The sequence below is a fragment of the Colwellia sp. NW0002-52-1 genome (assembly GCF_057550865.1).
Window position 1 is genome coordinate 519,044 of sequence record NZ_BAAJLU010000001.1, and the last position, 57,671, is coordinate 576,714.

Annotated in this window: 51 protein-coding genes and 1 riboswitch (1 of these 52 cut by a window edge); of the genes, 21 read left to right on the top strand and 30 right to left on the bottom strand. The window is 37.2% G+C overall.

The window, feature by feature from the left end; genetic code table 11:
• Positions 1 to 549, top strand: partial view of a DMT family transporter gene (locus tag AC27H3_RS02160; RefSeq protein WP_085301328.1) — the 3' portion only. Its footprint begins 429 nt before the window's first position; only the last 549 of its 978 coding nucleotides appear in the window; its start codon lies off the left edge, out of view; its stop codon occupies positions 547 to 549.
• Positions 550 to 748: 199 nt separating this feature from the next.
• Here AC27H3_RS02160 and ffh read toward each other — a convergent pair whose 3' ends face one another.
• Positions 749 to 2,134: a signal recognition particle protein gene (ffh, locus tag AC27H3_RS02165; protein WP_085301327.1), complete on the bottom strand. Its 1,386-nt coding sequence runs from the start codon at positions 2,132 to 2,134 to the stop codon at positions 749 to 751.
• 344 nt (positions 2,135 to 2,478) lie between these two features.
• On the opposite strand from ffh, the gene AC27H3_RS02170 reads away from it, so the two are divergent.
• Positions 2,479 to 3,279 (top strand): cytochrome C assembly family protein, encoded by an 801-nt coding sequence (locus tag AC27H3_RS02170; protein ID WP_487103355.1) that lies wholly within the window; start codon positions 2,479 to 2,481, stop codon positions 3,277 to 3,279.
• Between the two features lie 80 nt (positions 3,280 to 3,359).
• The gene (locus AC27H3_RS02175; protein ID WP_487103357.1) at positions 3,360 to 4,637 is read left to right on the top strand and encodes an HlyC/CorC family transporter; all 1,278 of its coding nucleotides are present in this window, start codon (positions 3,360 to 3,362) and stop codon (positions 4,635 to 4,637) included.
• Between the two features lie 1,182 nt (positions 4,638 to 5,819).
• On the opposite strand, the gene AC27H3_RS02180 is transcribed toward AC27H3_RS02175, so the two are convergent.
• The gene (locus AC27H3_RS02180; protein WP_487103358.1) at positions 5,820 to 6,443 is read right to left on the bottom strand and encodes a transglycosylase SLT domain-containing protein; all 624 of its coding nucleotides are present in this window, start codon (positions 6,441 to 6,443) and stop codon (positions 5,820 to 5,822) included.
• A 566-nt stretch (positions 6,444 to 7,009) separates the two neighbouring features.
• Positions 7,010 to 8,578 carry a glutamate--cysteine ligase gene (gene gshA, locus AC27H3_RS02185; protein WP_487103360.1) on the bottom strand — a complete coding sequence of 523 codons (1,569 nt, stop codon included), beginning with the start codon at positions 8,576 to 8,578 and terminating at the stop codon, positions 7,010 to 7,012.
• 361 nt (positions 8,579 to 8,939) lie between these two features.
• Here gshA and AC27H3_RS02190 point away from each other — a divergent pair, with 361 nt between their 5' ends.
• Both AC27H3_RS02190 and AC27H3_RS02195 read left to right on the top strand, forming a co-directional pair.
• A complete protein-coding gene (locus tag AC27H3_RS02190) occupies positions 8,940 to 10,307 on the top strand; it encodes a Na+/H+ antiporter NhaC family protein (protein WP_487103362.1) in 1,368 nt (455 codons plus the stop codon).
• Positions 10,307 to 11,011: a TIGR01621 family pseudouridine synthase gene (locus AC27H3_RS02195; protein WP_487103364.1), complete on the top strand. Its 705-nt coding sequence runs from the start codon at positions 10,307 to 10,309 to the stop codon at positions 11,009 to 11,011. Before AC27H3_RS02190 ends, AC27H3_RS02195 begins: the two co-directional genes overlap by 1 nt.
• 124 nt (positions 11,012 to 11,135) lie before the next feature.
• Here AC27H3_RS02195 and AC27H3_RS02200 read toward each other — a convergent pair whose 3' ends face one another.
• Positions 11,136 to 12,482, bottom strand: coding sequence for a sodium-dependent transporter (locus AC27H3_RS02200; protein ID WP_487103366.1), 1,347 nt, complete (start codon positions 12,480 to 12,482; stop codon positions 11,136 to 11,138).
• A 269-nt stretch (positions 12,483 to 12,751) separates the two neighbouring features.
• Positions 12,752 to 13,234 carry a YajQ family cyclic di-GMP-binding protein gene (locus AC27H3_RS02205; protein WP_273311709.1) on the bottom strand — a complete coding sequence of 161 codons (483 nt, stop codon included), beginning with the start codon at positions 13,232 to 13,234 and terminating at the stop codon, positions 12,752 to 12,754.
• A 193-nt stretch (positions 13,235 to 13,427) separates the two neighbouring features.
• Between AC27H3_RS02205 and AC27H3_RS02210 the strand changes: the two genes are divergently transcribed.
• Positions 13,428 to 13,793, top strand: a complete 366-nt coding sequence (locus AC27H3_RS02210) for a VanZ family protein (protein WP_487103368.1) — start codon at positions 13,428 to 13,430, stop codon at positions 13,791 to 13,793.
• Complete coding sequence (locus tag AC27H3_RS02215; protein WP_487103370.1) at positions 13,793 to 14,695, top strand: ketopantoate reductase family protein; 903 nt, start codon at positions 13,793 to 13,795, stop codon at positions 14,693 to 14,695. Before AC27H3_RS02210 ends, AC27H3_RS02215 begins: the two co-directional genes overlap by 1 nt.
• A gap of 84 nt (positions 14,696 to 14,779) precedes the next feature.
• On the opposite strand, the gene thiI is transcribed toward AC27H3_RS02215, so the two are convergent.
• The 3 genes from thiI to pomA form a co-directional block, all read right to left on the bottom strand.
• The gene (gene thiI, locus AC27H3_RS02220) at positions 14,780 to 16,234 is read right to left on the bottom strand and encodes a tRNA uracil 4-sulfurtransferase ThiI (RefSeq protein WP_487103372.1); all 1,455 of its coding nucleotides are present in this window, start codon (positions 16,232 to 16,234) and stop codon (positions 14,780 to 14,782) included.
• Positions 16,235 to 16,461: 227 nt separating this feature from the next.
• Positions 16,462 to 17,397: a flagellar motor protein MotB gene (locus AC27H3_RS02225; RefSeq protein ID WP_085301316.1), complete on the bottom strand. Its 936-nt coding sequence runs from the start codon at positions 17,395 to 17,397 to the stop codon at positions 16,462 to 16,464.
• Positions 17,398 to 17,409: 12 nt separating this feature from the next.
• Positions 17,410 to 18,174: a flagellar motor protein PomA gene (pomA, locus tag AC27H3_RS02230; protein ID WP_085301315.1), complete on the bottom strand. Its 765-nt coding sequence runs from the start codon at positions 18,172 to 18,174 to the stop codon at positions 17,410 to 17,412.
• A gap of 249 nt (positions 18,175 to 18,423) precedes the next feature.
• On the opposite strand from pomA, the gene xseB reads away from it, so the two are divergent.
• Genes xseB through dxs form a run of 3 tightly spaced genes read left to right on the top strand, consistent with a single transcriptional unit; the run spans position 18,424 to position 21,467 of the window.
• Positions 18,424 to 18,678, top strand: coding sequence for an exodeoxyribonuclease VII small subunit (gene xseB / locus AC27H3_RS02235; protein WP_085301543.1), 255 nt, complete (start codon positions 18,424 to 18,426; stop codon positions 18,676 to 18,678).
• Positions 18,671 to 19,561: a (2E,6E)-farnesyl diphosphate synthase gene (gene ispA / locus AC27H3_RS02240; RefSeq protein ID WP_487103374.1), complete on the top strand. Its 891-nt coding sequence runs from the start codon at positions 18,671 to 18,673 to the stop codon at positions 19,559 to 19,561. The genes xseB and ispA overlap by 8 nt, the downstream gene beginning before the upstream one ends.
• Before the next feature lie 22 nt (positions 19,562 to 19,583).
• Entirely contained in the window at positions 19,584 to 21,467 is a 1,884-nt protein-coding gene (gene dxs, locus AC27H3_RS02245; RefSeq protein ID WP_487103376.1) for a 1-deoxy-D-xylulose-5-phosphate synthase, read from the top strand.
• 273 nt (positions 21,468 to 21,740) lie between these two features.
• Here dxs and ribBA read toward each other — a convergent pair whose 3' ends face one another.
• The 10 genes from ribBA to AC27H3_RS02295 form a co-directional block, all read right to left on the bottom strand.
• Positions 21,741 to 22,850 (bottom strand): bifunctional 3,4-dihydroxy-2-butanone-4-phosphate synthase/GTP cyclohydrolase II, encoded by a 1,110-nt coding sequence (ribBA, locus tag AC27H3_RS02250; protein WP_085301541.1) that lies wholly within the window; start codon positions 22,848 to 22,850, stop codon positions 21,741 to 21,743.
• Between the two features lie 10 nt (positions 22,851 to 22,860).
• Positions 22,861 to 23,520 carry a riboflavin synthase gene (locus tag AC27H3_RS02255; protein WP_085301313.1) on the bottom strand — a complete coding sequence of 220 codons (660 nt, stop codon included), beginning with the start codon at positions 23,518 to 23,520 and terminating at the stop codon, positions 22,861 to 22,863.
• A 66-nt stretch (positions 23,521 to 23,586) separates the two neighbouring features.
• Positions 23,587 to 24,714, bottom strand: a complete 1,128-nt coding sequence (gene ribD / locus AC27H3_RS02260) for a bifunctional diaminohydroxyphosphoribosylaminopyrimidine deaminase/5-amino-6-(5-phosphoribosylamino)uracil reductase RibD (protein ID WP_487103378.1) — start codon at positions 24,712 to 24,714, stop codon at positions 23,587 to 23,589.
• Positions 24,715 to 24,762: 48 nt separating this feature from the next.
• The gene (gene nrdR / locus AC27H3_RS02265) at positions 24,763 to 25,218 is read right to left on the bottom strand and encodes a transcriptional regulator NrdR (RefSeq protein WP_085301311.1); all 456 of its coding nucleotides are present in this window, start codon (positions 25,216 to 25,218) and stop codon (positions 24,763 to 24,765) included.
• A gap of 303 nt (positions 25,219 to 25,521) precedes the next feature.
• Positions 25,522 to 26,778 (bottom strand): serine hydroxymethyltransferase, encoded by a 1,257-nt coding sequence (gene glyA, locus AC27H3_RS02270; RefSeq protein ID WP_487103381.1) that lies wholly within the window; start codon positions 26,776 to 26,778, stop codon positions 25,522 to 25,524.
• 298 nt (positions 26,779 to 27,076) lie between these two features.
• Positions 27,077 to 27,718 (bottom strand): hypothetical protein, encoded by a 642-nt coding sequence (locus AC27H3_RS02275; protein WP_487103383.1) that lies wholly within the window; start codon positions 27,716 to 27,718, stop codon positions 27,077 to 27,079.
• A complete protein-coding gene (locus AC27H3_RS02280) occupies positions 27,715 to 28,332 on the bottom strand; it encodes an RNA polymerase sigma factor (RefSeq protein ID WP_487103385.1) in 618 nt (205 codons plus the stop codon). Before AC27H3_RS02280 ends, AC27H3_RS02275 begins: the two co-directional genes overlap by 4 nt.
• A 25-nt stretch (positions 28,333 to 28,357) precedes the next feature.
• The gene (locus AC27H3_RS02285) at positions 28,358 to 29,521 is read right to left on the bottom strand and encodes an ABC transporter permease (RefSeq protein WP_487103386.1); all 1,164 of its coding nucleotides are present in this window, start codon (positions 29,519 to 29,521) and stop codon (positions 28,358 to 28,360) included.
• On the bottom strand, positions 29,518 to 30,264 hold the full coding sequence (locus AC27H3_RS02290) for an ABC transporter ATP-binding protein (RefSeq protein WP_487103388.1): 747 nt from the start codon (positions 30,262 to 30,264) through the stop codon (positions 29,518 to 29,520). The genes AC27H3_RS02285 and AC27H3_RS02290 overlap by 4 nt, the downstream gene beginning before the upstream one ends.
• Positions 30,265 to 30,267: 3 nt before the next feature.
• On the bottom strand, positions 30,268 to 31,800 hold the full coding sequence (locus tag AC27H3_RS02295) for an alpha/beta fold hydrolase (protein ID WP_487103390.1): 1,533 nt from the start codon (positions 31,798 to 31,800) through the stop codon (positions 30,268 to 30,270).
• Between the two features lie 566 nt (positions 31,801 to 32,366).
• Here AC27H3_RS02295 and AC27H3_RS02300 point away from each other — a divergent pair.
• Together AC27H3_RS02300 and trhA are read left to right on the top strand one after the other, a co-directional pair.
• Positions 32,367 to 32,585, top strand: a complete 219-nt coding sequence (locus tag AC27H3_RS02300; protein WP_085301304.1) for an EF-hand domain-containing protein — start codon at positions 32,367 to 32,369, stop codon at positions 32,583 to 32,585.
• Between the two features lie 408 nt (positions 32,586 to 32,993).
• Positions 32,994 to 33,629, top strand: coding sequence for a PAQR family membrane homeostasis protein TrhA (gene trhA / locus AC27H3_RS02305; RefSeq protein WP_085301303.1), 636 nt, complete (start codon positions 32,994 to 32,996; stop codon positions 33,627 to 33,629).
• A gap of 83 nt (positions 33,630 to 33,712) precedes the next feature.
• On the opposite strand, the gene AC27H3_RS02310 is transcribed toward trhA, so the two are convergent.
• The 8 genes from AC27H3_RS02310 to AC27H3_RS02345 all read right to left on the bottom strand — a co-directional run bounded on the left by AC27H3_RS02310 (position 33,713) and on the right by AC27H3_RS02345 (position 42,302).
• Positions 33,713 to 34,963 carry a pyridoxal phosphate-dependent aminotransferase gene (locus AC27H3_RS02310; protein WP_487103392.1) on the bottom strand — a complete coding sequence of 417 codons (1,251 nt, stop codon included), beginning with the start codon at positions 34,961 to 34,963 and terminating at the stop codon, positions 33,713 to 33,715.
• A complete protein-coding gene (gene ovoA / locus AC27H3_RS02315; protein ID WP_487103394.1) occupies positions 34,923 to 37,031 on the bottom strand; it encodes a 5-histidylcysteine sulfoxide synthase in 2,109 nt (702 codons plus the stop codon). The genes AC27H3_RS02310 and ovoA overlap by 41 nt, the downstream gene beginning before the upstream one ends.
• A 54-nt stretch (positions 37,032 to 37,085) precedes the next feature.
• Complete coding sequence (locus tag AC27H3_RS02320) at positions 37,086 to 38,216, bottom strand: hypothetical protein (protein WP_487103396.1); 1,131 nt, start codon at positions 38,214 to 38,216, stop codon at positions 37,086 to 37,088.
• Positions 38,217 to 38,344: 128 nt separating this feature from the next.
• Positions 38,345 to 40,204: a tetratricopeptide repeat-containing diguanylate cyclase gene (locus AC27H3_RS02325; RefSeq protein WP_487103398.1), complete on the bottom strand. Its 1,860-nt coding sequence runs from the start codon at positions 40,202 to 40,204 to the stop codon at positions 38,345 to 38,347.
• 358 nt (positions 40,205 to 40,562) lie between these two features.
• Positions 40,563 to 40,793: a glutaredoxin family protein gene (locus AC27H3_RS02330; protein ID WP_487103400.1), complete on the bottom strand. Its 231-nt coding sequence runs from the start codon at positions 40,791 to 40,793 to the stop codon at positions 40,563 to 40,565.
• An 89-nt stretch (positions 40,794 to 40,882) separates the two neighbouring features.
• Positions 40,883 to 41,494 (bottom strand): fumarylacetoacetate hydrolase family protein, encoded by a 612-nt coding sequence (locus tag AC27H3_RS02335; RefSeq protein WP_487103402.1) that lies wholly within the window; start codon positions 41,492 to 41,494, stop codon positions 40,883 to 40,885.
• Positions 41,495 to 41,552: 58 nt separating this feature from the next.
• On the bottom strand, positions 41,553 to 41,903 hold the full coding sequence (locus AC27H3_RS02340) for a hypothetical protein (RefSeq protein ID WP_085301296.1): 351 nt from the start codon (positions 41,901 to 41,903) through the stop codon (positions 41,553 to 41,555).
• Between the two features lie 93 nt (positions 41,904 to 41,996).
• Complete coding sequence (locus AC27H3_RS02345; protein WP_487103404.1) at positions 41,997 to 42,302, bottom strand: hypothetical protein; 306 nt, start codon at positions 42,300 to 42,302, stop codon at positions 41,997 to 41,999.
• Between the two features lie 384 nt (positions 42,303 to 42,686).
• On the opposite strand from AC27H3_RS02345, the gene AC27H3_RS02350 reads away from it, so the two are divergent.
• The 3 genes from AC27H3_RS02350 to AC27H3_RS02360 all read left to right on the top strand — a co-directional run bounded on the left by AC27H3_RS02350 (position 42,687) and on the right by AC27H3_RS02360 (position 46,222).
• Complete coding sequence (locus AC27H3_RS02350) at positions 42,687 to 44,177, top strand: HAMP domain-containing sensor histidine kinase (RefSeq protein WP_487103406.1); 1,491 nt, start codon at positions 42,687 to 42,689, stop codon at positions 44,175 to 44,177.
• Complete coding sequence (locus tag AC27H3_RS02355; RefSeq protein ID WP_487103408.1) at positions 44,177 to 44,764, top strand: hypothetical protein; 588 nt, start codon at positions 44,177 to 44,179, stop codon at positions 44,762 to 44,764. The genes AC27H3_RS02350 and AC27H3_RS02355 overlap by 1 nt, the downstream gene beginning before the upstream one ends.
• Before the next feature lie 84 nt (positions 44,765 to 44,848).
• Entirely contained in the window at positions 44,849 to 46,222 is a 1,374-nt protein-coding gene (locus AC27H3_RS02360) for a sigma 54-interacting transcriptional regulator (RefSeq protein WP_085301292.1), read from the top strand.
• Between the two features lie 126 nt (positions 46,223 to 46,348).
• On the opposite strand, the gene bamJ is transcribed toward AC27H3_RS02360, so the two are convergent.
• From bamJ to AC27H3_RS02375, 3 genes are all read right to left on the bottom strand, one after another.
• On the bottom strand, positions 46,349 to 46,822 hold the full coding sequence (gene bamJ, locus AC27H3_RS02365; protein WP_487103411.1) for a BamJ family beta-barrel-assembly machinery protein: 474 nt from the start codon (positions 46,820 to 46,822) through the stop codon (positions 46,349 to 46,351).
• 70 nt (positions 46,823 to 46,892) lie between these two features.
• On the bottom strand, positions 46,893 to 47,624 hold the full coding sequence (locus AC27H3_RS02370) for a pseudouridine synthase (protein ID WP_487103413.1): 732 nt from the start codon (positions 47,622 to 47,624) through the stop codon (positions 46,893 to 46,895).
• Positions 47,625 to 47,651: 27 nt separating this feature from the next.
• Positions 47,652 to 48,545: a mechanosensitive ion channel family protein gene (locus tag AC27H3_RS02375; protein WP_085301289.1), complete on the bottom strand. Its 894-nt coding sequence runs from the start codon at positions 48,543 to 48,545 to the stop codon at positions 47,652 to 47,654.
• Positions 48,546 to 48,907: 362 nt separating this feature from the next.
• A riboswitch (TPP riboswitch) is annotated at positions 48,908 to 49,006 on the top strand.
• Between the two features lie 93 nt (positions 49,007 to 49,099).
• Between AC27H3_RS02375 and thiC the strand changes: the two genes are divergently transcribed.
• The 5 genes from thiC to thiE are packed head-to-tail and all read left to right on the top strand — an operon-like array spanning position 49,100 to position 54,914.
• The gene (gene thiC / locus AC27H3_RS02380; RefSeq protein WP_487103415.1) at positions 49,100 to 51,058 is read left to right on the top strand and encodes a phosphomethylpyrimidine synthase ThiC; all 1,959 of its coding nucleotides are present in this window, start codon (positions 49,100 to 49,102) and stop codon (positions 51,056 to 51,058) included.
• 5 nt (positions 51,059 to 51,063) lie between these two features.
• Entirely contained in the window at positions 51,064 to 52,260 is a 1,197-nt protein-coding gene (locus tag AC27H3_RS02385; RefSeq protein ID WP_487103417.1) for an FAD-dependent oxidoreductase, read from the top strand.
• A gap of 57 nt (positions 52,261 to 52,317) precedes the next feature.
• Positions 52,318 to 52,536, top strand: a complete 219-nt coding sequence (gene thiS, locus AC27H3_RS02390) for a sulfur carrier protein ThiS (RefSeq protein WP_487103419.1) — start codon at positions 52,318 to 52,320, stop codon at positions 52,534 to 52,536.
• Between the two features lie 3 nt (positions 52,537 to 52,539).
• Entirely contained in the window at positions 52,540 to 53,343 is an 804-nt protein-coding gene (locus AC27H3_RS02395) for a thiazole synthase (protein ID WP_487103421.1), read from the top strand.
• Entirely contained in the window at positions 53,343 to 54,914 is a 1,572-nt protein-coding gene (gene thiE / locus AC27H3_RS02400) for a thiamine phosphate synthase (RefSeq protein ID WP_487103423.1), read from the top strand. The genes AC27H3_RS02395 and thiE overlap by 1 nt, the downstream gene beginning before the upstream one ends.
• Before the next feature lie 72 nt (positions 54,915 to 54,986).
• Here the strand turns inward: thiE and AC27H3_RS02405 are convergent, their stop codons facing one another.
• The gene (locus AC27H3_RS02405; RefSeq protein ID WP_487103425.1) at positions 54,987 to 55,622 is read right to left on the bottom strand and encodes an N-acetylmuramoyl-L-alanine amidase; all 636 of its coding nucleotides are present in this window, start codon (positions 55,620 to 55,622) and stop codon (positions 54,987 to 54,989) included.
• Positions 55,623 to 56,089: 467 nt separating this feature from the next.
• Here AC27H3_RS02405 and AC27H3_RS02410 point away from each other — a divergent pair, with 467 nt between their 5' ends.
• A complete protein-coding gene (locus tag AC27H3_RS02410) occupies positions 56,090 to 57,451 on the top strand; it encodes a sensor histidine kinase (RefSeq protein WP_487103427.1) in 1,362 nt (453 codons plus the stop codon).
• The last annotated feature ends 220 nt before the right edge of the window (positions 57,452 to 57,671 follow it).

The following is a 57,671-nucleotide window of genomic DNA, read 5'->3' on the forward strand; positions in this document are numbered from 1 at the left end:
TTTTTTAATCAACAATTTATTAATAATGTAGGCCTTGATAACAGTGACTTTTTACTGGGGTTTGTGATTATATTTGGCGCGGCAGTAACGTGGGCAGCTTATGCTATTATTCAAAAACAACTGTTGGGTTACTACAGCTCAAATCAAATTATGTGGTGTATCTATTTATTAAGCGCCGTATTCTTTTTACCGTTAGCAAGTCCGCTACAAATAGCCACATTAGATAACACCGCTTTGCTGCTGTTATTATTTTGCTGTGCAAACACGCTTATTGCTTATGGCACTTTTGCTAAATCATTAGAATACTTACCCACGGCAAAAGTAAGCGCGACATTGGCCGTTACCCCGCTACTGACGGTAATTTTTGCAACTATCGCAGAGTTAATTTGGCCTACAAACTTCCAAGCCCAGCATTTAAATATTCTTGCTTATATTGGAGCAGGTTTAGTGGTGTGCGGTTCAATGCTAACTGCTCTAGGTGACAGAATAGTGAATAGAAAAAACATTAACGCATTGAAATATTATTTGGGGTTTAAGAAAGTCAGCTAATACCAAATGGAATAAGTTATTGACGATTTAAACCACCTTAAAATGATCGATTATTTATTTCAATTGGTATAAAAGTAACTTTCGTTTAATTATTTAAAACCAAGATATACTGGTATTTCTCAAAAAATCAAACAACAGAAAGCAAAAAGGTAGCTATTCGCTACCTTCTATCTATCAATATTAAGTTCAATACTGGTTGTTAACGGCCAAACATACCGCCGCCACCCATGCCACCACCTGGCGGCATCATGCCCTTCATTGAGCGCATCATTTTTTGCATGCCACCTTTGCCAGACATTTTCTTCATCATTTTTTGCATTTGCGTAAATTGTTTTAATAACTTATTTACGTCTTGTATTTGCGTACCTGAACCAGCAGCAATACGACGCTTGCGCGAGCCTTTAATGATTTCTGGTCGTTGACGTTCAGCCGGAGTCATAGAGTTGATCATAGCTTCCATACGTATGGTTACTTTGTCATCCATTTGACCTTTAACTTGTTCAGACATATTTCCCATTCCTGGTAACTTGTCCATTAAGCCCATCATGCCGCCCATGCTTTTCATTTGCACAAGTTGGTCACGAAAATCTTCTAAATCAAAGCCTTTACCGCTTTTAACTTTTTTAGCTAGTTTTTCAGCTTGTTTACGATCAACTTTTTGCTCTACTTCTTCAATTAAAGAAAGTACATCGCCCATACCCAATATACGCGAAGCAATACGGTCTGGATGGAAAGGCTCTAACGCTTCAATTTTTTCGCCAACACCCATAAACTTAATAGGCTTGCCGGTGATATGGCGAATAGATAGCGCAGCACCACCGCGTGCATCACCATCAGTTTTCGTTAAAATAACGCCGGTTAATGGTAACGCATCGTTAAATGCTTTCGCCGTATTTGCCGCATCTTGACCTGTCATTGCGTCAACGGTAAATAATGTTTCAATCGGTTTGATTGCTGAATGTAGTTCTTGGATTTCAGCCATCATATCGCCGTCGATATGCAAACGACCGGCAGTATCAACAATTAACACATCAAAGAAATTTTTCTTGGCGTGGTCAATAGCCGCATTAGCAATATCAATTGGCTTTTGTTTAATGTCACTTGGGAAAAAGCCAACGTTAATCTCGTTTGCTAATGTTTCAAGCTGTTTAATTGCGGCAGGACGATATACATCAGCACTCACCACAAGTACTTTTTTCTTTTCGCGTTCAGTTAAAAACTTCGCTAATTTTGCAACCGAGGTAGTTTTACCAGCACCCTGTAAGCCAGCCATTAGCACTACAGCTGGTGGAGTAGCTTTTAAGTCAAGTGCTTCATTAACTTCACCCATTGCTGCTTCAAGTTCTTTTTGGACAATTTTTACAAAAACTTGTCCTGGCGTTAGGCTTTTTGAAACATCTTGCCCAACCGCACTTTCTTTTACTTTAGCAATAAACTCGCGAATAACCGGTAATGCAACATCGGCTTCTAATAATGCCATGCGCACTTCGCGTAAAGTTTCTTTTATATTGTCTTCAGTTAAGCGACCACGGCCACTGATATTTTTTAGTGTTTTCGTTAAACGATCGGAAAGATTTTCAAACATAAATGACTCAAATATTAACTTTGCGCAAAAAATTAGCTCTATTATACCCGTACAATTAATTAGCGAAAGTAGAAGTTATGCTTTTAAGGTAAAGACTTAGCTTTAAAGAATGTAGAAAACTAGTATATCGTACGATATCCCCCCAATTTGTTTTTATAAACCACTGATAACTCGACAATGTATTACGAGTTCTTACGGCAAATTGCATAGGTTCTTCTTAACGATTGCAAAACGATGTAAATGCTTGATATAAAATAAGCATTAGTTATGGTGTCTTATAGCTATTCTGCTAGAATCGCAGTGTAATCTAATTGATAACAGTTTTTCTTTTTTCGGAGCATTTTGTGGAATTTTCAAGTATCACTGCTTTTACTGCCTTTGTTTGTTATAGCGTAGCGACGATATCAATTTTATCTCGCTTGTTTCACCCTAAAGGCCCGAATATTATCATTACGTTAATTTTTGCTTCTTTAGCGATTATTTTCCATGTCTTAAGCAGTACTCAGTTTTTAAACTCTCATAATCACCTTAATTTTTCATTACCTAATGTTGTTTCGCTTGTTAGTTTAATTATTACACTTGTTATCTCTACTGTTGCACTGCGTTTTAAGGTGAATTTATTGCTGCCGGGTATTTATGGCTTTGCGGGTCTTTGGCAACTTAGTATGATTTTTATTTCTCCGGTTGGTAACCTAGAAATTGTGTCAGATAAAGTCGCAATGCTAAGTCATATTACACTTGCACTTATCGCCTATTGTATTCTGGTGATTGCTACGCTTTATGCTTTCCAAGTTGCCTATATCAATCAAAAACTAAAGAGTAAGAACTTCCAAGCTGTTCATCATTTACCGCCATTAATGCAGGTAGAGCAACAGCTATTTGTTATCTTATTAATGGGCAGTATCTGTTTGCTACTTAGCCAAGTCATTGGTTTTATATTTCTTGATGGCATGATCTCGAAAGAAAACGCTCATAAAACAGTACTATCGTTGATCGCATGCGTAATTTATTTTGCTACGTTATGGGGGCATTTCAAACTAGGTTGGCGAGGACAGCGCGTGCTTACATTAACACTAATTGCGACTTTTCTTCTTACTTTGGCTTATTTTGGTAGTCGATTTGTGAAAGAGTTTCTCTTATTATAAATTTTAGCGTATAAGTTACCTTTGTATTACGTTTCAACTTTTACTGTAATGCTGATTTCAATTAATATATAGGATCCATTTTGGATAACATCTCTACCGATATGCTGTTTGTCGTGCTTGGCATTCTCATATTTATATCTGCCTATTTCTCTGGTTCAGAAACAGGCATGATGTCGATAAATCGATATCGTTTAAAACATCTTGAAAAACAACATCACCGAGGCGCTAAGCGAGTCAGTAAATTACTGGCAAAACCTGATAAATTAATCGGTTTAATTTTAATTGGCAATAACCTTGTTAATATTTTCGCAACCCTTATTACGGGTATTATTGCTCAGCGTTTATATGGTGATGCCGGCGTTTTCTATTCGGGCTTAATACTTACGCTAGTTATCTTAATTTTTGCTGAAATCACACCAAAAACATTAGCCGCGTTATACCCTGAAAAAGTCGCATTTCCTAGCTCATTGCTGCTAACTTTACTGCTAAAGTTATTATATCCGTTCGTTATTGCTGTTAATTGGATCACCAATGGCATTCTAGCCTTGTTAGGCATTAGTTCAGAACAACGAGAGCAACACAGTCTTAGCTCTGAAGAACTGAGAACTGTGGTCAATGAATCTGGTGCGTTATTAAAATCTAAAGATCAAGATATGCTGGTAGGTATTCTTGATTTAGAAAACGTTACCGTTGAAGACATAATGATCCCGCGTAACGAACTCGTAGGTATTGATATAAATAACGAGTGGAAACGTATTCAAAAACAATTAACCCAATCAAACCATACTCGCGTGTTGTTATATCGTGACAATATCGATGATGTTGTAGGTTATGTACATGTTCGTGATGCTTTAAGGCTTGTTTCAAAAGAGCAATTCACTAAAGCCACTTTGTTGCGTGCAGTGCGAGAAATCTACTTTATTCCTGAAGGCACGCCACTTAATGTTCAACTACTGAAATTTCAGCATGCAAAAGAACGTCTTGGTTTAGTTGTTGATGAATATGGCGATATTCAAGGCTTAGTAACATTAGAAGATATTCTAGAAGAAATTGTTGGTGATTTTACCACGACCATGACACCGACCACCAGTGACGAAGTTAACATACAACCTGATGGCAGTTATTTAGTTGATGGTAGTGCAACCGTGCGTGACATTAATAAAGAAATGACCTGGAACTTCCCTACTGACGGTCCTAAAACAATAAATGGTTTAATTTTAGAGTATTTAGAAGATATTCCTGAAGCTAATTTAAGTGTAAGAATTTCAGGCTACCCACTTGAGATAATTGAAGTTAAAGACAATATGATAAAAACAGTGAGAATTTTGCCAGACTTCTATGATGGGATAAAACCTTAATAGCTATTAAAAAAACTTACCTCTAGTATCATGCAGCATTAATTACTTAGTGCTGCCTTTACTCTTCTCTTTAAAAACTAACACCTTTTAGAACTCGCACCTTCTAGAACTAGCAAATCTGCCTGCTAGTGAAGTTTTATGATAGCGACCGAATTAATCGTGGTATTTTCAATCATGTAAAAGCGAGTTATTAAGGGTAGGCGTAAAGCTGAACATTTTTAATAAACACTTGCTTAATTATGTACACAACATTTTCATTTAAACGATTAAAAGTGAAGAGTAAATTAATCAGCTGGCTATAACAATAGTGACTAATTATTTGCCTCAATAAGACAGTTTTAATCGCGTTTGCTTTCGTAGTTTTCACGATGATATTTGTGTATTTCGCTTTAAATTAAACTAAGCGCGATCGCCATATAAGAATGAATTAAATATATTTTTGTGGATAGAAATAACGTGAGCAGAAGTTAATAACAAAGTTATACACAGCTTTAGATCGGAGGATTAAGTTTCCACAATTTCTGTGGATAACAAATGCAAGCCCTACCAGAAAGCGGCTTTGTATTTTGCAATCAATATTTGGAAAAAAAATGAAGTTTTTTTTTAATTTTTTATTGCTTATTTGCCAAGCCTTATTCTCGCTGATTTTGGCATAAAAAATAGAATAAAAAGCCAACTCTGGCAAGAACTATGCAATAACTTGTTGGTCAACTTTAGCGTAATAACTGGGTTACTATTTAACCTGAACTCTGGATAAGCAGCACTTGCTCAATGCTCCCTTTTAAGCCATTTTCTGCGTTAAAACGTCGATAAATAGCCCGCTATTCATAAACGTTTTGCCTTGGAAATGGCATAAAATGAAGCATTGATGATATCTATTCGTGATGTTCACCTGGCTATAGCATTTACTTTATTACCTAAGCTTTTGGTTCAATTGAGTTTCAAGCACTCATTATCCAGAGTTCAGGTTATTTAATAAAATATGACGTGAACTTAACAGAGATATAAAGCGATTTAATAACGTGAAGTGTAATTGTAATGCTATCTACTAATATCTATTTCAAACTTGAGGTTAGCTTACAAGACCTTCAATTTAATGTCTCGCATGAGCCATTAAAGAGTGCAACATTGCTTAACTCTAAAACGAGGCTGCAAGTAGCAACCTCGAGATAAGTTAATCCGTTAGTCCTCAAAGAATAAGCGCCATAACCAACCATGGTCCAGTTCTTTTTCGCAGCTTTTAAGTTGGCTAGAATAACGCTTCGAACGGTTATCTACTTTTCGAGCAACCTTAGTCAGCCACCCTTTCTTTTTGTAAGTTTTACGCTTAAATCCACCCCAGCCCTCATGGTAATTTAAATACTGATTATAGGCGTCCCATTTAGATACTTTATTAATTTTTTGCGTTTTATAAATAAACCAACCCATGAAATCCATCGCATCATCAAAGTCATCACGATCAGCACCAGAATTATCTGTTTCTCTGATGTAATCTTCCCAAGTCATGGTTTTGGCCTGTGAATAACCATAAGCCGTACTTACTCGCCCCCAAGGAATAAAACCTAGCAAGTAATCTCTAGGAGGCAAAGCTCCGGCTTTAAATGAGCTTTCTTGATACATCATACTCATAGGTACATGGATAGGAACTCCCCAACGCTCACGCATGTCTTTTGCAGCGAAGTACCAACCTCTATGTTCACGAAATATTTCACAAAGGTTTTCAGGGTTTTTAGGTGGACTGGTCGCACAACTCGATAAAGTTATACAAGCTAAAGCAGAAATAAATAATGTTTTGAAAAAAGTCATGAATGCTGACACTTAGAGTTGAGTTAATAATATCATGCCAGAATATTTATAGGTTTTCAGGTTAAAGTCATCATATATTTCACTTTTATTATTTAAACTTTAAAGATTAATTTAAATATATTCCTAAAATGACGCTTATTTTTATAATTTATTATTTTTATTTAAGTAATGCATTTGAGTCAATGAAAAAATTTTCAATGCTATTTTTTATACCCTCAATTAAGCGTGACTTGTAAGCAAAACTTATCGCTTAAGTGTCTTGATATTTGGTAAAGCTGGGATTGATATTAGATAACCGAGAGGTAGGGATAACTGCGCTTTGATTAACTTGTTTCTGTACAAGTATTTATTAGAAAATAAAAAGCGATAATTAAAAATAAAATTGAACGATAAATGAACTATTGAGAATTCCACTGGTCCTAACTTATGAAAGCTAAACCTCCCTGGACTGCTTTCTTATTATTTACAGCGCGTTACCTTAACGCGCTATTTTTTTGCCTACTATTTCATAAAATATATTCTTGATATTTTAAGCGAATGTATTGCTTAAATTAGCGAGATATTATTTAAGCAAAGTAATCTTGAAGAAAAGTATCAAAATCAACCTTGTCACTTTGCTCTATTTCCAACTGATTTTGTAAAGAAGTAGCAACTGTTTCACTAAAGTATTGCGCATTAAACGCTTGATAGTCATTTGCTAATAGTTGTTGACGATAGTTTGTTGCTTTGGTTAAGGCCATTTTCGTTAATGATTGATTTTCATCCACAACGGCAGTTAATATTTTTGCCGATGGGGTTAATTTCGAGTGAGTTATTTTTTCAGCTTCGTGATTAAGTGCTTCACGGTACCGTTCACTTTGGTTCGCTTTATCTAATAAGTTTGCAACTTCAGTCATTTTAGCAAACAGTTCATTACCCCATTGCTGTACTGATTTATCTTGCTCGCCATCACGTAACAATAATTGTGGATCGCGGCCTCGAACAACAACTTCATCCATATTTTCTTCACAGATCCCTTGTTCGGTACAGCTCAATGTTGGGCTATCTTCTAACATACAGAAAGTCAGGAAAGTATCTAAGAATCGAATTTGCTCAACGCTAATACCGGTTGCCGAATCTGGGTTTACATCAAGCGCTCGCACTTCAATATATTCTACGCCTCTATTTCTTAACGCTTCAGATGGTTTCTCACCTGGTTTAGCAACACACTTTGGGCGTACTGGCGCGTATAATTCGTTTTCAATTTGTAATACATTACTATTTAGCTGTTGGTATTTACCGTCTACTTTAATGCCAATTTTTTCGAATTTTTTCGACGGTAAGTTAATCGCATTTTTCACACCATCTAAATAACCCGACAAATTGTTATAACAAATTTGTAATGATGACTGTTCGCTATTGGTATAGCCTAAATCACTCATTCTTAATGATGTTGCATGCTCAAGGTACATGTAGCCTTTTTCAGACTTTTTAAACGGTAAGTCTGTTGGTTTATTCTTTAAAAACGAGCTGCAAATGGCGGGTGAACTGCCATACAAATAAGGGATCAACCAACAAAATCGTTTATAGTTTCTAAGTAAGGCAAAATATTTTTCAGAAATATAATCATCAAGGTTATCGGTATTTTCTTCTATGGCTTGCAGCGACTGAAAGAAACTATGTGGAAAAGAAAAATTAAAATGAATACCCGAAATAACTTGCATCATACTGCCATAACGATTTTTTAAACCCTGTCGATAAACCGTTTTCATTCTGCCAATGTTAGATTTGCCAAACTGTGCTAAAGGTATTTTGTCATCGTCTTCAATAAAACAAGGCATACTCATTGGCCATAACAATTCACCGTCAAGTTGGCTTAAGGTGAATTTTTGTACATCTTCTAGTTGCGCGATTGCCATTTCGGGTACATGGCTAACCGGAGTAATAAATTCAAGTAAGGTTTCTGAATAATCTGTAGTGATATTAGGGTGTGTTAAAGCAGAGCCGATAAGTACACTGTGTTCGCGTTCAGATAAGCGCCCCTGTGGCAGCACTCTAAGTGCTTCGCGCTCTATGCCTCGACCAAATTGGCTAAAACTTATGAGATGTTCATCTTGAGAAAAAGCCGAGATATATTCGTTTAATGATAAAGTCAAAATAATTCCTGATGCGAAACGCCAGTGAGTAACCAACTATTTAAGGGTGAAAACCAATTTTTCAATACCTACAATGATTTATTATTGTCTATTTATGCAAAAGCACAAACTAAAACAAAACACTTCAATATTAACATAATAATGTAGACCGACTGTTACAGCATGTTATTGCATGATTATGAAAATATTGATTGTTCAGTAGTCGTTTGGGGGTTTATTTTATATTAACGGCAGCTTCTATGCACAGTTAACCATGGTGTTTCATATTACATATACATCCACTAAAGTTATCATAAATATTAATTTTTTACGTTATAATCGTCTGCACACCCAAATCCTAAAATAATAATAAAGGTTTACTATGCAAGATATGCAAGACAGCGCTTTCAGTTTACTTCCTCCCTTAGTTGCTATTGTTATTGCTATCTGGCGAAGAAATGCACTTTTCGCTTTGCTTTGTGGCGTAATGCTTTGTTATTTAATGGGCGTAAATGGCAACCCTATTAAAGGGTTAACCGAAACAGTTTTTGGTATTGGCGGTGTTTTCTCATCTGTAGGTAACGTTTACATTATTAGTTTCAGTTTATTGATTGGGGCTTTAGTTACATTAATGAATCAGTCAGGCGCTGTAAACGGCTTTATTAACCACCTTGCTTCATTAAATTTAGTTAAAAATAGTCGACAAGCCAGTATTTTACCTACCGTTATTGGTACTACTATATTCACCGATACCAATTTAAGTATGTTTACCGCAGGGATGGCGAGTCAGAAATTATTTGATCAACATCGCCTTAGCCGAGCTAGATTAGCTTATATTATTGATTCAACCTGTGCTCCAATCAGTATTTTATTTTTAATTAATGGTTGGGGTGCTTATGTTTTAGGTTTGTTAGATGGTTATTCATTTAATGACCCTGTCGGTATTTTAATTGGTACTATTGGCTATAACTTCTACGCGATTATTGCAGTAGTTCTTGCTTATTACACTGCATTTAGTGGGCGAGTTTTTGGACCATTAAAACACGCAGAATCTGTAATTAAAGATGAACAAAAAACGACAGTTGAGCATGTTGCCCCAGCGCATATCATGTGGATTCCGATGTTAACACTACTTATTGGTACCTTTATTTTCCTATGGTTTACCGGTAACGGCGATATTCGTCGAGGCTCAGGTGCTTTTTCTGTATTTTGGTCAGAAGTTATAGCCCTAGTGCTTTTAGTTATATTAATTATGCGTAATAAGTTAATGTCACTTTCGGTAGTATTTAAAACTATGATTACCGGCATTAAGTACATGTCGCCAGCCGTGGCAATTTTGGTGCTTTCTTTTGCATTTGGCGATGCAATAAAAGCATTAGGTACTGGCGTTTATGTTAGCCAATTAATAAATGTTGAAGTACCTTTATATTTAATCGCGCCAATTCTGTTTATTGCTGCAGCGGTTATGGCTTTTGCAACGGGCACATCATGGGGCACGTTTGCAATACTTATTCCTATCGCTGTACCTATTGCGCAGCAAAGTGGTTTGCCAATTGAGTTTTTAGTTGCTGCTGTGCTAGGCGGTGGTATATTTGGCGACCATGCATCACCTATTTCAGACACTACCGTGGTAGCGTCAATTGCCAGTGGTTGTGATCACTTTGAACATGTAAAAACACAATTACCTTACGCGTTATTTGGTGGGGTTTTAACCTTATTTATTTATATTCTTATCGGTTTGAGCTTTTAATGACAGAGCACCCATTAACCATTATAGATAACCAAGCTGACTTCCTTATTATTAACAAGCCTCAGGGCATGGGCTTTCATGATGAAGACCTGATCGGCAGTGGTTTTTTCTCAACAATAAAAGCCCAGCTCAAGCGTCAGCTTTTACTTACCGAACTTTATCCTGTTCATCGATTAGATAAAATGACCTCAGGACTTATTATTGTTGCAAAAAATAGTACAACAGCCAGAGCTTTTCAGCAGATGTTTGAACAGCATCAAGTTGAAAAATATTATCTTGCTATTGCTGAAGGTAAGCCGAAAAAAAAACAAGGCTTAATAAAGGGCGATATGGAAAAAAGTCGCAGAGGTATGTGGAAGCTATTAAGGAGCATGAATAATCCTGCAATAAGTCAGTTTCTATCTTTCGCGAATATACCAAAACAAAGGCTTTATTTAATTAAACCTCATTCGGGAAAAACACATCAAATTAGAGTGGCATTGAACAGCATAGGCGTACCAATTTTAGGCGACTCTCTTTACAGTACAGGTAAAAAATCAGATCGCGGTTATTTACACGCTTTTGCTTTAAAATTTAGTTTGAATAACCAACAGTTTCAGTATTGTATTGCCCCCAACACAGGTGACTATTTCACTTGTGACAGTACAAAAGAGACTATCAGTAAGATAACTCCCCCCTGGAATATTAGTTGGCCTAAGATATAAGGCACATTGAAATAATTAAATTTTATTATAAAAAAAGAGAGCGTTTAAGCTCTCTTTTGCTGTTTAAACTTGTTTGTTATTAGTGGCAAACTTTTAATTAACAACCTATTTCAACAAGCTAATTTTATAATGAATGCCAGAAAACAATGCCGATAGCCGTTGGACAGATAAATTTAGTATACCAAGGCCAGATCTTCCAGAATAATGAATGTTCAACCATATCATTACCTTGCTTTAATTCAGTTAAAATATCGTTTCTAAACCAAATCCATCCGACAAATACACAACACAACATCGCAATTAATGGTTGTCCATAAACAGTAGAAATTGAAATAGCCAAACCAAACAATGTCTCAAAATTTAATACAATTACAGCACTTAAAATAAAAATACCTAAACCAATAAAAGTCGTCGCTTTCTTACGCTCAACCTTGTGACGCTCTACCACAAAAGACACAGGCCCTTCTAACATTGAAATACTAGAAGTTAATGCGGCGATAGACATTAAAACAAAGAAGCCAAAGCCAACAAATAACCCTATAGCCCCCATACCATCAAATAAAGTTGGCAGTACATCAAACACTAAATTAGGGCCAGAAATTAAGCCTCCATCGGCATCAAAAATAGCCACTCCTTGTGCTTGGGCAACATACATAGATGGAATGATTAATAAGCCCGCTAAAAAGGCGATTGAAACATCAATTAAAGTAACTTGTGCGCCAAGTGACACAAGGTTTTCTTTTTTTGAAATATATGAGCCGTAAATTACCATCACGCTAGTACCTAACGACAATGAAAAGAAAGCCTGCCCTAAAGCGCTTATTAATAAATCAGGTTCAAATACTCGTGAAATATCAGGGTTTAAATACGCTGCAAAACCTTCGCTTGATCCTTCCAAAGTAAAAACATAAAAAATCAATAAAATCAGTAAGCCGATTAACATCGGCATTAGCCGTTTTGACCATTTCTCAATCCCTTGTTCAACGCCACGTCGAATAATAGATATAGTCAATAACATAAATAACGCTGTAAAAATCAAGTTACGCGCTATAGATTGCGAGGTGAGCCAGTTTGATGCTTCATTAAAGCCCATTAAGGAAGTAACAGGTTCAATAGCGAATGACATCATCCAGCCAGCTAAAATACCATAAAAGCTTAAAATTATTGCAGCGCATATAATGCCGCCAAAGCCGACAATAAAAGCAAAGCGTTTATGGAAAATATTTCGCGATATCTTTTGTAGTGACGTGACCGCGTTCGCTTGGCCATATCGGCCAATGAGCAACTCAGCCATAAAAGCTGGATACGCTAGACAAAATGCCAGCACCAAATAAACCAGTACAAATGCGGCACCACCGTTACTTGCTGTTTGTGTTGGAAAACCCCAAATATTACCTAACCCTACGGCAGAACCCGCAGCAGCCATAATAAAACCTATACGAGAACTGAACGCACCTCTAGAAGCAGCCATTTAAAATCATCATTATTATTATTGAATAAGTTAATTTACTTTTTCTGTTAAGAAAAAAACAGCGTTTATTGGCAAAAATATCCCCGAAAGTACTTTTAATGAACATTTACTCCGTAAAGAATTCATTACTGGTTAAATTACAGTCATATTTTCAGCGATACTTCACAAGGTAATATATATAAAAATTTTGATATAAAATGTTAAGCAAAAAAAAAGAGACCGAAGCCTCTTTTAGTTATAATGATGAATTGCACTAAAGCGTTCGCGAATTAGTCTTTAAAGTTATTAAATTGAAAAGATTGCTCTAATTCAGTCTCTCTTAATAACTGCATTACAGCTTGCAGGTCGTCACGCTTTTTTCCGGTAACTCGAACTTGCTCACCTTGAATTGACGCCTGTACTTTTAGCTTACTGTCTTTGATCAATTTAACTACTTTCTTAGCAACAGGTTGCTCAATACCTTCTTTAAAGGTGACTACTTGGTTAAAGTTTCGACCTGAGCTTTCCATTTTTTCTAAGGTTAATGCTTTTGCATCAACATTGCGTTTAACCAATTGCCCGCGCAATACATCAGCCATTTGCTTTAAGCGCTGCTCAGAGTCACCTTTCATCGTTACTTTTGGGCTTTTCCATTCAAAGCTTGCTGCAACACCACGAAAATCGTAACGTGTCGCAAGTTCACGAGTAGAATTGTCAGTCGCGTTTTTTACTTCTTCCAAATTAATTTCGGAAACAATATCCATTGAAGGCATGATAGTTCTCTAGCTAAAAAAATTAGTGATATATTATCAATTAATTAAATTTAATTCCATTGACGATCTTTGCTATAAATTAAGTTTAATAAAAGTAATTTATTTTGTGTGGTTGAACAGTGATAGTTTTCGGTGCTTAGCCCTGATATGATGAATCTTATCTAATTTTTAAAGTTAAATGACTAACACCTCAATGAAAAGTCGCTATCATTTATCCATTCTCGCTATTATCGTTATACTGTTCTTCTGCCTTTACTTTAGCTCAGCCGATTTCAGACGAATAGCTTTTCGCAGCACCGAAATTGACTCTATTGGCCATATTATTAGCTTTTTTTGTTTAACTTGGGTACTACATAGCATATTGAAATTACCGCTATTCAATACCATGCTAACCGTAGCATTTTATGGTGCACTAACTGAGTTAGGGCAATATTACTTAGGCTTTCGCAGTGCGCAAGTCAGTGACTTTATTGCTGATTTAATCGGAATTTCCTTGTTTGCTATTATTCGATGGTCAATTCTTATGTACCGTAATCGCTCTAGTCAAAGATCAGGTTAATGAATATTATTGTTATTGGCCAAGGTGCTATTGGGCTTCTCTGGTATCATCATTTAGTTCAATCTACAGATAATCTGGTTAGTTTAAGCTGCTCTTCTAGCGTTTCCTCTGCGCCTACACATTACGAATTTACTGACATTGGGCAACTGTATGGCCGTTTTCCATTAAACATCGCCGATAATTTAGCGTTCGCTAAAGCTGATGTAATATTACTGTGTGTAAAGTCATACCAAGTCAATGCTGCTATTGAAGCGTTAAAAAATAAAATACCCACCCATGCCGTGATAGTTTTTTGTCATAATGGCTTAGGTGCCTTCAATGATTTTTCTAGCCTAAAGCACACCTGTTTAGCGCTACTAACAACACATGGCTGTAAAATAAAGCACCCTTTTCATGCACAACATACTGGCTTGGGACAAAGTGACTTAGGGCTTATTTATGGCAATATTTCAAACTCAGCGCTTAATGAAATAACGACGGTATTCAATAATAACTTGCCAACGGTAACCTCTAGCGATGCCATAAAAGAGAAGCAATGGCTTAAGTTAGCCATTAATTGTGTGATTAACCCCATAACAGCATTAGAAAACGTTGATAATGGTGAACTACTCAATGATAAGTTTCAAAGACAAATAGCAGCATTAATTCACGAAATTATAGCGGTTGCCGCCTTTGAAAACATAAGGTTTACATTTGATGACTTGCTAAAAAAAATACTCACTGTCGCAGAAAAAACAGCGAGAAATAGCTCATCAATGCGCAGCGATATTTTGCAAAAACGAAAAACTGAAGTTGACTATATTAATGGCTACGTTGTCGCTGTTGCGAATAAAATGGCATTTTTGGTGCCTGAAAATGAAAAACTGCTACAACAAATTAAAGCACTAGAAATAATAAAGTGATCGGTAAATAGCAAACATAAAAAAACCCTTAAATTGTTATTTAAGGGTTTTAATTTTTCGTTATGCGTTGCGTTAACTTGAAACTTAAGGTCGATAAACTTTTACATTAGTAAAACCTGCGCCTAATAAATATAGCGCTTGTAGTTTACTCATAACACCTTGGTCACAATATAATAAGTAGTCTTTAGATTTGTCTAAGTCACCAAATTGAGTTGATAACTTGTAAAATGGTATATGCAATATTTCTACATCATCTAGCGCTAAAGGGTTTTCATCTTCTTCTTCAGGGCTGCGAATGTCGAGCACTATAGCGTTGTCAGGAATATTATCAAGCGTGTCTACCGCATGAATTTCTTCTTCGCTTTCTTTACCAATATCACGAATATCATAAATACGCGCGTCTTCAATGACTTTGTCTAAAATTGAAAAATCAAAATTAGCTTCTTCCGCTTCTACTTTAGATAAAACCGCTTTAACTGTGGGTTTTTTAGAAATAACACCACAATATTCAGGAATAGTTTTGGCAAAATCTTCCGTACCAATTTTACGGGCAATATCAATAATATCTTGTTTATCGTAAGCCACTAATGGTCTAAGAATTAAGGTTTCGGTAACACGGTCAATAACATTTAAGTTAGTCAGTGTTTGGCTCGATACCTGCCCAACGGCTTCGCCTGTCACTAATGCTTGAATGCCCATTTTGTTGGCAATTTTTTCTGCAGCACGCATCATCATGCGCTTAAGCACAACGCCCATTAAACCATTTTCAATATTTTCTAATATTTCTTCTACTACAGGTTCGAAATCAACGGCAAAAAACTTAACACGATGCGACGCGCCAAATTTATTCCATAAGTAGTAACTCACTTGTTTAACACCAACTTCGTGCGCTGCACCACCTAAGTTAAAGAAACAATAATGTGTACGAGCACCTTTTTTGATCATTTGATAACTGGCAACACCAGAATCAAAACCACCCGACATCAAAGACAACACATCTTCTTGGGTAGCGATAGGAAAACCGCCCATACCTTTATGGCGTTCGGTAACGATAAATAAATTTTCATTTTTAATTTCAAGGTGTACGGTGAAATCAGGCTTTGATAGTTTTACACGCGCCGACTCTACGAGTTGGTTTAAACCGCCGCCGACATATTGTTCAGCTTTTATCGAGTTAAACTCGTGTTTGCCTGTTCGTTTTACACGTACACAAAAAGTTTTATTTTCAATGTTTTTTGCATGTACCGCTGCTGTTTTTTCATAAATATCATGCAAATCAGTAAAGTTCGTTTGTTGCACTTCAAGAAACATGGGAATGCCAGGGATCGACTTTAGTGTATCGATTAATTTTAAGCGATTTTCTGGCGTATTATTAGCGGTGTTAACTTCGATGTTATCCCAGTTCATGCGCGTTGTAACTTGGTCATCAACACGACGTAAAACGTTTTTCACACTCGACTCTAAAATCTTAGTAAAACGCTTTCGTACCGGACGGCTTTTAATCGTAATTTCAGCCTGTAATTTAACAATAAATTTCATTAACAATAATACCCACACTTAGAATGGCGCGCATTATATACCCGATCGACTGTAATTTGCAAAAGTTCAGCACATGGCATATTTGACAAATTTTAGTGAAATAAAAGCTCAATATAGATAAATAGTTAGAGCTTTATATTAGTTTTATTGGGCTTTGGGAATAAAAAAAGGAGCACATATTTTGTGCTCCTTAATAAATGATTAATATGTCACGTTATTTAACATTGCTATCGAATAGATATTGGGTCAGTTTCTTTTGCTTTACCTTGATTAATGGCAATTTCAACACGTCGGTTTAATCGTCGATTTAATCGAGTAGTGTTAGGCACTAAAGGCCGAGTGTCGGCGTGACCTACAACAAGTAACCTCGATTGATCAAAACCCGGTACTTTAATGATTTCATGCGCAATAGCGACCGCACGTTTACTTGATAAATCCCAATTTGACGTAAAGAGTTCAGAGCTTATACCTTGGTTATCAGTATTACCTGAAATCATTATCTCACCTGGAACAGTATTTAATAACAGGCCAATTTCTCGCATAATAGGCTTAAACTGTGGCTGTAGAAACGCAGAGCCCGATGGAAATGAGCCATTTTCGCGAATACGAATAATCACTTGTTGACCTAACGACTCCAACTCAATAGCACCGTCTTGAATTTGTTGCTCTAGTTGCTCGGCTATTTTCTTCACAAGTTCATTCACTTCTTCTTGTGATGCTTGCTCTATTGCATCTTTTGCCTGCTGAATAGCCTCTTGCGACATTGCATCTGCCGTGCTTTGTGATTGCCCACCACGTTCAGCACCACGTTGCTCTTGTCTACCGCCCGCTTCAGTTTCATCACCCGCCTGAAATTCCAACATTTGTTGCGTCATTTCCATGGTTTGCTGTTGAATAACTTCAATCGGTGTTGGTTCCGGCTTGCCTGGTCGAAATTCTTGCGCGATTATGCTCGTGCCCTTAGGAATATCTTTTACTTCAATTTTGTTTTGCACACCAAAGGCAAACTTCATCGAGCCAGCAATTTGCTTAAACTTTAAAACGTCCATTTCTGAAAATGATAAAAGCAACACGAAAAAACACATCAGCAGCGACATTAAATCAGCAAATGTGCCCATCCATGCCGGTAACCCAGGAGGTGGACATTTACATTTATCGGCCATAATTAACTCCTGCTATTCTTCAGTGGTATTAACAGCACGCTTACCTTCAGCAAGGTAATTTTTTAATAAACCTTCAATAACTCGCGGATTTTGACCATCTTGAATACCTAGAACAGCATCTAGTACTAATTCTTGGTTCATTTTTTCTTCCGCTAAACGTAACTTCAACTTGGCAGCAATCGGTATCGCAATAACGTTAGCTAAAAATGCGCCATATAAAGTAGTTAAAAGCGCTACCGCCATCGCTGGTCCAATGGCTTTAGGATCATCCATATTCGATAACATGGCAACTAAACCAATTAAAGTACCTATCATACCCATTGCAGGAGCAACATCGGCTAATGCCATCATCATATTAGAGCCGGTTTCATGTCGTTCGGTCGTTAGGTCGATATCTTTTTGCATCGTAGCTCGAACTACATCTGCATCGTGGCCATCAACCAACATATCAACACCTTTTTGCATAAAAGCGTTCGATATTTCAGCTTCTTCTAATGCCAAAAAACCACCTTTTCGTGCCGCATCAGCCATTTCAACTGATTTTTCAATTAGCTCTTCAGGTGATTCCAGCTTAAACATAAAAGATTTGCCGATAATTTTTCCAATACCGAAAAACTGACCTAAGTTATAATTTGATAAAACAACAAAAATTGAACCACCAAATACGATGATCACCGACTGAGCATCCATAAACATGCCAATGTCACCAGCGAGTAACATTGCCATAATCAGTAAGCCTATTGCACCGACTATGCCTATTAACGTTGCTAAATCCACAAATGCCTCCGAAAAGTTTCTTAACTATATTTTTACCAAATGGTATTTCTTGTTTGATAATACCTGATGAATAGGTCTTACGCGAATACTTATAGTCTTAGTTATAGCTCTATTATCGTCCATACTGTCAATAACTTAAGTAGATATTGTGAGTATTTGCAATATTGTCTTAAATTCATCATTAATTGACCCAGCGCCCCAGCTAAGGTAAGTTTGCGCCTAGAGTTCATATCACGCTAAAAAATGCCCATGGCCAAAAAGAAAATAGAAAATCTAAGCTTCGAAGAATCATTAGTAGAATTAGAAGTAATTGTGCAAAATTTAGAACAAGGCGATCTAAACCTCGAAGAATCTATGACGTTGTTTGAACGTGGTTTACATTTGAGTCAGCATAACCAAGAAAAGCTCAAAGGTGCTGAACAGCAAATCAATATTTTACTCGAAAAAAATGGCCAAGCGACATTAGAGAAATTTAATACTAACGAGACTGAAAGCTTTGACTAAACTTGCCTTTATTGACGATGTGCAAACTCGCATTAACGATTACCTAACTAAAAAGCTCGACAGCTTAGTTATTAACGATGAGAAACTTTTAGACGCTATGCGCTATGGTTTGCTTATTGGCGGCAAACGTATGCGACCTTATTTGGCGTATATTACCGGCGCAACCTTAGATGCAGAACAAAGTGATATAGATGGTGTTGCGGCCGCTATAGAATGTATTCATGCTTATTCACTTTTACATGACGATTTACCAGCCATGGATGATGATGATTTGCGTCGTGGCCAATTAACCTGTCATAAAGCGTTTGATGAAGCAACGGCTATCCTCGCTGGTGATAGTTTACAAACTTTAGCATTTGATATTATTGCGAATCACGATTTTTCAGCAGCCGTAGATAACAAACGTATAAACTTATTACGTTATTTAGTAAGTGCATCAGGTTATCAAGGAATGTGTGGCGGTCAGGCGCTTGATTTATCAGGAACAGACAAAGCAATTTCATTAGCTGAGTTAGAACATTTACACTCATTAAAAACGGGTGCGTTATTAGAAGCCGCAGTAAAAATGGCCGCAGAATGTAGTAATAACGCTACCGCACACGATAAAGAGCAGCTTGCAATTTATGCAAAACTTGTAGGTTTAGCATATCAAGTTCGAGACGATATAATTGATATTACATCAACAGAAGAAGAGCTAGGCAAGCCAGCTGGCTCAGACCTAGCGGCTAATAAAAGTACCTATCCAGCATTGCTCGGTTTAACAGGTGCGCAAGAAAAAGCTGAAAACTTATATCAACAAGCACTTCAAGCTTTAGACACTTTGCCTTACAATACACAAAGTTTGTCCGACTTTGCGACTTTTATTGTAAGCCGCAAAAATTAATTTAAAAATTTAATAGAATAATATGACTATAAACCTAGCTGAATATCCTTTACTGGCCAATATTGATTGTCCGAATGATTTGCGCAAATTAGATAAAAATCAATTAACAAAAACCAGCGAAGAGTTAAGACGTTATCTGTTAAATTCTGTCAGTAAAAGTAGCGGACATTTTGCTTCTGGTTTAGGCACAATTGAATTAACGGTCGCTTTGCATTATGTGTACAACACTCCGTTTGATCATTTACTTTGGGATGTAGGTCATCAAGCATATCCGCATAAAATATTAACTGGCCGTCGTGATCAGCTACATACTATTCGACAAAAAGACGGTTTGCACCCTTTCCCTTGGCGTGAAGAAAGTGAATACGACGTATTAAGCGTTGGGCACTCAAGTACTTCAATATCTGCCGCGTTAGGTTTAGCCGTATCCGCTGAGCAAGAAGCGAAAAACCGTAAAGTTGTTGCTGTTATTGGCGATGGCGCTATGACGGCAGGCATGGCATTTGAAGCATTAAATCATGCCGGCGATATCAATAAAGACATGCTAGTTATTTTAAATGATAACGAAATGTCGATTTCAGAAAATGTTGGCGCGTTAAATAATCATTTAGCTAAAATGTTATCAGGAAGCATATATACGGGCCTTCGTGAAGGTAGTAAGCGCATACTTAATAACATTCCTCCAATCAAAGAACTCGCAAGCAGAGCCGAAGAACACTTAAAAGGTATGGTTGTACCTAGCACTTTCTTTGAAGAGCTTGGTTTTAATTATATCGGCCCAATCGATGGTCATGACGTTAATGGCTTAGTCGACACTATTACTAATATGCGTAACCTTAAAGGGCCGCAGTTGCTTCACATTGCAACAACAAAAGGTAAGGGTTACCAGCAAGCAGAGCAAGATCCAATTAAGTATCATGCTGTTCCTAAATTTGATCATACAGAAACTAGCTTACCTAAGAGTGCCCCAAGCCTTCCAACCTACTCGGCAATTTTTGGTGATTGGTTATGTAAAGTCGCAGAACAAGACCCTAAACTTGCTGCGATAACGCCAGCCATGCGAGAAGGCTCTGGTATGGTGCAGTTTAGCCAACGTTTCCCTAATCAATATTATGATGTTGCTATCGCAGAACAACATGCAGTAACGTTTGCCGCTGGTTTAGCAATTGGTGGACAAAGGCCCGTTGTCGCTATTTATTCAAGCTTTTTACAACGCGGTTACGATCAATTTATTCATGATGTAGCCATTCAAAATTTACCGGTACTTTTTGCTATTGATAGAGCGGGTATTGTTGGCGCTGATGGTGCCACGCATCAAGGCGCCTTTGATTTAAGCTTTATGCGCTGTATTCCGAATATGACCATTATGACGCCTTCTGATGAACGTGAGTGTCAGTTAATGTTTAACACTGGCTATCAATTAAATGCGCCTGCGGCTGTTCGTTACCCACGTGGTAGTGGTAATGGCGCAGAACTGCCAAGTGTTGATGAAACCATTGAGCTAGGTAAGGCCAACGTTATTCGCACAATAGACAACGACCAAGCTAGCAATAAAATAGCAATTTTAAATTTTGGCACAATATTAGGCGAAGCTAAAATTACGGCTGAAACGCTTAACGCTACTTTAGTGGATATGCGCTTTGTTAAACCATTAGATCAAACGCTTATTAACACCTTATGTGAAAGCCATGATTATATTGTTACTGTTGAAGATAATGCTATTGCTGGCGGTGCAGGTTCAGGCGTAAATGAATATATATTAAGCCAAGGCATAGCTAAGAAAATTCTTAATATTGGCTTACCAGATAACTTTATTAAGCACGGTACGCAAACCGAGATCCATCAAGAACTTGGGCTTGATGCTGCTGGTATAATTGAGCAAATAAGTCAGTTTATCAAACGATAAAACACAAATCACAACGACATAACAACAGTCACTTGCTAAAGCATCTGGCTGTTTTTTTTATTATTAAAAATATTTATACTTTAAAATAAATGGGCAAGTACTGGTAATTATTTTGGGCACTTGTCAGTAAATAACAAAAAATCAACAGACATTGAAAGGTGATTAGGTATAAAAAAAGCGACTTGAATATTTTCAAATCGCTTGTTTATTTGTCAGCTAGTATAGAACTTCTAAGTCGTCAAAGCTGAGCTATATTTTATGAATTGATAACTCTTAATCAGCAATATATTCAACCACTTCAAGGCCAAAACCTGAAAGTGAATGGTATTTCGTTTGTGAGCTCAATAAACGCATTTTGCTAACGCCTAAGTTAGCTAAAATTTGTGAACCAACGCCAACATTGCGCGAGCCAACATGACGTTTAACTTCTTTTACTGTTTCACCGCCATCAAGCTTAGCGTATTTTTGCACTTGAGCAATTAATTCAAGTGGTGATTCATGCTTGCCTAATAACACTAGCACGCCGCCCTCTTTACCAATTTTCTCTAAAGCATTTGCGATTGGCCATTTAGCTACGCTTTCACGTTGGCTAAACAGTAAGTCTCTAAAGGTATTTTCTAGATGTACACGCACTAAGGTTGGCTCTTCAGGTTTAATTTCACCTTTGGTTAAAGCAAAGTGTGCTTGGCCGTCTATGGTGTCTTTAAATACGGTTAAGTCAAAGTCACCAAATGCTGTAGGAAGCTTACATTGCGATACACGCTCAATCGTTGTTTCATTAGCATTTCGGTATTCGATTAAGTCGGCAATAGTGCCCATTTTTATACCGTGTTTTTCAGCAATAACTTCTAAATCTGGACGACGCGCCATGGTGCCGTCTTCATTTAAAATTTCAACAATAACTGCAGCGGCTTCTAAGCCAGCTAAACGCGCTAAATCGACACCTGCTTCAGTATGTCCAGCACGATTTAATACCCCGCCATCTTTAGCGATTAACGGAAAAATATGTCCTGGTTGCACAATCGAATTATGATCAGAATTTTTACCTACAGCCGCTAATACAGTGGTTGCACGGTCGGCAGCAGAAATGCCAGTAGTTACCCCTTCAGCCGCTTCAATTGAAACAGTAAAGTTAGTGGTAAATTGTGCGTCGTTTTTATCAACCATTAACGGTAATTTTAAAATTTCACAGCGTTCAGCAGACATCGGCATACAAATTAAACCACGGCCGTGTGTTGCCATGAAGTTAATGGCTTCTGGTGTAACTTTTTCTGCAGCCATAATGAAGTCGCCTTCATTTTCGCGATCTTCGTCATCCATTAGGATAACCATTTTACCTTGAGCTATATCGTCGATAATCTCTTGTGGCGTGTGTAAATTCATGACAACCTCTTTATTTAATAAAACCATTGCGCGCTAATAACGCATGCGTAACACCTGACGTTTGAGTCTCATCGGCTGTTTGCTTTGTAAGTAATCTTTCTATGTAGCGGGCGATTAAATCTACTTCTAAATTCACTTTCGTGCCCACTTGGTATTGACTAATAATTGTTTGGCCTGTGGTATGAGGAACTATGGTTAAGCGAAATTTATCGTTGCTTAAGCTATTAACCGTTAGGCTAGTTCCATCAATAGTAATTGAGCCTTTTTCGGCGATATATGCTGATAATTCTTCCGGCATTGTTAGCCAGTAATCTATGCTATTACCTTTATGCTCAATCGCACATATTTCGCTAACCGCATCGACGTGGCCAGAAACCATATGACCACCAAATCGTGTTGTTGGCAGCATAGCTTTCTCAAGGTTGACACTATCGCCTATTTTATAATGCGCTAATCCTGTTCGCGTTAAAGTCTCGCTAGAGACATCAGCACTAAAATTAGCACCACCAAGAGATACTACCGTTAAGCAGATACCATTTGTGGCTATTGAGTCACCCAACTTTACATCAGATAAGTCTAGTGCTGCCGTATCTATAGTAACGCGCGCGCCGTCACCTGAACTATTGATAGCGCTTAAACGCCCTACGGCTTCTATGATCCCTGTAAACATGTTGTGTGTCTCATTTTCTGTATGCTGATAATTTAAATGTTAATTAGTGTAATACAATCTTATAAATTAACGACTGAACATGGCCGTTATTCTAATATCTTTACCAACCATACTGATATCAGTAATATTAAGGTCTTTAGCCTCTGATAACTGCAATATAGCCGGTATATCTACCAAACTTTTCCCTTCGCTGCCGATAAGTTTTGGTGCTTGGTATAGTATCAATTCATCGACCAAATTTTCGCTCATAAAAGCACCGGCTAGCTTAGCGCCTGACTCAATTAATATGTCATTTAACCCTTGTTGAGCCAGATAAATAAGTAAGTGTTTAAGGCTAATTTGCTCGCTATCTTTAGCTTTAGAAATAACTACCTGCTCTACGAAATGTGGCCATGTTTGTTCATTTTCAATAGATGTTCTAATTAATATTATTTTACTTGCTGTTTTAAAGATAGCGAGATCAGGCGTGAGCCTATTTTTACTATCAATAACAATACGAATAGGCTGCCTAACTTTAGACTTTTCGTAGCTGTTTTTTAGCTCACCCAAAGCGCTCCAGCGCACGGTCATTTTAGCGTCGTCAAAAATTACGGAATCTGCACCACAAATAACGCCACAGCTTTGGGCTCTTAGTCGTTGAACATCTTCGCGCGCATGAGCCGATGTTATCCATTGGCTTTCACCGCTAGCCATCGCCGTTTTACCGTCTAAGCTTGCGGCTAATTTACAACGAACATAAGGCAACTTAGTGGTCATCAAGCGAATAAAGCCCGGGTTTAAGTCTCGAGCATCTTGCTCTAATAAACCAAACTCTGTGGTTATACCTGCACTTTTTAAGCGTTCAAGACCACGGCCTGATACTTGTGGGTTGGGATCAACCATAGCGGCAATAACATGGCCCACTTGTGCTTTTATTAATGCTTCTGCACACGGCGGTGTTAAGCCAAAATGGCTACAAGGCTCTAACGTAACATACGCGGTGGCACCTTTAGCTTTAGCGCCAGCTTGTTTTAATGCATGAACCTCTGCGTGACCTTGCCCTGATATTTCATGAAAGCCTTCACCAACCACTTCACCATTAAGCACAATAACACAGCCAACTCTTGGGTTAGGCGATGTAGTGTAATGACCACGTTTTGCTAAATAAATAGCACGTTGCATAAACTGATGATCTTGTAACGAAAATTTATTCATTTATGGACTCAGGGTTAAATTTTCTGTCTGCTGATGACAAAATAAAAGTTAATCAATATCACCTAAGCGGGCAATTTCTTCACCAAATTCTTTAATATCTTCAAACGAGCGATAAACGGAAGCAAAACGAATATAAGCCACTTTGTCTAAACTTTTCAGTTGCTCCATAATAATAGTACCAAGCATTTCACTCGATACTTCGCGCTCGCCGGTTGCTCGTAACTGCGATTTTAATTTGTTAATCGATAGTTCCATTTCTTCGGTGCTTACGGGTCTTTTCTCTAAAGCACGCAGCAGACCATTACGCATTTTATCTTCGTTGAAAGGTTCACGAGAGCCATCACGCTTAATAATACGTGGCATAACTAACTCAGCACTTTCAAACGTAGTATATCTCTCGTGACATGCTAAACATTCACGACGACGACGAACTTGATGGCCATCTGAGACTAATCTAGAGTCAATAACTTTAGTATCGTTAGCTGAACAAAAGGGGCAATACATTGAAATATTCCGTAGTTAACATGTCATAGACATTTTATTGTCAGTATTTTAATGGAAAACAGATCATTAAGCGAAATAACTTATTATTATTCGCAATATAACTTATACCATTGAAATAAATAATCGTTCATTTTAAGGCGGTTTAAATCGTCAATAACTTATTATATTTGGTATTACTAAAAATTTAACAAATAAAAAACAGTCAAAAAAAATGGCCACAATTGTGGCCACTTTTAGATGTTCATTTAGCTTAAGTAACACGGCTAAACACTACTTTTATCTCGAGTGCTTAGCGCTAAACAGTTACTTATAAACAGGGAAACGTGCGCAAAGTTCACTAACGCCTGCTTGAACTTTAGCAATAACATCATCGTTTTCAATATCATCTAAAATATCACAAATCCAGTTCGTGGTTGTTTTAGTTTCTTCTACGCCAAAACCACGACGAGTAATTGCTGGTGTACCAAGACGAAGGCCTGAAGTAACAAATGGTGAACGCGGATCATTAGGCACAGAGTTTTTATTTACCGTGATATGTGCGCGACCTAAGGCGGCATCAGCATCTTTACCTGTAATGTCTTTGTCTATTAAATCTAATAATAACAAGTGGTTGTCGGTACCGTTTGAAACAACTTTATAGCCACGCTCTTGTAACACTTCAACCATAGCTTTAGCGTTATCTAAAACACTTTGTTGATAAACTTTAAACTCAGGTGCTAATGCTTCTTTAAATGCTACGGCTTTTGCAGCAATAATATGCATTAATGGTCCGCCTTGGCCACCTGGGAATACTGCACTATTTAATTTTTTGTAAACATCTTCATCATTACAACCAGAAACAATTAAACCGCCACGTGGGCCAGCTAATGTTTTATGTGTTGTCGTTGTAACTACATGGGCATGTGGTACTGGGTTTGGATATAAACCAGCAGCAACTAAACCAGCAACGTGAGCCATATCTACGAAGAAGTATGCGCCAACTTTATCAGCAATTTCACGCATACGAGCCCAATCAACCACACCAGAAAACGCAGAGAAACCACCAATGATCATCTCAGGCTTATGCTCTAAAGCTAAGCGCTCTAATTCAGCGTAATCAATATCGCCAGTTTCTGGGTGTAAACCATATTGAATAGCTTCATATGACTTTCCTGAAAAGTTAACATGTGAACCATGCGTTAAATGACCACCATGCGCTAAGCTCATGCCCAAAACTTTACCGCCTGGAGAAACTAACGCTTGAAAAACAGCTGAGTTAGCTTGAGAGCCAGCATGTGGCTGAACGTTCGCATAAGTAGCGCCAAAAAGTTCTTTTGCACGGTCTATAGCAAGTTGCTCTGCAATATCAACATATTCACAACCACCGTAGTAACGCTTACCAGGGTAACCTTCAGCATACTTGTTGGTAAGTTGTGAACCTTGAGCTTCAAGTACACGTGGACTACAGTAGTTTTCTGAAGCGATGAGTTCAATGTGCTCTTCTTGACGAACAACTTCATTGCTCATAGCTTGATAAAGTTCTGGATCAAAATCTGCAATATTCATATCACGTGTAAACATGTTTTATCCTCAAATAGTTTGCCATTGGCAATTGCTAGGGTGGCTTAATTTCAAAATTAATTGCGGCATATTTTGCCTGAACTTAGGCTGCTTGTACACGCAAAAACTGCGCTGCGTTAGTTCATTTTGCAATCAAATATACTTTGAAGTGAGGCATAAAAACTTTTATGCCTCACTTCAATAAACAATTAAAATAACATACTTCTTATTAGACAATAAAACAACAAATTTAAAACAGTTTTTCACATGGTTATGCAAATTAAATTTTGAGTTACAGAATAAAACGACTTTTTATTCATTAGCTGGTGTTTTTTAATTTAGCTAATTCCGCTTTACGTTTGCGATGAAATAAATGCGTTATTCCCCACATAACACCAACTGAAACGTTCATAATAATTAAGCCTAACCAAATAGATTTGTCATTTTGTTTTGCCATTTCAATTACGTACCAACTACCTGCAGGCACTAAAAACCAACATGAAAATTTAGTTAGTCTTATATAGTTAATTGAAGACTCTATGCCCTTTATGGCATTTTTAACCGCCATATCTGGACTTGCTGAAACTTGCTGCCATGTAATTAAACGAATTTTAATTTCATAATAAACAAATATAACTGAGCCTACAGCAGCGAAAATAAGATAGGTCATCGTAGTTTTATCTTGCGAGTTGCTGAGCCACATAACAATAACTACAACAATAAAGCAAACAGTTGCCAGAATATTTAAAGCTAATAAGAATTTCGCCCAGAAAGTGCGCTTTTTGGTTTGGCTTAATAACGCCTGCACGTCAACTTTTTCATAAGGTTGGCTTTGCCAGTCTTGAGTAAGCTCAGCCCAGGTATGATCAAGCGCTTCTTGCGAGTTTTCAGAAGGCTGGTCTTTTTTACTGGTTATTGACGTTTCTATAACAGGTTTATTTTTTTCGTTTTCTGATCTCATACTGCCTCCAACAATTGCATTAATTTAGCCTTAGCTCGTTGTAACCTAACGCCCACTGATGTGGTGGTTATTGCTAACACGTCAGCAATTTCTTGATAACTCATACCTTCGAGTGCCAAGGTGATCACTTGTTGATGTTCGAGTTTTAATAACCGGATAGCTTGTGCAAGTTTTTGTTGTCGTTGATTTTGATCTAATGATTGATATGGTGTTGGCTGGGGGCAAACAGGAATATTGTTATCACTTGCCTGCTCTTGATGTAATTCAGTGTCCGTTAACGACCTTGTACTTGGCTCTGTTTTTATCGTTTTAACCGCTTTTGCTACATGAGTAGCTAAAACATTATGCGCTATACGAGCAATAAACGTTTTTACTGCTGAGTCAGCACGAAAGCTAGGTAAAGCTCGCCAAATATTCAAAGCAATTTCTTGAAACAGCTCTTCCTGAATTGACGGCATAGCTTCGAAACCATTAATGATATGACGCAAAAGCTTTTCGTGCTCAGTGATCCAGTTAATAAATATATCTTGGTTGTTCAATGAATAACCCTGCTTTGGTTTAACTGCTTGGAAACAGTCTTTTTTTTTATAGGCCAATTCTACTGGGTTATCCACTTTATACAACATAGACGCTGAGTGACTAACTCAACGACATTACAACTTTTTCTGAGGTTAGTCTTTTTGCTAAAATTAACACTAAGCCAACTGTCAGCACTATGGTTGCAACACTTGTGAATAATAAGGCATTCCAATCAATAGGTAAGCCTTTAAAAACGTCTTCCATTAATAGCGACTGTCCTGAAATAGGCATCCACTCAACCCAAGCAGGTTTGTCATCCATCATCATTAACGCAAAAGGGATAAAACTAGGTGCCATGATCAGCATGGTGACTGTTGATTGCGCTTCTTTAAAGCTTTTAGCTTGAAAGGCAAATAACAATTGTAATGACGCGGCTAAAAAGCAAATAGGAATTAACAATAACAACAATATAACGAAGGTTTGAGCATCAATACTAAAAGTTGCCCCTATTTTGGTCAGATCAACAAAGTTCATCGCTACCGAGGTAAGTACCAACATTAATATAATAGAGATAATAGAAATTGAACTGGCACAACTTAACTTTGCTAATACTATTTTTAGCGTACTCACTGGCTGACACAATAGCATTTCTAAAACATTGCGCTCTCGCTCACCCGCACTTGAGTCAATAGCAACCGGCAAGCCTGACATAAATGCCGCCATCATTAAGTAGACGCCTAAAATCAAGGTGATCATCATGGCATTACTACTGGGTAGCGCCGTATCTTGTTCAAGCAATTTAATCGGCTGTAATAATTTAATATCAATACCGCGCACCAATAAACGTTTGTATCCAATCGCTAGCGAGTGTTGGTTAACCACATCTTTAATTCGACGAATAGGGGTTGATAATGATTTCTCATTGTAATCGGCCCGTAAAGTTAACTCTATTGGTTTACCAGCCGCCATATCAGCGGCAAAGGTATCAGGAATAGTTAATTCAATATTGCGCTCATTCCAGTTACGTTCTTCGTCTTTTGGCACATCATTAAAAGATAAAATATTTTCATCTTTTAATGCTTTAATTAATTTAGGCGCATGTTGTTCACCATTGTACTTTACATATACCGCAGGATTATCCACCGCTTCTTTAATCGCTACTTTTAGCATTACCATGATCATTACCGGCATTAATAATGCCATGCTCATTGCAACCATTAATGCACGGCGATCACGAAAGGCCTCTTTAAATTCTTTCACCATTAAGGCTTTAAGCTGCATCATGCTGCTACTCCTTCATCTGAGCCGATTAGTTTTACAAACGCTTCTTCAAGTTGCTTTTCTCCGGCTAAATCACATAATTCTTGTGGTGTGCCTTGAGCGGCTAGCTTGCCATTTGAAACAATAATAACGCGATCACATAACGCCGCTACTTCTTGCATTACGTGCGAAGAAAATAAAATACAGTGACCTTTCTCTTTAAATTTAGCTAAATGATTACGCAATATACGTGTGCTCATTACATCTAAACCGCGAGTAGGCTCGTCAAGAACAAAGTTTTTCGGCTGATGTACGAGTGCTTGGGCTAATGTAACCTTCATTCTTTGACCTTGAGAAAAGCCTACTGTTTTACGGTGCGCTAGTTCTGTCATTTCTAGATCAGTCAGTATTTGCTCAATAGCGGCATGTTTGTTGGCACCTTTCATTCCATGAATACTGGCGAAATAATCAATTTGCTCATAGGCGGTTAAGCGCTCGTATAAACCAAATTTATCAGGGAAAATACCTAACAGTTTACGTGCTTTAATGGGTTCTTCAGTAACTTTGATACCGTCAATTGTCGCATAGCCTTCGTCAGCGCGTAATAAGCCATAAAGTGTGCGAAGGCAGGTAGTTTTACCAGCGCCATTAGGCCCCAATATGCCGGTAATTTCGCCATCTTTAGCAGTAAAAGACAATCCATCTAAGGCTTTAACAGTATTTTTCTTACTAACAAAACTTTTATGTAAGTTATTTACTTCGATCATGACTTATTCCTTTTCTTTGCTTGGCTTAGTTGGCATATCTAACATAGCTTTCGGCGTTTTTTGAGGTAATGCACCACCATTTAAGCCAACCATAAATGACTCAGCGGGAATCTCTTCCAAGCATGACTCGTCGAGTTCTGTTGGCTTTTGTTGCTCTAAAAACTCATTCACAATTTTAATACCACAAACAGTAGAGGCGACTATATGAGCATTGTTTTTAGAAATAATGTGATGGCTATTTGGCAAGTTTTCATGCGATTTTTCGCCATTACTGACAGGCGTAACGGGATCTAACTCGCCCGACATAACCAGTGTTGGAATATCAGTATCAACCGTTTGATAAAATGCTTCACTTGGCTGGTATTTAGGCCAAACAGAACACACCTTGGCGACCATATCTAAACTCATGCCTTTAGCAAAACTATTATCAGCGTCTGCGGCTTTCATCTCATTAGATATTCTTGGAAAATCTTCATTACAAACAATATTAAAGTGCAGACCAACATAAATGCCCATGCCACCTTCACTTTGCGCAATTAGCCCCGCCAAGGGTTTATAGTTACCTAAGTAAGCTTGGTGGATTAACAGCGGCACTAACCCCCGTGTTTCCATGGAGTAAAGTTGCATTTGTAAGCTAGAAATAAATTTATCGTTACTGATGTTAAAAATGGTATTAGTGCCTAATCTTGGGTGTGCAATTTCAACGCTAGCCGGTGCTTGTGTTAAGCGCTCAACAACAACATTGAACTCTTTTAATAATGCTGGATATTGCGCCGCACAACTTTTCTCATTTTGGCAGTTACTCATTAACTTTTTAAAAGATTGCTCTGCACTTTTACCAAACAAGCCAATAGGTACTTCGATAGGGCCAACACTGTCGAGTACTACACTCTTTAACGACTCTGGAAACATACGCATATACACTAAACCCGCACGTGTGCCGTATGAACCGCCATAAATATGTATTTGCTTATGCCCAAGTGCAGCTCGAATGGCGTCGAAATCTCGAATGGCATTCTCTGAATTATACTGGCTTAAATCGCCACTAAGCTTTGCCAGACATTGCTCAATATCAGCAATGGAAAACTCTTCAGGCAAACTAATGTATGGGTCAACCTCTAGTGAGTCTTCACATTGTAAGGGGTTAGACTTACCCGTACCGCGTTGGTCAACTAAAATTAAATCACGGGTTTTTCTGATCTCATTAAAACCACGATAAATCTGTGCAGACAGTTCAGCCGCTGCCTGGCCTGGGCCACCAGCAAGAAACATGAGAGGGAGTTTTTCTTGGCTATTATCTATCGCCGGTAAAACGACAAAATTAATATCTACTTTTGCACCGTTAGGCTTGGCATAGTTTTCAGGAGTAGAATAAGTACCACATTGTACTTGCTGTCTAATGCCTTTTATATGACAACTCTCTAATAACAATTGTGGTTGTTCGATATCTTCAGCAAAAGCGCTGTTAGATAATGCGCTACTAGACAATGCAATAAGTAAGCTCGCGCTAAATAAAGCTTTCCAATTTATCTTCATTTTGACTTCCTTTTAAAATATTAACTACTTAACCTGAACTCTGAATAAGCACATTGATGGTGTAAATTTGTGATCTTCAACTTGATATAGCATTTACTTTACCACCTAAGCTTTTGATCCACTTGAGTATCAAGCACTCATTATCCAGAGTTCAGGCTACTTAGTCTGAACAAGTTAGATTTTATTACACTTTTTTAAAATTAATTTTTTATCTGGACTATTTTATCTATTTTTTTATAACAACTTATCTTACCAACACGGCTTAATTCCACATGTATCGCGATATTTGCCTTCATGCTACTTGCACAATAAAACACATAAAATCGGGGTCATTAGGTAGCTAAAAGTGATTAAATTTAAAATAACTAGTGTTATTAACATCGAGTGTCACTAATCAGGCTTACTCATGAATATTGATATTGGTAATCTACATTCCACCTTAGGGTAAATAATTAGTGTATGCGTTAAAAACTATTAAACGAAATAATAGAATTAATCATTCACTTACTCTTAAAATAACGATAAAGTCTATTACAGCAATTAGCCGCACAACAAGAGGATGACTGATGGAATTAAATCAGTGGGTAGATGAATTATTTGAAGTGTTTGATGAAGATAAGGACGGCGTCATCAATAGAAGTGAATTTGTTGAATTGATTGACTGCTTGTTACAAGATAAGGGCATTCGCATGTGTGAAACCATATTCAATCGTTTTGATAAAAATCATGATAACTCAATTTCCAAAGACGAGTTACGTGACATGGTTATAGACCTAGCATTATAACGCTTATTTGCGCTTATATTTTACTCGCATTTATAAGCGCAAATTTTCACGCTGATATTTAATCTTTGGCATTTTTACAAGATCAGTAAAGTACTGCCATAATTACTTACACTCATTCTCTTGTAGGTAAATTTTCGCTATCTCGCCTATATTTAATTATTTTTCATCTACGCTAACCACTTAAATTTTCTTTAGTTTCAGCTTTTCAAAACAGCTTACTTAATAGCGAAACACGGCTTTTAAAAGAATATAGCTTCAAGCTATCGACAGTTTCATTAAGCTTTATTTATACATTCTTAATCTATCTTTATTGCTTAAAATCTCAAAAGGTCAGACCACTAGCATTTCATTTTATGGTTTGATATTATACTCGGCGTACACTTGTACACTGAAATAGGAATATTAAACATGCAAAATCAGGCTTACGGTTTAGCAGAAGAAATTATTAATGCGGTTAGTCATGGGCTAGCAGCATTACTCAGCGTTGCAGGCTTAACACTGCTAGTAACCTTAGCTTGGTTACAGGCTGATATGGTAAAGGTTGCAAGTTTTAGCGTTTATGGCATAAGCCTAGTTTTATTATTTAGCGCCTCAACCTTATATCATGCGTTATTACATGAAAAAGCGAAGCGCATTTTTAAACTACTCGATCATTGCGCGATTTATTTATTAATTGCTGGTACTTATACGCCACTGATGTTGGTCACATTAGCAGACGATATTGGCCCAATAGTACTCGCTATTATCTGGGTATTGGCAATCTTAGGTATTGTTTTTAAAGTTAAATTTGGCAGTAGATTTAAAAAGCTCTCATTGGCAACATACTTAGGCTTAGGCTTAATATCACTAACTTTTATTGATAAGTTAAATGATAAACTTGCCACTGAAGGCATGTTCTTACTCGCTTTAGGCGGGATAATTTATGGCTTAGGTACTATCTTCTATGTTAGAAAGAACGCAAAGTACAGCCATGCAATTTGGCACTTTTTTGTATTTTCTGCCGCTGTTTGTCACTTTTTTATGATATTTTTCTACGTACTTTAAAACCTATTTACTTTAAAACCTACGTACTTAAAACCTAAGTGCTTTAAAAAGTTAACTGCTGAATTTCACGCTAAAGTCAGCAGTTAAACAATACCATTATCCATTGATAACAACTGACGTTCAAAAACCAATAACGTATTAGCAAAACTTTTTTGCCCCAACCCCAAACGAAAATAATTGCCAGTCATACCAAACAATTCACTTGGCAGTAAAAGCACGCCACTTTCTTGAGCAACCTGAGCAGCCCATGATGTTATTGAGCTAATATTTTTTACTTCAACTAACGATAGCATACCTGCCTTAGGTGGTTGCCAGCCGAGCTTGTCTGAATGTCTGTCTATAAAGGCCTTGAACAGTGAAATATTATCGAGAATAGTCTGATTATTATTAGCTAAAATTTCGCTGCGATTTTGTAAGGCTAATACTGCTAACTTTTCGTCTATTTTAGAGCAACAAATAGAATTGAGCGCTTTAATAGCTAGCAGCTGATCACGTAGTTTGTTATTTGGGGTAACAGCCCAGCCAATGCGAATGCCAGCTAAACCCAAACTTTTTGACATAACACCAACAACAATACTCTTTTGATAATCTAAGTAACGATGCGCTAACGCTAAACCATAATAATTGCTTGCTTGGGAGACGTCATCACTTAATAAGTAGCACCGATATTGTTGCGCCAATTGCAGTATTTCTTCAGCTAGCTCTGTAGCTATAACACTGCCCGTTGGGTTATGCGGCGAGTTAACCACTATAAGCTTAGTTTTATCGTTTACTGTACGTTTAAAATCATCAATATTGACTTGCCAATTATTATCAGCACAAAGTGGTATTTCCCTAACAATAACGCCCATCGACTTTGCCATATTAACTAATGAAGGGTAGCTTGGTGTCATCACAACAATTTCATCTTCAGCACTGAGCAACGATTGATAAATAGCGGATAATGCTTCCTGTGCTCCGCAAAAGGTTATCGCGTTATCAACACCAATTTTACTTGTATGACTATTTAGCGCTTGATGAAAATTAATGATTTCTTGGCGCAATACTAGATCCCCCTGCAAAGGGGAATATTGCAGCAGAGTTTCACCTAAGTTAGCGTGTTGAGTATTGCTTTTATCTACTTTACTGTCCGCCAAATTACAGAGCTGGTTTAGTGTTAAAGCCTGAGCGGTAGAGTCACTTAAATTATATTTTGTATAACTCGCAAGGCTTTGGCTAAAAGCAATATGCTTTGGTAATGAGAGTGTCGTCATAACGAATAATTTATACGCAACAATTTGATGATATATTTTCTCATAACGCTCGCCATACACTAAGCTGACATTGGCTAACATTAAAGTTACGTGCAGCATCAGCAATCACACGGGTTAAGTCTGTCAGGAGAACTTGTTCAAAACTGTCTTGAAGCTCACTGGTTAACGCATCAATGCCTGATAAATTTTCGCCATTAACTTTTATACCACTTAGCCATTTAGACTTTTCTGTGATTTGTGTTTGAAAATTATAATCTGAAACTATAATCAATAAACCCGAAGCATTTAAACGACTAACAGCATTGGCCAATAAGCGTTTAGGATCATAACTTTGCTCTAGTGCATGCTGAATTAAAATAACATCATAATGATTAAATTTATCTTTTAAATTACCGCCATCAGCTTGACTAAACAGTATGCGTTCACGATTTACTGCTGCCACTTTATCCGCTAAAAAAAGCTCATTAAATTGACAAATATCGCCTTCAATCGTATCGGTATAACGCACGCTACCGCCCGCTTGCAACTGCACGCCATGCTGTATTGTACGTGCAGAAAAATCCACGGCATCAATATGTTGAAAATACTGAGTTAATTCAAAAGCCACTCGCCCGACACTACAACCTAAGTTCAACAAACGTTTAGCTGCATTGTTTTGCTTGGTTATTGCACTAACAACGTGTTGAGCTATTTGTTGTCCGTAGTTTCCAAAGCCAAGTTTGTTAGCGCCAAAATAACAGTCAAGTTGCTGACAAATATCTTTACTGGTTTCATATTTATTAACACTGACTTGCCCGCTGCTAGGTTGCTTACTGGCAATATACCTAAAACCAGCATGCTGATAAAAGTGTCGCCTAAAAGCATAACGTGAAGAGGCTAAAATTTCATTTCCGGTAGAAATCCAAGAGCCCCCTTTGATGAGATTGTGTTTGCCATCAAAAGTTGGCGTTGAAAAGTCGTCATAAAGTGGATGAACCTTGAAGCCAGAAAAGCCATCAATGGCTGACTCGGTCCATTGCCAGACATTACCGATAACATCGAAAAAATCACCATTTTTATATTGGTTAACCGGACAAGAAGAAGCAAAGTAGGCTAAATCAATATTGCCTGGCGTTTCATGCCATTGATGTTGATCTCCTTTAACTTGCTCACGTAAACAATACCACTGCGCTTCGGTAGGCAAACGAATGTAGTCGGCACTTTTGTGTTCTAACCATCGGCAAAATGCTTTTGCTTCTAAACAATTAACTTCTACCGGCCAATCTAAGGGTAATGGCATTTCGTTTGCTAAGTTACGTTGGCTATATTTACCATTATTGTAGCGCCAGAATCTCGGCATTTTCGCTTGTGTATAGGCTAACCATGCTTGACCTTCTTCACACCAAAACTGCTTAGAGTGGTAGCCATCAGCTTCAACAAATTCCATGTATTCTTGATTAGAAACTAAAAACTTGCCGGCACTAAATGCTTCAACCTCAACGGTTTGTTGCCCATACTCATTATCCCAGCCAAAGGTACTGTCTGTTTGCTTTTTTCCTAAGTTTAAGGATTGTGCTTTCACAGAGACAAGTTCATTTGCTGGCGCACTCGATGAATGTATACAAGGTTGCCATTGCGTATTATTTGTTAGCCACTTTAATGGCAACATTCTCATGATCACCGAAGACGTTTCAAGGTGAATACGCTCATGCTCACAACCCATTAAAATAATCCACGCCAATGAGTCTTGAGTTATCGGTAAACTTAACTCCATGGTGTCGATTAGATTTAAAACTAAACTGTACACTTCCTGGCGATACGCTCTAATTTCATCGATGCTTGGCCAATCATAGTGTTCGCTGTTGAGATCATCCCAACTCATTTCGTCAACACCTACTGCACAAATAGCTTCTATTTGGTTGTTAACCCGTTGTGGAATAAACTTTCCTAAAATCAATTTATTGATATAAAAAGTCGCCGTATGTCCAAAATAAAACACTAATGGATGTCTTAGCGATTCAGGTCGTAAAAAGTAAGCTTCATCATCATTAATTAGAGAGAACAATGACTCGTAAGTCGACCAGGTATTTTTAAAGTAAGAGCTTAACTCTGCTCTTTTTTCCTTTATTGACGTTCCATTAAGAGTTGGCGTATTTAATTGATTTATCATGTAATATTCACTAAATTTTATTATCGTTTTACCGGTGTATTTAAATCAAAATATTTATGTAACGATACTCGGCGGTTGAAAAAGTGTTAAATAATACTGCTGTAATAACTGCCCAACGGTTAACTCGCTAGCGTTATTAAAGTTTAAGTTAAGGTTTAAATCTTCAATGTTAAAACTTGTCTTACAAATTATCTGATCAATACTGCGACTGAACCATTCACTGTTAGCAAATAATGAAATCGCACCAAGCGTATTATCCATATCATATAACGAACTCGGTAGCTGCCCATTTTCATTTTGGGCTTGCGCACCACTACTTGTGGTTTCATCAATAGCATCAATCACATTCAACAAAGCAAAAATTACATTTAAGTAAGGGTTATAGTGCTCGCTTGATGCCCCTAATCTATGCTCTATACGCGCTGTTTTGTGCCAGTTATTTTGACTAGCAATAACATTATTTTTATCATCATATAGTAAGGGCTCAACCCCCATTTTCTGATTATGTTTACCTATATCACGATAAAGCGCGATGCTGCCTTGATGACCACCTGACAGATCTACAGGTGAACATAGCTCTTCTGCCAAGCCATATTTAGATTTCAGTGCTAAGCGCTCAAAAGCTTCTTCCTCAGGTAAATAAATCAGGCTACAAGCTAAACTAGTGTTTAAAAAGTGCTGCTGCAAACGTTCAGCAAAATAACCTGATACCAACAAGTTATTTCCCGCTAAGTCTTGCACACTAACATTAATTTGAACCGCATTAGGTATATGAACCGCACGATTATCATCACTAAAGATATTCTCACATCCTTTAGCCAACTTGCCGTGATCACCCGCCCAAACCACAGGTTTGATAAGCGTTCTAGTAACCCCTTGTTCGGCAAATAATTTCGGTAGATAGTAAATAGCACGATGCAAATTTCTGGCTTCTTTTAATGGCGACTGACCATTAAAAAGAGAAATATACTCCCATTGATTACTCCAATATTCAGCCACTACCTCACCATCTATTCCTAGTGTTAATAGTTTATTATTCACCTGGCTATAATCAAGGGTCTTATTTACTGGCTTTTGGAAACACCCTTCTAACTCAAAATGTATTAATGCACGAAACCCTCGCTGGTTAATATATTCTTGTAAACTTAAAATAATGGCTTCAGCAAGCCGATGTAAATTATTCATAATTGATAAATGTTTGAATTTTTAGTTTACGTTTAACCTGAAAAACTTAATTTTTCTGTACTTTGAACTAAACAGACAACAAGTTTTTTTATTAATGAGTGGTTATACGTAATGAAGATAATTTTGGATTAAAAAACATGAACTTGATTTTTTCCAGAGTGCTTTGCCTGGTAAAGCGCCTGATCTGCATTGATATATAATTGATTTATATCTTGGCATTGAGAAGATAATGCGGCAATTCCTATACTTACCGTAATCTTATCTTGCTGACCTTCAACCATAGTTGATGAGGAAACTAATGCCAAAAATCGCTCTGCTATTTTTGTCGCTTCAAGCACCGTTGTTCTTGGTAGAATGCATAAAAACTCCTCACCACCAATACGTCCGAAGATATCTCCTTGACGAAAAACATCTCGGCCCACTTGAGCAACCTTTCTGATAACATCATCGCCCACAGGATGACCATAAGTATCATTTATTACTTTAAAATCATCAATATCTATTAACACAACTGTTGTGGAAAATTTATCAGGATCACGTCCTTGAATAGCTTCTTCTAAATATTCAAAAATGTAGCGTCGGTTAAATAACCCAGTTAAAGAGTCTTTTATCGACAATAAATGCATTTTTTTGTTGGTTTTATATTGAGCGACCATAACAACGATAACGATGAAAATAGCCGTAATTATAAAAATATTAAAATAGATTTGAATGACATTATCATTCTGTTGTTTTTCGAGCTCAAGCAGCTGAACTTGAGAACGTTTTTCTGCCAGGTTTTGTGCTATTTTATGACGCTCAACTTCCATCCTTGCTCTCACTTTTAAGAGTCTATCTGAAGAGTTTTTTATCAGTAAATCTGTATGTTCAATATGATATTTATTGAGCATATTGTAGCCAATATCATATTGCTTACGTGCATAAGCTAATACGCTAGATAGTTTTATCACTTCAAGTTGCCAAGTGGTGCCTATTAACTCTGGAATATTAGCAAAGATACTCGCTGCTTCAAAAATAGCTTCTTCAGCAGCGTCAAGTTGCCCTAGTTCAATCAAACAACTGGCTTTTCGTTTATATAATTCTGCATTGTAATCAATTACACCTTTAAGCTTCAAAGCTCTATTTATTATTGTAATCGCTTCAAGGCAGTCGCCCTTCTCTGCTAAGGTCATACCTAGGCCATATTCAGCAAAGAAATTGATATTGGCATTAGGGGTATAATTAATTTGTTGTTGATACTTTTCGAAATACTCAATGGCTAAGTCATACTTTCCCCAATAACGATAAGTTGAAGCTAAACCATAAATTGCTTCGGCAATATGAGCAGGATATTGTAAATTTTGATAGGCATCATAAGCTCTGTGGTAGTACTCTATTGATTTTTTATAATCATTTAAGTATCCGTAGATAGCACCATAAGTTTCATTAATTGAAGCAATTAAAAACTGATCTTTAAGCGCAAAAGCCTCAACATAAGCCTCTTGGATGTCGACGAGTGATGTGTCAAAGAGTTCGGTTAATGTTTTGGTGTAGGCAAGCTCTTGTTTAGTGTAGATATACAGCCTACTTAGTTTAGCTTCTTTAGCCTGCATTAAGCCTTTAGAGAGAGCGACACTAGATGATTTGTAATGACCATTTCTTCGGTCTATAAGCCCTTGATATAAACTTAAACGCGCTGTAATTTCTAACGGAGTTCTCGATGAAACTAACCCGCTCGCTAGAGTAACGGTATGACTAAAATCATCGTAAAAGTAAATTAAATTTTCTGTTTGTGCTTTGCGTACAAGCCACCACAGGTAGGTTAGTTCGTTATAAGATTGTGCTGCTGACTCTACAGCAATAATTTTTTGATAAGACTGCCAAGGTTTAAGGTAAATTTCATGTTCCATGTTTTCAAAATCAATAGTCTCATTCGCTATTGATGCTACAGAGAAGCTTAACAATATTATGACGATACTTACATAAATAGCTTGCAAAGCTTTATTCATAAAAGGCCCATGGAAAGAATATATATATACGAGTAAGTAAACTACCACAAAAATATAAAATGAACGATCAAAAATCATACACCACAACGAAATATCAAATAGCGTACATATTTAATAGTGCTCATAAATAAGAGTAAACCGTTTATGCAGTTACCTGAAACTGCCTTAATTCGGGATAATTAGCCACTGATTAACAGTACAAACAACAAAAAAATTAACCACTCGCGTTAAGCAACCACATTAGTTTTAAAACCAGTGAAATATAAACTTTATATTCTCGCGCCATAGTATCTGGCTAAAAACTCATAAAGGCTAAAGTTTAACGGTTGAGTTTGCTAGCTAATACTAATGAAATTGCTTAACCATTTTTCAGCAGTTGATTAAAACGTTTAACGTCAAAACCTTTCAGTATTTGATCGCCGACTTTTACAACAGGCACACCACGCAAATTCAACTTTGAAAATTCTTTTTGCCCGGCTGGCGTTTTTATATTACACAATCGAAAAGGAATATTTTTATCTTCCATATAGCGCTTAGCCGTTTGACAATGCGGGCAGTTACTCATGGTGTAGAGGATTATACGTTTCATAATAATAAATAATTATTGAAGGGGTTAATTGAGTTTAATTATCGCATATCTTAAAGTAAAAAATATGACCTTTTCCTGCGTTAAATAGATTAAATTGCTTGCCATTGTTTAGCGACTAAAACCTCACTTCGATGCAGCACTTGTGCTTCAAAAGTGTCACCAGAAACAACTTCACCAACGCCTGCAGGTGTGCCGGTCATTACAATATCACCATCTTCAAGGGATATAAAAGATTGAATTTCAGTAAGAATTTTTTGAGGAGAGTATATCATTTTAGCAACTGAGCCAGACTGTCGACATTCGCCATTGATATATAAGGCTAATGCTAAATCATTGTCAATTATATCTAATGCAACAAAGTCACTAAATAGTGCAGAGCCTGTGAAAGATTTTGCACGTTCCCAAGGTAAACCTTTTGCTTTTAACTGAGATTGTAATGCTCTTTTAGTTAAGTCTAATCCTACAGCAACCGCGCAAAACTTGCCTTGCTTATACAGAAAACATAACTCTGCTTCATAATGCAGAGTTTCTTGATGATAAGAGCAAAGTTGTGCTGATATTGCAGCATTGGGTTTAATAAATAACACCATATTATCAGGAACTTCATTCCCAAGTTCACTGATATGTTCGACATAGTTACGCCCAACACAGACTATTTTAGATGGTGTAATATTACTATTAACGACTTTAACCGAATTCATTTGACAGCCCTTTCAAATAAGTTAAAGCACCATTCTAAAGCTTAATATGATCTATTTTCTATACTTTAACTAACTTTAATTCAGGTTTAGCGCCATTAACTGGCGGAACTTTAACAATGTCTGATACTCTTTGTTTTTGCTTAAAGCGATCAAAGTTAACGGTATCTAATCCTAATTGTTGACTCATTTTTACAAATGTTTGGTAATCTTCACGAGTAAAATCTTCATCTTCCCTGGTCAATAAACCATCAATGTATGCACTATTGCCATTTAAAGCAAAATTAGCAACAGCTGAGTACGGTTTACCAAAATCATCTACACGTATTGCGCGTACTGACTTTACTTCAAAAATCCATTTATCAATTTGAACGTAACGAGATAATGTTTCCGAGGAAGGTTGATCTTTCATGGGGGGGCCTTAAGTTAAGTAAAAAAACCGACTGTTTGGTTGGGAATAACGCAGACAGTCGAAAAAATAATCTATTAAGTCATAAGATAGCGACTATAGCAAAGTTTTTTTCATATTTGCTAAATACTGTTTAAATTCTTCTTCATTTATCTCTTTATCGCTATTTTCATCGATTTTAGCGAAGTTTTTCGTTAAAACATCGTTTTTAGCAACTTCTGCTGTGCTTAATGTATTGCTTTTATCTTTATCGTAGTCTGCTACGAATTGAGAGAAAGACGCTGCTTTTTCAGTCACTTTAGGTAATGATTTAGTCATGTCGTTGCCGGCAAATACTAAACTTGAAACTAATGATGCAGCAATAACCGAAATTGAAAGTGTTTTTAAGCTAAAATTATTCATACCTGAATCCTTTATTTTTAATTAAGACAACATATTTTTAATATGCCAAATGTGTCGAGTATGGAAATACGACTAACTTCAAAGGTATTGCACATGTCATGCCACAACATAACCACATGATTTTAAAGAAAATTAAAAAACCAGACCTAGATAAGTGTCACCATTAAGCAACAACTTATTGGAATAATTAAAATAACAAAGTTTCAAAAACGATTAAAACAAACAAAAATACCTTATTAACAACAACTTAAAAAACAAAGAACATTTAAATTTCTTTGTCTCCATTTTGAGACACCGTTGTTTTTTTCGCGTTTTTAGCTAACACTACATCAGTATTTTGATGGAAATGAGACCGGAATAGCCATTTTGGGGAATTTAATTACATTGTTCAGTCAAGCGCAAAAAAGGGCTTGGTCACTAAAAAGCTTATCAATAAAGTCATTAACCTTATTAGGCTTTGGCTTAGTGGCTTTACCTTTGGTTATCGCACTAATTTTTGGGGCTTCTCAAGTTAATACCTTAGCGAATAAAAGTGCCGAGGCCATCACCGATATTACAAAAATACAAGATCAACAACAATTACTCAAAAGCAGCCAAATAAAATTAGAAAGAAGCGCGGCACAATATTTGGTTTTGCGAGATCCTGTATTAGCCGAAAATTATCTTGAGCACAGTAGGCAAATATTGCACTTAGCAGAACAACTCATGCAAGCAAGCCAAGATAATATACTCAAACAACGACTAACTGAGTACGGGCAAACGATCACTTTGCTGATAGAAACAACAATACCAGCAGCAGCAAAAAAAACGCCTACCGACAGCTCACTACTAAAGCCATTACAGATTAAATTTAATACTTTGAATATACTTTACGAGAACATTACCCAGCGCAGTAATGAGCTTAATACAAGTTACATCAACAATATTAAACAGGCAGCTCAAGCAGTGCGCGATATTATGATTCAAAGTTTAGTCATTATTCCTGTGAGTGTGCTCTTAGCAGCATTATTTATTTATTTAATTACTAGCCCACTTAAAACACTCACTAGTAATATTGTGCGTTTACAACAAGGAAATTTTGATCATGAAATTAACGTGCTCGGCTCGCCAGAAATTCAAGAAATAGCGCAAGCTTTAGAAAACATGCGCACTCGTTTACAAGCGCTAGAGTTACAAAAATCAAGTTTCATCCGCCATATTTCACATGAATTAAAAACACCGTTAGCTGCCATTAGAGAAGGGACTGAATTGCTATACGACAATAGTGTTGGCGAGTTAAATGCTGAACAACAAGAAATTTCTCATATTATTAAAGACAGCGTATTTCGTTTACAGCAACATATTGAAGATTTACTCGATTTTAATATTGTACTCGACTCTACAAGCTTGCAAGACTCAGAGCTGATACAAGTTAATGAAGTGGTATTGCAAGTAATTTCTGATCGAAAACTAGATATAAAACGAAGAAAACTTATTTTTACTAAACATTTAAATAACATTTCTTTGATAAGCAACAGAAAACAAATCGCTGTTATTATTGATAATATTTTATCTAATGCGATTAAATACTCTCCCGATGGTGGAGAAATAAACATATCTTCTTTGCTAATAAATGAGCAATTACAGCTTTGTATTAGCGATCAAGGCATGGGAATTGAAAAAGAAAACCAAAGCAAAATTTTTGATGCTTTCTACCAAGGCCCTCCACCGAAAACAAGCATTATAAAAGGTAGCGGATTAGGTTTAACCATAGTTAAAGAGCTATTATTACGACTCAATGGCAACATCGAAGTAATAAATACTCCTAACAACGCGCAAGGCACCACAATTCAAATAACATTGCCACGCGCTTTTCAACAAGAGGAACCAGCCTAATGACTATGACTCTGCCGCATTTTATATACAAAGCGCTAGTAGTTATGACGGTTATATTGTCATCAGGGTGTCAACTCACTTCAAATAATATCAACTCACATTTAAGTTATGGTGAGTATTACCTCTCATTGCAGCAACTTAACCAATTACAATTAACAGATGAAATAGAAAAACAGCAAGTGAGTATAGAACAAATACCTCAAGGGCCCGCTAACTACAATGCACAAATCAAACTATTGTTACTTTACAGCCACCCTAAGTCACCTATTTATAATAGCTTTCACGCTAAAGTGTTATTAAATCAATTAAAAGCTGAACAAGATAATGCCGCATTTGCATCTATAACTCCTGATGAACAAGCCTTTATTTCGTTATTGCATGACCAATTGAACCAACGACTGTTAATGAGAAATAGATTGATTTCTCAACACAAAGAACAACAAGAAAGCCTGCAAAAAACAGCACAAACGCAACAACAACATGCCATAAAAATACAACAACGTTTAACTGAGCAAGTTAAGTTGTTAGAACAAACAATTAAGCAATTACAAGACATAGAACAAGCTATTGATAAACGAGATCAATAACTAAAAGTTAATGACGCTTTAACCATAAATTAGGTTTATTAATAGCGTTAATAATTTCATTCATTTAAGGACTGAGAGTTACTCATGCCAGAAGTTGAGAAAATCCCCGTAAAAGTTGACAGTAAAATTTTAATTGTTGACGATGATCCAAGTTTGTTACGGTTACTCGGTATTCGTTTGTCTGCTGCGGGTTATCAAGTAGAGTCCGCCAAAAACGCTAAAATCGCCTTGGGGCGACTTGAGAGTTTTCATCCGCAATTAGTGATCAGCGATCTAAAAATGGAAGGTATGGACGGCATGGCTTTGTTTGAACAAATTAGAGCTAAGCATCCACATATACCGGTAATTATTATGACAGCTCATGGCACTATTCCTGATGCAATTAGTGCCACTAAACAAGGCGTATTTAGCTTTCTGACTAAACCTTTTGAAAGTAAAGAGCTACTCGACATAGTACAACAAGCTATTAGATTACAGCCAGCAGAGCTAAATTATAGCCAAGTAGATAGCCAATGGCGTGATAAAATTATTAGTCGCAGCACTATAATGGAGTCACTTTTACAACAAAGTAAGCAAGTGGCCAAAAGTGATTTTAGCTTACTCATTCACAGCCAAAGCGGCACAGGTAAAGAGTTATTAGCTAAAGCAATACATTTGGCTAGTCCACGGCATAAACAAACATTTACCGCCATTAATTGTGCAGCAATTCCTGAGCAATTATTAGAATCTGAATTATTTGGTCATACGAAAGGGGCTTTTACTGGAGCTGAAAAAAATCATATCGGATTATTTCAAGCAACAGATGGCGGCACCCTATTTCTAGATGAAATTGGTGATATGCCGATGAACTTTCAGGTAAAGCTTTTACGAGCGTTACAAGAACGTGAAATTCGTCCTGTTGGCAGCACACAATCTATCAAGGTTGACGTTAGAGTTATTTCAGCAACACATAAAAACTTACAGCAAGCGATAATAGATAAAACTTTTCGTGAAGATTTATATTATCGCCTTAACGTTGTTGAGTTAGAGCTACCACCGCTAAGTGAACGAAGAGAAGATATTCCTTTACTGGCTCAGCATTTTTTGAGTAGATCTGCCGAACAATCGCATATCAATATTACGGGCTTTTCACAGGAGGCAATGGAAATACTGATCAGTGCAGCTTGGCCAGGTAACATTCGCCAATTGCAAAACGTTGTTGAACAAACCGTGGCCTTATCAAACGAGCCGTTAATCAGTGAAATGTTAGTAAAAAACGCCTTACGTGATAAAACCACGATTTTACCTTCATTTGTACAAGCCAGAGATAAATTTGAGCGTGACTACCTCGCTAAGCTCTTAAAAATAACCGCTGGAAATGTTTCGCAAGCAGCGAAAATAGCACAAAGAAATCGTACTGAATTTTACAAGTTACTTAACCGACATCATTTGTCGGCAGAAGCCTTTAGGGAAGAATAGCAGCGATTTACCCGGCTATTAAACCAGCGAGTTAAAGGTCATGATCTTTTCAGGCTCATGACCTTTAACTATTTACACGCCATATTTTACAAGCCACTCAGGCGCGCCAATATTTAAAAAAACATGCTAATTTATCGCCAATAGCTCAACATCAAAAATTAATAATGAGCCTGCAGAAATTTTACCTGTCGCGCTATTACCGTAGCCTAAAGCTGCAGGAATAAATAAGCGGGTTTTCTCTCCAACCACCATTAATTGTAAGCCTTCAGTCCAACCTTTAATCACCTGATTTAAGCCAAAACTTATCGGCTCATTTCTATCTACAGAACTATCGAAAACCGTACCGTCGAGTAACGTACCGTGATAATGCACTTTAACTTTTGAACCTGCCTTCGGGTGTATTTCGCCACTGCCTACTGATAACACCTGATACTGTAAGCCTGACTCTGTTTCCATCACACCTTCAACTTGTCGGTTTTTCGCTAAAAATTGTTCAGCTTCAATAGCATTTATTTTCGCTGCTTCTCGGTTAGCATTACTACGTACAAAGTAACTAACGATTAAAGCTAACACTATGATTAAAAAGATATACTTAGTCATTTCATTCCTTAATTTTTATTCTTAGATTACGGTATTTTCTGGTTATTACATTTTTATTTTATTGTAACTTTTAAGCATCAAGCAGCAAGTTATTTATATCGATGTTGTTAACTTCAACCTCACTTAATTCTCGGCTTTCTCCGACAGTTAACTGGTTATCAAGCACTAAGTTACCAATAGCACATCGATGCAATGCAACTACAGGATTGCGAAAACGCCCAAACATACGTTTAATTTGATGATAACGCCCTTCAACAAGTTCAACCTGCGCTTGATAATCAGAAAGTATGGTTAACTTTGCAGGTTTAGTAGTTAAATCCTCAAAGGCAAAATACATACCATTTGCAAAAGCAGTTACATACTCTTCACTCAACTTATTGGCTAACGTAACAATATAACGTTTGGTCACTTTTTTTTCTGGTAACGTTAATCGTTCAGACCAGCGACTATCATTAGTCATCAAAACTAAGCCTGAGGTATTTAAATCAAGCCTACCGACAATATGTAGTTCGTTTTTGTAAGGAAATTCAAGTAGATCAATTACGGTTTTATGCTGCAAGTCTTTAGTCGCACTTACCACTCCAGTGGGCTTATGCAGCATAATATAATAGGCTGAATTATCTTGCAGCACTTTGCCATCTAATGAGATATGACTGAAATTATCAATTATTTCATCAATGTCATGCGCTACAGCGCCGTTTATAAACACTCTATTTTGAGCCAACATCAGCCGCACATTTTTGCGACTGATCTGACAATGTTGTGCTAAAAACTTATCTAGCCGCGCTTTATTTAACGCCATAATAAATGAAGCTTAAACCACACCGAATTAAGCCAAATCTTTAATAAGATGAATATCGCGTTGAGGAAATGGTATTTTAATATTGGCATTATCTAAAGTTAGATAAATCTCTTTATAAGCTTCATATTTTGCGCTGTATAAGTTTTCGGTTGGCGTCCATAAACGTACGGCTATGTTAATTGAACTATCAGCGAAAGCATCAATACCAATCAAAGGCTTACGAGCTTTACTGACGATATCTAACTTGCCAAGGGCATCTTCAAGCATAGCCACAACTTCGAGTGGGTTTTCACTATAATCAATACCAACGGTTAACTCTAATAGTGAGTCATGTTTCGAGTTATGCAGCACTTCACCAACAATATGTTTGTTGGGAATCGTAATTTCTACATCGTCTTCATCCGTTAAAATTGTGTAGGCTAACAACACCTCTTTAACTAAACCTCGAACACCTTGTACTTGAATGGTATCACCAACAACAAAAGGTCGTATGATGATGATATTAAAGCCAGCCGCATAATTAGATAAAAGCCCTTGCAGAGCTAAACCAGCCCCTAATGAAATCGCACCTATAGCGGCAATAAATGGCGTTACACTGATACCTAATTTACCCAGTGCAATAATACCTATCATCACAACGATTACCATTTTACTGGCATTAGCCAAAAAACGGCTCAAAGTAACGTCAAGTTTGTGCTTTTCACATACTTTAAGCACCAAGTTCGCTATTTTCCCTGCAAACATGAAACCAATAATCAGAATAATTATTGCGCCAATAAGTTGAAAGCTATAATTAGTAAAAAATTCAACGATTATGTTGTAGATACGACCAACTTGGTCAATTTCGTTTTTAAGCAAGTTTGCAGGATCTAACGTGTTCATCACCTGTTCCGTTTTGCCTTCCGGGCTAGCTTCAGCCATAAATTTATTCCATTTAATGTTCATTTTTTAGTTTGTCTATAATACGACAATTTACCGCATAATTTACAATATTATTAACATTAATCTCTGTATCAGTGCTTCAATGTTGATAATCTTAATGTCAAAAAATAGTGCAAAAGCCAAAAACTTCAACATTTTAAAAAATACCAGCTCGTAAATTAAGTTAGCATCTTAAAAATCGTAATCTACTGAATATATTCACTTAAAAAACATAAACTTTAAGCAGTTCACCAACCTTAAGTTACAAAAGCTAAAAATGAAATTTAAAATAGAGGTTGATTACTTTTAAAAATTAAAGCTAGAATATAATCACGTTTAAGTAGTTTAAAACACTTACACGTTTTGACTTGTCGGAGTGCCAAAGGGCTGAGATCGCGAAAGCGGGATCCGTAGAACCTGATTAGATTAACATCTGCGAAGGGAACAAGTAGTAGCTGCACAGGCAAAATTTAATTTTGCCTCGAATGCTATTCCTCGTTACTACCCCATACAGCTCCGCCTAACTTTTATTTAATAAAAACAGGTGAGAGAACATGAGTTCAATTTCAAGACGCGAGCGTCGAAACCAAGCAACAGAGTTTTTAAAAAACGTTGCTGATCAATCATTTCCAAATTCTGAAAAAGTTTACGTCACCGGAGAAATTCACGATATCCGTGTTGGCATGCGTGAAATAACCTTGTCTGATACTTTGATTAGTAACAATGAAAACAACCCGAGTTATGAGAAAAACCCACCGTTATGCGTTTACGATACTTCAGGAGTTTATACTGACAATGCCGTTAATGTTGACGTACATAAAGGTATTCCTCGCTTGCGTGATAGCTGGATTGAAGCACGTAACGATGTTGAGTTTTTACCCAGAATAACCTCAACCTACAGCCAACAACGATTAGCCGACGAAGGTCTAGACCATATTCGTTTTGAGCATTTACCGACAGTGCGTAAGGCTAAAAAAGGTAAAAATGTTACGCAAATGCACTATGCCCGCCAAGGCATTATCACACCAGAAATGGAATATATCGCCATTCGCGAAAATATGAAACGCCAAGAAGTTAAAGACGAGATGTTGCTACAACAACATCAAGGTCAGTCATTTGGCGCCAGCATTCCAGAGCAAATAACACCTGAATTTGTTCGTGATGAAGTTGCTAGAGGCCGCGCCATAATCCCGGTTAACATTAACCACCCTGAAGTTGAACCTATGATCATCGGCAGAAATTTTCTGATCAAAGTAAATGCCAATATCGGCAACTCAGCAGTTACCTCTTCGATTGAAGAGGAAGTAGAAAAACTCGTTTGGTCAACTAAATGGGGAGCTGATACGGTAATGGATCTGTCTACTGGCCGTTATATCCACGAAACACGTGAATGGATACTGCGTAACTCTCCTGTTCCCATTGGCACCGTACCTATTTATCAAGCGTTAGAAAAAGTTAATGGTATTGCTGAAGACCTAACATGGGAAATATTTCGCGATACTTTAATTGAACAAGCTGAACAAGGTGTTGACTACTTCACAATTCATGCAGGTGTATTACTGCGTTATGTACCTATGACGGCTAAACGTGTTACTGGCATTGTTTCGCGTGGTGGTTCAATCATGGCGAAATGGTGTTTAGCACATCATAAAGAAAACTTTCTTTACACCCACTTTGAAGATATCTGTGAAATTTTAAAAGCTTACGATGTTTCTTTCTCTTTGGGTGATGGATTGCGCCCAGGTTCAATTGCCGACGCCAATGATGAAGCACAATTTTCTGAATTACGTACGCTAGGTGAGCTAACAAAAATAGCCTGGAAACATGATGTTCAAACCATTATCGAAGGCCCTGGTCACGTACCTCTGCATATGATTGAACAAAACATGACAGAGCAACTTAAGCATTGCGGCGAAGCGCCCTTTTATACTTTAGGACCGCTGACCACAGATATTGCCCCAGGTTATGATCACATTACCTCAGGTATTGGCGCAGCTAATATTGGTTGGTACGGCTGTTCCATGCTTTGTTATGTAACGCCAAAAGAGCATTTAGGTTTACCCAACAAAGACGATGTAAAAGAAGGTTTAATGACTTATAAAATCGCGGCGCATGCGGGAGATTTAGCAAAAGGCCATCCGGGCGCGCAAATACGCGATAATGCCATGTCTAAAGCCCGATTTGAATTTCGTTGGTACGATCAATTCAACATAGGTTTAGATCCTGAAAAAGCACGTGCCTTTCACGACGAAACCTTGCCACAAGAATCAGGCAAAGTTGCGCACTTTTGCTCTATGTGTGGTCCTAAATTTTGCTCAATGAAAATTTCACAAGAAGTGCGTGATTATGCTGCTGGGCTTGTTGATGCCAAAGCTGACGAACAAACGATTGAGATAAAACTTTTGGATGAAACTATTAGTATTTCTGCACAAGGTATGGCTCAAAAGTCGGCAGAGTTCAAAGCCAGTGGTAGTGAAATTTATCAACCGATTGAAAAATCGTTAAGTAATTAACCTTTATGCCAACCATCGCTATTATTGGCGCAGGCCTAATGGGCCGGTTGATAGCCTTGTCGTTAAATCGACAAGGCTATCAAGTAACGCTATTCGATAAAGACCAGAAAAGTGGCCAGCAAAGCGCTGCTTATGCGGCCGCGGGTTTATTAACACCTCTTGGCGAGGCTATGCACAGCCCTAGAAATATTGTTGAAATGGGTTTTGCTGCTTTAGCTTTATGGCCAAAATTACTTGCTACACTTTCTGGCTATAATTTCTTTCAACTAACAGGAACCCTAGTGGTTAGTCATGAACAAGATATTGTTGACTACCACAGATTAACGGGATTTTTAGCGAATAACTATCCAAGCTATGCGCAGCAACAACTTAACCGACAAGAGTTGTCGTCACTTGAGCCAGAACTAGCGCGTAAATTTTCGCAAGCGTTATATCTGCCTCAAGAAGGACAAATTGGAAATCGCAAATTACTACTGGCTTTACATCAACAATTAGTCACTGAAGGTGTTAAATGGCACAGCGAAACTGAAGTAACAAGCATACAATCAAGCAGTTTTGATACTGGCTGTAATATTGGTTTTCAACGCTATAACAACAGTAAGAATGGCCAAAAGCAATCGTTTGATCTTGCTATTGATTGCCGAGGAGTTGGAGCAAAAAAATCATCGCTAACAAATCCTCTACACAATGCTCAACTCAACGCTCAACTCAATGCTCAATTAAGTGATTTACGCGCCGTTCGTGGTGAAATATTTCAACTTTTCACCACTGAAGTTAAAATTTCACGGCCGATCAGGCTTATGCATCCACGTTATCAAATTTATATAGCGCCAAAAGGTAAAGGCCATTTTGTCGTTGGCGCAACAGAAATTGAAAGTGACGACACGGCCCCAATGACCGTTCGTTCTGCCATGGAATTACTCAGTGCTGCTTATAGCGTTCACCCTGGCTTTGCTGAAGCTAATATTCGCCAGCATCTTAGTCAACTGCGCCCGGCATTTAGCGATAATCAACCAAAAATAATCTCACATAATGCCTTAATTCAAGTAAATGGTTTATACCGACATGGCTTCTTAATTGCCCCTGTTGTACTTGCCCAAGTGCTCGAACATGTTGACAACATAATGCTCGAACAACAAAAGTTTTACGGTAATTATCGATACGCTCATTGGCTGCCAGTTAGCCAAGCTATCAAGCTTTAAGTTTACAAAATAGAGATAAAGCTAACATTATTCTGCAGGTATTAAAGGAAGTTAGAAATGAAAATATATATTAATGGCGTTGTTTTAGAGCTGCCTAATGCTTCAAAGCAAAGCTATATTGATCAAGTTTTAACAAAAGTTTTACCGATAAATAAGCAACAGCAAAGTTTTGCTTTAGCGCTTAACGGCGAATTTATTGGCCGGGAAGACTATCAACAAACTGTGGTAAAAGATAACGATAGTATTGATGTGCTTTTCCCTATTGTTGGGGGTTAAGCTATGTCACTTAATATTTATGGTCAAACACTCAATAGTCGATTGTTAATTGGTTCGGCACTTTATCCTTCACCAGAGATAATGCAGCAAGCTATTTTAGCTAGCGGCTCACAAGTAGTTACGTTATCGCTAAAACGGCAGAACCCTTTAGCGCGCTCTGGCGAAAAAATTTGGCGCTACATTCAAGAAACGGTTGCACAAAATCAAGGTTTCCTCCTTCCTAATACAGCAGGCTGCAAAAGCGCTAAAGAAGCCATTACCTTAGCTAAAATGAGCCGCGAATTATTTCAAACAGACTGGATAAAGCTTGAAGTTATTGGCGATGATTATAACCTTCAACCTGATCCTATTGAGTTGTTAATTGCGACCGAGCAGCTACTTGCCGATGGCTTTAAAGTATTACCTTACTGCACAGACGATTTAGTGATTTGCCAACGTTTATATGCCTTAGGTTGCAAAGTAATTATGCCTTGGGCATCACCCATTGGCACAGGTAAAGGCTTAATGAACCCTTATAATTTAGCCAGTATTCGCCAGCGTTTACCTGAAGCAACATTAATCCTTGATGCTGGCATAGGTAAACCTTCTGATGCCTGTATTGCCATGGAAATGGGCTTTGATGGCGTACTTCTTAATAGTGCAATTGCCCTTGCTGACAATCCGCCTTTAATGGCAAAAGCTTTCTCTAGCGCAATTTTAGCAGGAGAGTCAGCCTACATTGCAGGCACGATGCCTGAACGGCCAACGGCTCACCCCAGCACGCCAACACTGGATACGCCATTTTGGCATCAACCGGAACATAGTTAATGAAATCAGAAATTTCTGTAGTGAACAATCATGTGTCTAAAAAGCCTATTATGTGGAGCATTTCTGGTGCCGATTGCTCAGGTGGTGCTGGCATTGCTGCTGATATTAAAACCGGCCATAATCTTGGTGTAGAGGTTTGCCATCTTATTACCGCTAATACCGTACAAAACTCATCGGTATTTTATTCAGTAAACCCTACTGCAGTTGATATTTTAGCCCAACAAGCACAAGCATTACGTTTTGACAAACCACCAGCCGTTATAAAAATTGGCCTCATCGCCGATGATGAACAAATCCACTGGTTAATATTATTACTAAGCCAGCTTAAGTCTGAATTACCCAACTTACTTGTGGTTTTTGACCCCGTTTGTAAAGCTAGCGTTGGCGGGAATATGTCATTATTCTCAACCGGGGCATTATCATTACTTATGCCCTTAATTGATGTTATTACCCCCAACCTAAATGAAGCAAAAGCGTTAAGTTCTCTCGCTTCTAAAAACTCAGTTATTAAAGCAAAAGAGATGGCAGAAAATGTTTTACATTTAGGCTGTAAAGCCGTGATTGTTAAAGGCGGGCATGCTAGCGCTGAAAATACTAGCCAAGACAAACACTGTATAGACGTATGCTTGCAAAACTTAAGCGCTACCTCAACTCAATTATTCACCTTACATTCACCTAAAATCAACACAAGTTATAGCCACGGTGGGGGTTGTAGCTTTGCCAGTGCATTAGCCAGTTTTTTAGCTCATAGTTATTTGTTACGCGATGCTTTTACCTTAACGAAGGCGTTTATTAATCAGGGATTATTATTAGCGACTGACCGAGTTGACCATCAAATAAACAATAGCGATTACTACGGCGCATTTCAACAAGGACTGTGGCCAACAAAAGCGAGTGTATTTCCACAAGTTATCAGCCCCGTTTATCAACAACTTGAATCACCCCAAGGTTTCAAATCATTTGAGTTAGCTGCAAATGAAAAGCTCGGTCTATATCCGGTAGTAGACTCACTTTCGTGGTTAGCCTTGTTATTACCTCAAAATTTAAAAATAATTCAGCTAAGAATTAAAAGTGATGATATTAACTACGTAGCACCATTAATAGAAAAAGCCGTAGCTATGGCCCGTAACTTTAACTGTCGATTATTTATTAATGATCATTGGCAACTCGCGATTAAATACGGTGCATATGGGGTTCATATCGGCCAAGAAGATCTTCACGGCGCTGATTTAAATGCTATTGCTAATGCAGGCTTACGTTTGGGTATTAGTACGCATGGTTGTTACGAATTTTTATTAGCAAAACAACTGCGACCTTCATATCTTGCCATTGGCGCTATTTTCCCCACAAAAACCAAAAACATGACAGGGCAAATTCAAGGTATAAAAAACTTAACGCAGATTTTATCGCTTGCTGACACTATACCTGTCGTTGCCATTGGTGGCATCAACCAACAACGACTAAAGCAGGTATGGAGTACAGGAGTCAGTGCTATTGCCGTTGTTACGGCAATTACCCAAGCTCAGCAACCGTTAAGTGCAACTAAAACTATGCAAGCCATGCTAGGCTGAATCATGCTTTATTAAACCGTGCTTTGTTAAACCTTGCTATATAAAACCGTGCCGTGTAAAAGATGGTCACCATTATACTCTAGTCATTGAAATAACCTCTGGATGATTAATAAATTCATCCAGTTCATCTTGAGCATTAGGAAATTGTGCACGATGTTTTTGCAATATAGCAATGGCATTATTCATCGCTATTTTACTATTTTCATCAACGCCTGTTCTTTCATGCTTAATTAAAGTAGGCGTTTGAGCCAGCTTATCACGTATAGCATGCATATTTATTTTAGTGCCAGGGCATGACTTACTGGTTTTATATCGCGATGGAATAATATTTTTTTCGGCTAATTTGTTTAACTCGCGATGGCCGATAACGTTATCAACAGAAATTGAGAACTCTGACATCAAATCATTTATCAAGCTATAGAGGCTTTTATATTGAGCGGGGGTAAAATCTGCGTTATCACCATGACCAACACAGCAAATACCTAAAGAGCAATTATTTAGCCCTAAAGCGTGTGCACCCGATGTATTGGTTAATCGTCCAATTTCAACTGCCCCATCTGATTTTAAGTCATGCTTGTCGTTTAAAATGACAAAGTGGTAACCAATACCTGACCATCTACGTGCCTTATGCCATTCATCAATCATATCTCTATCGCAATTTCTTCCCGTAAAAGCAGCCGTGTGAAGTACAATGTATTCTGGAAACATATAAGACCCCTTATCAATTGTCGTTCATGCTGATATGTGAAAGCACTCATTAAAATGAGAAAACATACAACCTATTAGGAAATGAAAATTTTAGAGCATTCATAAAGTAAAATATGTCATTTAACTCACTATTGAATAATTTTTGAATAACTTAGTAATGAGTCAAAGCTTCTTAGGTGTAAAATTATCAGCTTTACTACTGCTATTTTTATCACTAAAAATGTAAACCTAAGGTCGCTCAATATTTTATTTATCACCACAAAGTTTAGTCGCTATTGCAGACAAAACAATGCAGTTACTATATTAAGTGTTATTTAGCGGCGTATTAAATGTTAAGAATAAATGATTAACTTTTTTAAATATTTTATTATAAATTATGAAAGCTAATTTAAGGCTAAAGAATTTATTATTGTATTTTCAGAGCTAAAAACTCTACTATTCAAAGCTATCTTTCGAACGTGTATAAAATGACAATAAAATCAATCAACAAACCATTAATATTTTTTGCTGCCATATATGCTTTTTTATCTGGCATATTAATATTAGTCGGCTTATTTTTTAATAATAGTGAATTAATTAAGCATATGCCCTTCTTTGATTCAATGCTAAATAACGTTAGTTTATTGGATGTTTTATTAATAGGTTTTAGCTTATTTTCAGCTGCATTAATGTGCTTTTTCGCTTTAATACACTATTCACAAAAACACAGCTTTGATAGTTCATCTAACAACATTGATCTATCAACCTTAACTGGGTTTGCTGATAACGCATGGCACTGGGATATAATCACCAACACCCTAAATATTTCAGGTCCTTTAAAAGAAATCCTGGGAACCAAGCAAGATAAACAAAGCATTACCTTTGATAATTGGATAGAGCAGCTACACCCTGATGATAAAGATAACACCCTCAGTGCGCTTAATAATCATATTATAAACAATACACCTTACAACGTAGAGTTTCGCATTCAAGCAAAAGATGACACTTGGCTTTGGTACAACTCCAGAGGAAAAGCACAGTTTGATAGCAAAGGTAAAGCTTTGCAAATGGTGGGGATTTTTAATGATGTTACTCAAATAAAGGAGAAAAACTTAGCACGTGAACGTTTAATAGAGGCACTGGAGAAAAGTAATAAAGAATTAGATAACTTTGCCTACATAGCCTCTCATGATTTAAAAGCACCACTGCGAATCATTGATAATATTTCACATTGGTTAGAAGAAGACTTAGCGGATCGTCTTGATAATACTAGTCGAGAAAACTTAGTACTTTTACGTAATAGAGTCCATAGAATGGAGAAGTTACTCAAAGATCTTCTTGCATACGCTCGAATTGGTAGTAATCATAACGAAAATTACGGCCTAGTCATTAGCGGTGAAGAACTTATAGCTGATGCATCATTGCTATTAACTCTGCCAGAAGACTTTAACATACGTGCTAGCAAGGAGTTTTTAAAACTAAAAGTCAACAAAACACCACTGCAGTTAATTTTTGTTAATCTCATTGGAAACGCTATAAAGCATCATGACAAAAGAAATGGCCTAATTGACATCAGTGTACAAGAAAACAGCCATCAGTATATTTTCAGCGTTAAAGATGACGGCCCTGGTATCGCAGCTATCTATCATCAACGAATCTTTGAAATGCTTCAAACCCTTAAACCACGCGATCAAATCGAAGGCAGCGGGCTGGGTCTATCTAGTGCTCGTAAACATATAGAATTATTTGATGGCACTATAACGGTTGAATCAGAGGTAGGGAAAGGTAGCAACTTTATATTTACTTGGCCTAAAAAGCTCATCCTTTTTGATAAGAATAAAAGTGACTAGAAGCATTATTCATATTTTCCTTACTAGCTTCTTCTGTTTATCTAGCTCAAACAACATGTAGGTTATAACCTTACAACTATAATTTAACCTGAACTCTGGATAAGCAGCACTTGCTCAATGCTCCCTTTTAAGCCATTTTCTGCGTTAAAACGTCGATAAATAGCGCGCTATTCATAAACGTTTTGCCTTAAAAATGGCATAAAATGAAGCATTGATGATG

What these genes read in the sequence shown, in the direction of transcription:
- thiE (WP_487103423.1), top strand. Translation starts at nt 53,343, where the DNA reads ATGAAATCAGAAATTTCTGTAGTGAACAATCATGTGTCTAAAAAGCCT.
- ribD (WP_487103378.1), bottom strand. Translation starts at nt 24,714, where the DNA reads ATGAATAAATTTTCGTTACAAGATCATCAGTTTATGCAACGTGCTATT.
- xseB (WP_085301543.1), top strand. Translation starts at nt 18,424, where the DNA reads ATGGCCAAAAAGAAAATAGAAAATCTAAGCTTCGAAGAATCATTAGTA.
- AC27H3_RS02395 (WP_487103421.1), top strand. Translation starts at nt 52,540, where the DNA reads ATGTCACTTAATATTTATGGTCAAACACTCAATAGTCGATTGTTAATT.
- AC27H3_RS02340 (WP_085301296.1), bottom strand. Translation starts at nt 41,903, where the DNA reads ATGAAAGATCAACCTTCCTCGGAAACATTATCTCGTTACGTTCAAATT.
- AC27H3_RS02325 (WP_487103398.1), bottom strand. Translation starts at nt 40,204, where the DNA reads ATGAATAAAGCTTTGCAAGCTATTTATGTAAGTATCGTCATAATATTG.
- AC27H3_RS02275 (WP_487103383.1), bottom strand. Translation starts at nt 27,718, where the DNA reads ATGAGATCAGAAAACGAAAAAAATAAACCTGTTATAGAAACGTCAATA.
- ribBA (WP_085301541.1), bottom strand. Translation starts at nt 22,850, where the DNA reads ATGAATTTACACACGCCACAAGAGATTATCGACGATATAGCTCAAGGT.
- nrdR (WP_085301311.1), bottom strand. Translation starts at nt 25,218, where the DNA reads ATGTATTGCCCCTTTTGTTCAGCTAACGATACTAAAGTTATTGACTCT.
- trhA (WP_085301303.1), top strand. Translation starts at nt 32,994, where the DNA reads ATGCAAAATCAGGCTTACGGTTTAGCAGAAGAAATTATTAATGCGGTT.
- AC27H3_RS02295 (WP_487103390.1), bottom strand. Translation starts at nt 31,800, where the DNA reads ATGAAGATAAATTGGAAAGCTTTATTTAGCGCGAGCTTACTTATTGCA.
- AC27H3_RS02215 (WP_487103370.1), top strand. Translation starts at nt 13,793, where the DNA reads ATGAATATTATTGTTATTGGCCAAGGTGCTATTGGGCTTCTCTGGTAT.
- AC27H3_RS02290 (WP_487103388.1), bottom strand. Translation starts at nt 30,264, where the DNA reads ATGATCGAAGTAAATAACTTACATAAAAGTTTTGTTAGTAAGAAAAAT.
- AC27H3_RS02320 (WP_487103396.1), bottom strand. Translation starts at nt 38,216, where the DNA reads ATGAATAATTTACATCGGCTTGCTGAAGCCATTATTTTAAGTTTACAA.
- AC27H3_RS02190 (WP_487103362.1), top strand. Translation starts at nt 8,940, where the DNA reads ATGCAAGATATGCAAGACAGCGCTTTCAGTTTACTTCCTCCCTTAGTT.
- thiS (WP_487103419.1), top strand. Translation starts at nt 52,318, where the DNA reads ATGAAAATATATATTAATGGCGTTGTTTTAGAGCTGCCTAATGCTTCA.
- AC27H3_RS02330 (WP_487103400.1), bottom strand. Translation starts at nt 40,793, where the DNA reads ATGAAACGTATAATCCTCTACACCATGAGTAACTGCCCGCATTGTCAA.
- AC27H3_RS02385 (WP_487103417.1), top strand. Translation starts at nt 51,064, where the DNA reads ATGCCAACCATCGCTATTATTGGCGCAGGCCTAATGGGCCGGTTGATA.
- AC27H3_RS02300 (WP_085301304.1), top strand. Translation starts at nt 32,367, where the DNA reads ATGGAATTAAATCAGTGGGTAGATGAATTATTTGAAGTGTTTGATGAA.
- AC27H3_RS02410 (WP_487103427.1), top strand. Translation starts at nt 56,090, where the DNA reads ATGACAATAAAATCAATCAACAAACCATTAATATTTTTTGCTGCCATA.
- thiC (WP_487103415.1), top strand. Translation starts at nt 49,100, where the DNA reads ATGAGTTCAATTTCAAGACGCGAGCGTCGAAACCAAGCAACAGAGTTT.
- AC27H3_RS02405 (WP_487103425.1), bottom strand. Translation starts at nt 55,622, where the DNA reads ATGTTTCCAGAATACATTGTACTTCACACGGCTGCTTTTACGGGAAGA.
- AC27H3_RS02205 (WP_273311709.1), bottom strand. Translation starts at nt 13,234, where the DNA reads ATGCCTTCAATGGATATTGTTTCCGAAATTAATTTGGAAGAAGTAAAA.
- ffh (WP_085301327.1), bottom strand. Translation starts at nt 2,134, where the DNA reads ATGTTTGAAAATCTTTCCGATCGTTTAACGAAAACACTAAAAAATATC.
- AC27H3_RS02285 (WP_487103386.1), bottom strand. Translation starts at nt 29,521, where the DNA reads ATGATGCAGCTTAAAGCCTTAATGGTGAAAGAATTTAAAGAGGCCTTT.
- AC27H3_RS02210 (WP_487103368.1), top strand. Translation starts at nt 13,428, where the DNA reads ATGAAAAGTCGCTATCATTTATCCATTCTCGCTATTATCGTTATACTG.
- AC27H3_RS02335 (WP_487103402.1), bottom strand. Translation starts at nt 41,494, where the DNA reads ATGAATTCGGTTAAAGTCGTTAATAGTAATATTACACCATCTAAAATA.
- thiI (WP_487103372.1), bottom strand. Translation starts at nt 16,234, where the DNA reads ATGAAATTTATTGTTAAATTACAGGCTGAAATTACGATTAAAAGCCGT.
- AC27H3_RS02355 (WP_487103408.1), top strand. Translation starts at nt 44,177, where the DNA reads ATGACTATGACTCTGCCGCATTTTATATACAAAGCGCTAGTAGTTATG.
- AC27H3_RS02255 (WP_085301313.1), bottom strand. Translation starts at nt 23,520, where the DNA reads ATGTTTACAGGGATCATAGAAGCCGTAGGGCGTTTAAGCGCTATCAAT.
- bamJ (WP_487103411.1), bottom strand. Translation starts at nt 46,822, where the DNA reads ATGACTAAGTATATCTTTTTAATCATAGTGTTAGCTTTAATCGTTAGT.
- AC27H3_RS02200 (WP_487103366.1), bottom strand. Translation starts at nt 12,482, where the DNA reads ATGGCTGCTTCTAGAGGTGCGTTCAGTTCTCGTATAGGTTTTATTATG.
- AC27H3_RS02375 (WP_085301289.1), bottom strand. Translation starts at nt 48,545, where the DNA reads ATGGCTGAAGCTAGCCCGGAAGGCAAAACGGAACAGGTGATGAACACG.
- AC27H3_RS02195 (WP_487103364.1), top strand. Translation starts at nt 10,307, where the DNA reads ATGACAGAGCACCCATTAACCATTATAGATAACCAAGCTGACTTCCTT.
- ovoA (WP_487103394.1), bottom strand. Translation starts at nt 37,031, where the DNA reads ATGATAAATCAATTAAATACGCCAACTCTTAATGGAACGTCAATAAAG.
- AC27H3_RS02360 (WP_085301292.1), top strand. Translation starts at nt 44,849, where the DNA reads ATGCCAGAAGTTGAGAAAATCCCCGTAAAAGTTGACAGTAAAATTTTA.
- AC27H3_RS02370 (WP_487103413.1), bottom strand. Translation starts at nt 47,624, where the DNA reads ATGGCGTTAAATAAAGCGCGGCTAGATAAGTTTTTAGCACAACATTGT.
- AC27H3_RS02310 (WP_487103392.1), bottom strand. Translation starts at nt 34,963, where the DNA reads ATGTTAGCCAATGTCAGCTTAGTGTATGGCGAGCGTTATGAGAAAATA.
- glyA (WP_487103381.1), bottom strand. Translation starts at nt 26,778, where the DNA reads ATGTTTACACGTGATATGAATATTGCAGATTTTGATCCAGAACTTTAT.
- AC27H3_RS02225 (WP_085301316.1), bottom strand. Translation starts at nt 17,397, where the DNA reads ATGGCCGATAAATGTAAATGTCCACCTCCTGGGTTACCGGCATGGATG.
- AC27H3_RS02180 (WP_487103358.1), bottom strand. Translation starts at nt 6,443, where the DNA reads ATGACTTTTTTCAAAACATTATTTATTTCTGCTTTAGCTTGTATAACT.
- dxs (WP_487103376.1), top strand. Translation starts at nt 19,584, where the DNA reads ATGACTATAAACCTAGCTGAATATCCTTTACTGGCCAATATTGATTGT.
- AC27H3_RS02345 (WP_487103404.1), bottom strand. Translation starts at nt 42,302, where the DNA reads ATGAATAATTTTAGCTTAAAAACACTTTCAATTTCGGTTATTGCTGCA.